The 57671-nt window shown below is 71.2% G+C and carries 51 protein-coding genes (1 of these 51 running past the window's edge); 24 read left to right on the forward strand and 27 right to left on the reverse strand.

The annotated features are described in order from the left end of the window. On the reverse strand, positions 1 to 196 hold a 196-nt coding region (locus VH914_10560), incomplete at its 3' end, for a hypothetical protein (GenBank protein ID HEX4491637.1). Positions 197 to 247: 51 nt separating this feature from the next. Here VH914_10560 and VH914_10565 point away from each other — a divergent pair. Genes VH914_10565 through VH914_10580 form a run of 4 tightly spaced genes read left to right on the forward strand, consistent with a single transcriptional unit; the run spans position 248 to position 5542 of the window. Further along, on the forward strand, positions 248 to 1765 hold the full coding sequence (locus VH914_10565) for a hypothetical protein (protein HEX4491638.1): 1518 nt from the start codon (positions 248 to 250) through the stop codon (positions 1763 to 1765). Further along, a complete protein-coding gene (locus tag VH914_10570) occupies positions 1762 to 3453 on the forward strand; it encodes a glycosyltransferase family 39 protein (protein ID HEX4491639.1) in 1692 nt (563 codons plus the stop codon). The genes VH914_10565 and VH914_10570 overlap by 4 nt, the downstream gene beginning before the upstream one ends. Further along, the gene (locus VH914_10575; GenBank protein ID HEX4491640.1) at positions 3450 to 4439 is read left to right on the forward strand and encodes a lysylphosphatidylglycerol synthase domain-containing protein; all 990 of its coding nucleotides are present in this window, start codon (positions 3450 to 3452) and stop codon (positions 4437 to 4439) included. The genes VH914_10570 and VH914_10575 overlap by 4 nt, the downstream gene beginning before the upstream one ends. Before the next feature lie 2 nt (positions 4440 to 4441). Continuing rightward, positions 4442 to 5542, forward strand: coding sequence for a glycosyltransferase (locus tag VH914_10580; GenBank protein HEX4491641.1), 1101 nt, complete (start codon positions 4442 to 4444; stop codon positions 5540 to 5542). Here VH914_10580 and VH914_10585 read toward each other — a convergent pair. From VH914_10585 to VH914_10595, 3 genes are all read right to left on the reverse strand, one after another. Next, a complete protein-coding gene (locus VH914_10585) occupies positions 5518 to 6636 on the reverse strand; it encodes a glycosyltransferase (GenBank protein HEX4491642.1) in 1119 nt (372 codons plus the stop codon). The two genes, VH914_10580 and VH914_10585, sit on opposite strands and share 25 nt — an antisense overlap. Before the next feature lie 64 nt (positions 6637 to 6700). After that, positions 6701 to 7444 carry a class I SAM-dependent methyltransferase gene (locus tag VH914_10590; protein ID HEX4491643.1) on the reverse strand — a complete coding sequence of 248 codons (744 nt, stop codon included), beginning with the start codon at positions 7442 to 7444 and terminating at the stop codon, positions 6701 to 6703. Continuing rightward, a complete protein-coding gene (locus tag VH914_10595) occupies positions 7441 to 8361 on the reverse strand; it encodes a glycosyltransferase family 2 protein (protein HEX4491644.1) in 921 nt (306 codons plus the stop codon). Before VH914_10595 ends, VH914_10590 begins: the two co-directional genes overlap by 4 nt. A gap of 216 nt (positions 8362 to 8577) precedes the next feature. On the opposite strand from VH914_10595, the gene VH914_10600 reads away from it, so the two are divergent. The 7 genes from VH914_10600 (at position 8578) to VH914_10630 (ending at position 17253) form a co-directional block, all read left to right on the forward strand. Next, positions 8578 to 9909, forward strand: a complete 1332-nt coding sequence (locus VH914_10600; protein ID HEX4491645.1) for a hypothetical protein — start codon at positions 8578 to 8580, stop codon at positions 9907 to 9909. Further along, positions 9906 to 10823, forward strand: coding sequence for a decaprenyl-phosphate phosphoribosyltransferase (locus VH914_10605; GenBank protein ID HEX4491646.1), 918 nt, complete (start codon positions 9906 to 9908; stop codon positions 10821 to 10823). The genes VH914_10600 and VH914_10605 overlap by 4 nt, the downstream gene beginning before the upstream one ends. A 1-nt stretch (position 10824) precedes the next feature. Further along, positions 10825 to 12228, forward strand: coding sequence for an FAD-binding oxidoreductase (locus tag VH914_10610; protein HEX4491647.1), 1404 nt, complete (start codon positions 10825 to 10827; stop codon positions 12226 to 12228). Then, entirely contained in the window at positions 12225 to 12986 is a 762-nt protein-coding gene (locus VH914_10615) for a decaprenylphospho-beta-D-erythro-pentofuranosid-2-ulose 2-reductase (GenBank protein HEX4491648.1), read from the forward strand. The genes VH914_10610 and VH914_10615 overlap by 4 nt, the downstream gene beginning before the upstream one ends. An 84-nt stretch (positions 12987 to 13070) precedes the next feature. After that, entirely contained in the window at positions 13071 to 13688 is a 618-nt protein-coding gene (locus VH914_10620; GenBank protein HEX4491649.1) for an HAD-IB family hydrolase, read from the forward strand. 14 nt (positions 13689 to 13702) lie between these two features. Continuing rightward, the gene (locus VH914_10625; GenBank protein ID HEX4491650.1) at positions 13703 to 14935 is read left to right on the forward strand and encodes a YCF48-related protein; all 1233 of its coding nucleotides are present in this window, start codon (positions 13703 to 13705) and stop codon (positions 14933 to 14935) included. A gap of 74 nt (positions 14936 to 15009) precedes the next feature. Next, entirely contained in the window at positions 15010 to 17253 is a 2244-nt protein-coding gene (locus VH914_10630; GenBank protein HEX4491651.1) for an FG-GAP-like repeat-containing protein, read from the forward strand. A 91-nt stretch (positions 17254 to 17344) separates the two neighbouring features. Here the strand turns inward: VH914_10630 and VH914_10635 are convergent, their stop codons facing one another. The 5 genes from VH914_10635 to VH914_10655 are packed head-to-tail and all read right to left on the reverse strand — an operon-like array spanning position 17345 to position 22725. Next, positions 17345 to 18340: a class I SAM-dependent methyltransferase gene (locus VH914_10635; GenBank protein ID HEX4491652.1), complete on the reverse strand. Its 996-nt coding sequence runs from the start codon at positions 18338 to 18340 to the stop codon at positions 17345 to 17347. Continuing rightward, positions 18337 to 19527 (reverse strand): glycosyltransferase family 4 protein, encoded by a 1191-nt coding sequence (locus tag VH914_10640; protein HEX4491653.1) that lies wholly within the window; start codon positions 19525 to 19527, stop codon positions 18337 to 18339. Before VH914_10640 ends, VH914_10635 begins: the two co-directional genes overlap by 4 nt. Next, on the reverse strand, positions 19524 to 20609 hold the full coding sequence (locus VH914_10645) for a glycosyltransferase family 4 protein (GenBank protein ID HEX4491654.1): 1086 nt from the start codon (positions 20607 to 20609) through the stop codon (positions 19524 to 19526). Before VH914_10645 ends, VH914_10640 begins: the two co-directional genes overlap by 4 nt. Further along, positions 20606 to 21691, reverse strand: coding sequence for a glycosyltransferase (locus tag VH914_10650; GenBank protein HEX4491655.1), 1086 nt, complete (start codon positions 21689 to 21691; stop codon positions 20606 to 20608). The genes VH914_10645 and VH914_10650 overlap by 4 nt, the downstream gene beginning before the upstream one ends. Before the next feature lie 5 nt (positions 21692 to 21696). After that, positions 21697 to 22725 (reverse strand): hypothetical protein, encoded by a 1029-nt coding sequence (locus tag VH914_10655; protein HEX4491656.1) that lies wholly within the window; start codon positions 22723 to 22725, stop codon positions 21697 to 21699. Between the two features lie 158 nt (positions 22726 to 22883). On the opposite strand from VH914_10655, the gene VH914_10660 reads away from it, so the two are divergent. From VH914_10660 to VH914_10675, 4 genes are all read left to right on the forward strand, one after another. Further along, positions 22884 to 24011, forward strand: a complete 1128-nt coding sequence (locus tag VH914_10660; GenBank protein ID HEX4491657.1) for a glycosyltransferase family 1 protein — start codon at positions 22884 to 22886, stop codon at positions 24009 to 24011. Then, on the forward strand, positions 24008 to 25087 hold the full coding sequence (locus VH914_10665; GenBank protein HEX4491658.1) for a glycosyltransferase family 1 protein: 1080 nt from the start codon (positions 24008 to 24010) through the stop codon (positions 25085 to 25087). The genes VH914_10660 and VH914_10665 overlap by 4 nt, the downstream gene beginning before the upstream one ends. 160 nt (positions 25088 to 25247) lie before the next feature. After that, positions 25248 to 26384: a glycosyltransferase family 1 protein gene (locus VH914_10670; GenBank protein HEX4491659.1), complete on the forward strand. Its 1137-nt coding sequence runs from the start codon at positions 25248 to 25250 to the stop codon at positions 26382 to 26384. 109 nt (positions 26385 to 26493) lie between these two features. Continuing rightward, positions 26494 to 27393, forward strand: coding sequence for a GDP-mannose 4,6-dehydratase (locus VH914_10675; GenBank protein HEX4491660.1), 900 nt, complete (start codon positions 26494 to 26496; stop codon positions 27391 to 27393). A 244-nt stretch (positions 27394 to 27637) separates the two neighbouring features. On the opposite strand, the gene VH914_10680 is transcribed toward VH914_10675, so the two are convergent. Both VH914_10680 and VH914_10685 read right to left on the reverse strand, forming a co-directional pair. Beyond that, positions 27638 to 29653: a hypothetical protein gene (locus tag VH914_10680; GenBank protein HEX4491661.1), complete on the reverse strand. Its 2016-nt coding sequence runs from the start codon at positions 29651 to 29653 to the stop codon at positions 27638 to 27640. Between the two features lie 135 nt (positions 29654 to 29788). Beyond that, positions 29789 to 31912 (reverse strand): hypothetical protein, encoded by a 2124-nt coding sequence (locus VH914_10685; GenBank protein HEX4491662.1) that lies wholly within the window; start codon positions 31910 to 31912, stop codon positions 29789 to 29791. 256 nt (positions 31913 to 32168) lie between these two features. Between VH914_10685 and VH914_10690 the strand changes: the two genes are divergently transcribed. Both VH914_10690 and VH914_10695 read left to right on the forward strand, forming a co-directional pair. Further along, a complete protein-coding gene (locus tag VH914_10690) occupies positions 32169 to 33353 on the forward strand; it encodes an NAD-dependent epimerase/dehydratase family protein (protein ID HEX4491663.1) in 1185 nt (394 codons plus the stop codon). Between the two features lies 1 nt (position 33354). Beyond that, on the forward strand, positions 33355 to 33921 hold the full coding sequence (locus VH914_10695) for a GtrA family protein (protein HEX4491664.1): 567 nt from the start codon (positions 33355 to 33357) through the stop codon (positions 33919 to 33921). On the opposite strand, the gene VH914_10700 is transcribed toward VH914_10695, so the two are convergent. Beyond that, on the reverse strand, positions 33877 to 34713 hold the full coding sequence (locus VH914_10700) for a glycosyltransferase family 2 protein (GenBank protein ID HEX4491665.1): 837 nt from the start codon (positions 34711 to 34713) through the stop codon (positions 33877 to 33879). The two genes, VH914_10695 and VH914_10700, sit on opposite strands and share 45 nt — an antisense overlap. A gap of 39 nt (positions 34714 to 34752) precedes the next feature. Beyond that, positions 34753 to 35736 (reverse strand): glycosyltransferase family 2 protein, encoded by a 984-nt coding sequence (locus tag VH914_10705; GenBank protein ID HEX4491666.1) that lies wholly within the window; start codon positions 35734 to 35736, stop codon positions 34753 to 34755. Positions 35737 to 36051: 315 nt separating this feature from the next. Between VH914_10705 and VH914_10710 the strand changes: the two genes are divergently transcribed. From VH914_10710 to VH914_10720, 3 genes are read left to right on the forward strand one after another with little or no spacing between them, the layout of a single operon-like run. Continuing rightward, on the forward strand, positions 36052 to 38226 hold the full coding sequence (locus tag VH914_10710) for a hypothetical protein (GenBank protein HEX4491667.1): 2175 nt from the start codon (positions 36052 to 36054) through the stop codon (positions 38224 to 38226). Between the two features lie 34 nt (positions 38227 to 38260). Further along, positions 38261 to 40381, forward strand: coding sequence for a hypothetical protein (locus VH914_10715; protein HEX4491668.1), 2121 nt, complete (start codon positions 38261 to 38263; stop codon positions 40379 to 40381). Positions 40382 to 40392: 11 nt separating this feature from the next. Next, on the forward strand, positions 40393 to 41418 hold the full coding sequence (locus VH914_10720) for a class I SAM-dependent methyltransferase (GenBank protein ID HEX4491669.1): 1026 nt from the start codon (positions 40393 to 40395) through the stop codon (positions 41416 to 41418). On the opposite strand, the gene VH914_10725 is transcribed toward VH914_10720, so the two are convergent. The 7 genes from VH914_10725 to VH914_10755 all read right to left on the reverse strand — a co-directional run bounded on the left by VH914_10725 (position 41376) and on the right by VH914_10755 (position 48575). Further along, complete coding sequence (locus VH914_10725) at positions 41376 to 42605, reverse strand: glycosyltransferase family 4 protein (GenBank protein ID HEX4491670.1); 1230 nt, start codon at positions 42603 to 42605, stop codon at positions 41376 to 41378. The genes VH914_10720 and VH914_10725 overlap by 43 nt on opposite strands. Further along, a complete protein-coding gene (locus tag VH914_10730; protein ID HEX4491671.1) occupies positions 42605 to 43738 on the reverse strand; it encodes a glycosyltransferase in 1134 nt (377 codons plus the stop codon). Before VH914_10730 ends, VH914_10725 begins: the two co-directional genes overlap by 1 nt. After that, entirely contained in the window at positions 43735 to 44925 is a 1191-nt protein-coding gene (locus tag VH914_10735) for a methyltransferase domain-containing protein (protein ID HEX4491672.1), read from the reverse strand. Before VH914_10735 ends, VH914_10730 begins: the two co-directional genes overlap by 4 nt. A 23-nt stretch (positions 44926 to 44948) precedes the next feature. After that, positions 44949 to 46226, reverse strand: a complete 1278-nt coding sequence (locus VH914_10740; GenBank protein HEX4491673.1) for an ABC transporter ATP-binding protein — start codon at positions 46224 to 46226, stop codon at positions 44949 to 44951. Continuing rightward, on the reverse strand, positions 46226 to 47122 hold the full coding sequence (locus VH914_10745) for an ABC transporter permease (GenBank protein HEX4491674.1): 897 nt from the start codon (positions 47120 to 47122) through the stop codon (positions 46226 to 46228). The genes VH914_10740 and VH914_10745 overlap by 1 nt, the downstream gene beginning before the upstream one ends. Before the next feature lie 57 nt (positions 47123 to 47179). Continuing rightward, positions 47180 to 47689, reverse strand: coding sequence for a DUF664 domain-containing protein (locus tag VH914_10750; GenBank protein HEX4491675.1), 510 nt, complete (start codon positions 47687 to 47689; stop codon positions 47180 to 47182). Positions 47690 to 47807: 118 nt separating this feature from the next. Beyond that, positions 47808 to 48575, reverse strand: a complete 768-nt coding sequence (locus VH914_10755) for a hypothetical protein (protein ID HEX4491676.1) — start codon at positions 48573 to 48575, stop codon at positions 47808 to 47810. A gap of 90 nt (positions 48576 to 48665) precedes the next feature. Here VH914_10755 and VH914_10760 point away from each other — a divergent pair, with 90 nt between their 5' ends. Next, complete coding sequence (locus tag VH914_10760) at positions 48666 to 49250, forward strand: DUF1802 family protein (GenBank protein ID HEX4491677.1); 585 nt, start codon at positions 48666 to 48668, stop codon at positions 49248 to 49250. 100 nt (positions 49251 to 49350) lie between these two features. Here the strand turns inward: VH914_10760 and VH914_10765 are convergent, their stop codons facing one another. After that, entirely contained in the window at positions 49351 to 49572 is a 222-nt protein-coding gene (locus VH914_10765) for a hypothetical protein (protein HEX4491678.1), read from the reverse strand. Positions 49573 to 49643: 71 nt separating this feature from the next. On the opposite strand from VH914_10765, the gene VH914_10770 reads away from it, so the two are divergent. Together VH914_10770 and VH914_10775 are read left to right on the forward strand one after the other, a co-directional pair. Beyond that, on the forward strand, positions 49644 to 50765 hold the full coding sequence (locus VH914_10770; protein HEX4491679.1) for a homogentisate 1,2-dioxygenase: 1122 nt from the start codon (positions 49644 to 49646) through the stop codon (positions 50763 to 50765). Next, positions 50765 to 51649, forward strand: coding sequence for a fumarylacetoacetate hydrolase family protein (locus tag VH914_10775; GenBank protein HEX4491680.1), 885 nt, complete (start codon positions 50765 to 50767; stop codon positions 51647 to 51649). Before VH914_10770 ends, VH914_10775 begins: the two co-directional genes overlap by 1 nt. Before the next feature lie 242 nt (positions 51650 to 51891). Here VH914_10775 and hppD read toward each other — a convergent pair whose 3' ends face one another. Then, complete coding sequence (hppD, locus tag VH914_10780; GenBank protein HEX4491681.1) at positions 51892 to 53013, reverse strand: 4-hydroxyphenylpyruvate dioxygenase; 1122 nt, start codon at positions 53011 to 53013, stop codon at positions 51892 to 51894. Then, positions 53010 to 53849: a hypothetical protein gene (locus tag VH914_10785; GenBank protein HEX4491682.1), complete on the reverse strand. Its 840-nt coding sequence runs from the start codon at positions 53847 to 53849 to the stop codon at positions 53010 to 53012. The genes hppD and VH914_10785 overlap by 4 nt, the downstream gene beginning before the upstream one ends. Before the next feature lie 129 nt (positions 53850 to 53978). Between VH914_10785 and VH914_10790 the strand changes: the two genes are divergently transcribed. Then, a complete protein-coding gene (locus tag VH914_10790; GenBank protein ID HEX4491683.1) occupies positions 53979 to 54485 on the forward strand; it encodes an Lrp/AsnC family transcriptional regulator in 507 nt (168 codons plus the stop codon). A gap of 440 nt (positions 54486 to 54925) precedes the next feature. On the opposite strand, the gene VH914_10795 is transcribed toward VH914_10790, so the two are convergent. From VH914_10795 to VH914_10810, 4 genes are all read right to left on the reverse strand, one after another. Beyond that, positions 54926 to 55369: a hypothetical protein gene (locus VH914_10795; GenBank protein ID HEX4491684.1), complete on the reverse strand. Its 444-nt coding sequence runs from the start codon at positions 55367 to 55369 to the stop codon at positions 54926 to 54928. Positions 55370 to 55502: 133 nt separating this feature from the next. Continuing rightward, entirely contained in the window at positions 55503 to 56225 is a 723-nt protein-coding gene (locus VH914_10800; protein ID HEX4491685.1) for an endonuclease/exonuclease/phosphatase family protein, read from the reverse strand. 9 nt (positions 56226 to 56234) lie between these two features. Continuing rightward, positions 56235 to 57365, reverse strand: a complete 1131-nt coding sequence (locus VH914_10805; GenBank protein HEX4491686.1) for an acyl-CoA dehydrogenase family protein — start codon at positions 57363 to 57365, stop codon at positions 56235 to 56237. Positions 57366 to 57396: 31 nt separating this feature from the next. Beyond that, positions 57397 to 57671 carry the 3' portion of an acyl-CoA dehydrogenase family protein gene (locus VH914_10810; protein HEX4491687.1) on the reverse strand. 913 nt of this gene lie beyond the right edge of the window, so the window shows 275 of its 1188 coding nt (coding positions 914-1188); its start codon lies beyond the right edge, outside the window; its stop codon occupies positions 57397 to 57399.

Genomic DNA, 57671 nt, shown 5'->3' on the forward strand with positions numbered 1-57671 from the left:
CGTCCTCGCTCGTCTCGGCACGGGACTCCGACCGCAGCTCGCGGCACCCACTCACCCGCTCCGCTCCGATGGTCGCGTCCTCGCTCGTCTCGGCACGGGACTCCGACCGCAGCTCGCGGCACCCACTCACCCGCTCCGCTCCGATGGTCGCGTCCTCGCTCGTCTCGGCACGGGTCTCCGACCGCAGTCGCGGCACCCACTCACCCGCTCCGCTCGGTCCGGCAGGTCGTTTGCCAGAATGGCGGCAGTGGCGTCCCCAACTCCTCGTCGCGGTGGGCGCCTCCTCGACGCGCTCGTCGCGGTCGTCTTGCTCGGTCTGGCTGCGGCGCTGCGGGCGCGACCGCTCGCGCCCCACAGCCTCTGGATCGACGACGCGTGGGTGTCGCTGCTCTGGAAGGTGCACTCGGTCGAGGACGTGCGGCGAATCTCGGTCGCGTCGCCCGGCTTCGTCGTGCTCTTGAAGGCGTGGTTCAGCGTCGTGCACTTCTCGTCGTTGCGCGCGCAGCTGCCGGCGTTCGTGTGCGGGATCCTCGGCCCGCCGGCCGTGTATCTCGCCGCGCGCGCGTGGCGGCTCGGAAGACCCGCCGCCGTTCTCGCAGCGGGCGTCATCCTCACGTCGCCGATGCACATCCGATATTCGTCGCGCGTCAAGGCGTTCGCGGTGGAGGCGCTCGCCGCCACGATCGTGCTCGTGATCGCGGACCGCCTGCTGTCACAGCCGCAACAGCGCGCGCGCTGGTACGCGTTCGGCGGCGCGGCCGTGCTCGCGACCGTGCTGTCCGCGCCGCTCGGCATCGTCGTCGTTCCGGGCTTCGTCGCCGGCATCCTCGCGGCGCGTCGCGCGGGCACCGTGCCGCGCGCCGCGGTGCAGACGACGACGCTCTACGCGTGCTTCGGTTTCGCGTGGTACCTGCTCGCGATCCGCACCGCGATCGACAGCAATCTCGTCGCGTACTGGAAGCGCTACTACATCTCCCACGCCGGCGTCGGCGACGTATTCCGATCGCTCTGGCACGACTACTCGCGCCTCGCACGCGGCTTCACGCCGTTACCGGCCGCGCTCACCGTGCTCGCGCTCGCCGCCTGCGCGGCCTTCGCGATCCGCACGCGCCCCGATCGCGCCGTCCTGCTCTTCGGTCCGCTCGTCCTCGCCACCGCGCTCGCCGCGCTCGAGCGCAACCCGCTCGGCGGTGGCCGCACTGACATCTACCTGTACGCCGACCTCGCGCTCGCGCTCGCGTTCGGAGCCGACGCGCTGCTCTCCCGAATCAACCTCGGAATTGCGGGCGTCGCCGCGGTGGGTCTCGTGGTGCTGCTCTCTATCATCACCCTGCCCCTGCCCACGTATCCGAAGGAGGATCTGCGTTCGATGCTCGCGATCGTCGACGCTCACGCGAGCCGGCACGACGAGATCCTGCTGTACCCGAAGGCGCGTTTCGCGACCGCGCTCTACAGCGACTGGCCGTTCCACCTGCGCGGACCCGTGCCCGGCACGTCGGTCACGACACCGTTCGACGTGATGATCGATCGTGACGACGTCGTCGTGCCGGCCGACACCGATCCGGTGCGGTTCACGAATTCGGTCGCGACCGTCGCGGCGCGCAGCGCGCGCATCTGGTACGTCGGAAGCCACGCCGACGTGCGCGGCTGGCGACGCGGCGAGGACGCACTGCGGCGCGCGGGCTACGTGCAGAAGCTGCGGCGCGGGTTCCCCCCGCACTACTGGGTCGGGCTGTGGGTGCGCGCGACACCGGGTTCGTCGTGACGACCGAAGTCCTCGCACCGGGAACGCCCGAACCGTCACCGCCGCCCGACGCGCACACTGCACGATCGCGTCTCCTGCCGACGAACGGGCACCGGCTCGCCGCGCTCGTCGCGCTCGCGGTCGTGTTCGCCGGGCTCTACCTCAGCTATCCGCGCCCGTTCCGCAAGGAGCCGGTGTTCACGTCGCCGCGCCAGTCGGTCGGCTACGAGCTCGCGCGACAGTGGGCCGACCACGGCAAGCCGCAGGAGACGCTCCCGCTCTACGACCGCGTGCCCGCCGACATCGCGCCCGCGTTCACGCCGCGCGACGCCGCAAGCCGCAACGGCAAGGTCGTGCCGAAGGACTTCCCGCTCGTCGTCGCGTTGTTCGCCGCCGCGCACCGCGTGAACTCGAACCTCGTACCGCTCGTCGATCCGCTGATGGGCGTGCTCGCACTCATGGTCTTTGCGTTGCTCGCGTGGGAGCTCACGCGCTCGCGCATCGCGGTGTGGCTCGCGGGGATCCTCTTCGCGTCGACGACGTCGTTCTGGAGCAGCAGCGCGTGGATCTACGCGCCCGACACCGCGGCGGTCTGCGTGGTGCTGCTCGCGATCTACGCGTTCGTACGGGCCGCGCGCTCGTCGAGCCGCTCGTGGTTCGCGGTCGGCGGAGTGGCGTGCGCGCTCGCGTTCGGCTTCCGCTACGACAACGCGATCATCGTCGGCGTGCTCTGGATCGCCTTCGTGCTCGGCCATCGCGCACAATGGCGCCGCTGGCTGATCGTGCCCGCGGTCGCCGCGATCGGAAGCCTGCCGTTCGCGGCGTTCAACGCGTGGATGTACGGCTCGCCGAAGCGGACGGGCTACGCGCTCGCCTACAAGCTCATCGACCAGACCGCCAACATCAAGGGCCGCGGGCTGCTCGGCGTGAGCTCGTCGCTGTTCGCGAAGCAAGCGCACATCTACCTGCTGCGCCCGGAGATCCTGCTGATCATGCTCGCGGGGCTCGGTGGCCTCGTGCTCGTGCTGAGAGAGCGCGACGACCGCACGGTCGTGGCCCTCGGTTGGGGCACCCTCGCGGTGACCGCCGGGATCGTCGCGTACGCGGGAACTCGCAACCTCACCGGCGCGACGAGCTTCACGGTCTCGTCGTCGTTCTTGCGCTACATGCTCCCGTCGTTCGCGATGTTCTCGATCTTCGCGGCCGCCGCGGTCGCGCACCGCACGCGCGCGGTGAAGATCGGCGCGTTCGCGATCGCGATCGTCGTCGCCGCGCTCGCGATGCACACGAACGTGTACGCGAACGGCGGCGTGAAGCAGACCGATGCCGACGTGCGCCTGCGCCGACTCCAGAGCGACGCGGTGTTCAACAGCACGCCGTCGGACGCGATCGTGATCACGCAGCTCGGCTCGAAGGCGCTGTGGCCGAACCGGCAGGTGCTGTCGACCGCGTTCCTCGTGAAGAACGACCGGCCGGTCACCGTCGACGACGAGACCAACGTGTGGTCGCTGCGACCGAGCCTCGGCCGGCTCACCGACGTGATCGTGCGGCTCACCCGCGAGCACCTGCACGTCTACCTGCTGAACGACCAGACCTGGCTCAAACCACCGCAGCTCGCGGGCCTGACGACGAACCTCGGCGAGAATCACGTGCAGATGACCCAGCTGCTGACGGGCTACGTGAACCTCTTCCGCTTCGAGCTGAAGTGACGACGGAACCGCCCGACGACGCGTCGACCCCGTCGACCCCGTCGACTCCTTCGACTCCTTCGACGGGGTGGTCGGGCGCGCTCGCGCGCGTGGTCGCGCTGCGCGAGCGGATCGTGGGCTCGGGCCGGCGCTCGCCGGCGATGGAGCGCTCGGTCCTCGCGGGCGCCGCCGTCCTCTTCGTCGGCGCGACCGTGCTCGCGGCGCGCGACCTGCCCCACGTGCACTCGCACCGGCACGTCGTGCTGCTCGTCCTGCTCGGTGTCGTCGGCGTGCCCGCGTCGACGTTGGTGAACGCGGCCGAGTACGTAGCCGCAGGGCGCGCGCTCGGCCATCGGCTCGGTCCGCTGCATGCGGCGCGCGTGAGCACGGTCGCGACCGCGGCGAACCTCCTGCCGATCCCGGGCGCGCTCGTCGTGCGCGCCCGCGCGCTGCGGGGGCTCGGTACGAACTACAAGCGCTCGTTGTCGGTGCTCGGCAGCGTCGGCGTGATCTGGCTCGGCACCACCGGCGTGCTCGCGGGAATCGTCCTGCTCATCGACCGTGAGCACTTCGGGCTCGGGCTCGCGTTCATCGCGGGCGGCGTCGTCGCGTGCGCGGGTGCGTACGCGCTGCTGCGCATCCCGCTGTCCGATGCGGAAGCGCGGCACTGGTTCGGGCGCTTCGTGCTCATCGAGATCGCGTCGGTCGCGGTCTACGCGGTCCGCTTCGTGCTCGTGCTGCGCGGCCTCGGCTTCCACGCCGCGTGGAGCGAGACGTTCACACTCACGATTGCGACATCGGCTGCAAGCGCGGTCGGCATCCTGCCCGGTGGGCTCGGGCTGCGCGAGGTGCTCGCGGCCGCGCTCGCGCCGCTCGTGGGGCTCCCCGCGGCGGTCGCACTGTTCGCGGTTTCGGTCGACCGGATCATCGGGCTGATCGCGCTCGCGCTGATGAGCGGAATCCTGCTGCTGTTCAAACCGCGCGACCCCGCGATGGCCGAACCCTGACGATGCGCATCCTCTACATCGGCCCGGTGCCGCCGCGGCCGGGCGGCATCTCGCACAGCGGCGCGGCGCTCTGTGCGGCGCTGCGGCGCGGCGGCCACGACGTCGACATCGTGTCGTGGTCGGCGCAGTACCCGCATTTCCTGTATCCGGGTTCGCAGCATGACCCCGACGCGACCGCGCCGCCCGGTGCGCGGTTCCCGCTGCGATGGTGGGCGCCGTGGGGTTGGTGGACCGAAGCCCGACGCGCGCGCGACGTCGACCTCGTGGTGTTCCCGTGGGTCTCGCCCGCGCAGGCGCCCGCGTACTGGACGATCCTCGCGGCGACGCGGCGCGTGCCGCACCTCGCGGTCGTGCACAATCCGCACCCGCACGAGGCGCGGCGCTTCGACGACGCGGCCGCGCGCTCGGTGCTCGGGCGCGTCGACGCGCTGCTCACGCACTCCGATGCCGCCGCGGCCGCGGTCTCGGCGCTCGTACGCGACGTCCCGGTGGTCGTCGCGCCGATCGCGCCCACGATCGTGCTGCAGGCTCACCCGCTCCCTCCCAGGCCGCCGGTGCGCGCGCTCTTCTTCGGCATGGTGCGCGCGTACAAGGGCCTCGATCTCGCGCTCGACGCGCTCGCGATCCTGCGCGACCGCGGCGTCGAGATCGAGCTCACGGTCGCGGGCGAGCTCTGGGACGAATCCGCTGCCGAGTGGCGCACACGCGTCGACGGCGCGGGCCTCGGCGACGCGGTCGAGCTCCGCGCCGGCTACGTACCCGACGCCGACGTCGACGCGCTGTTCGCCGCGCACCACCTCGTGCTCGCGCCGTACCGCACGGCGACGCAGTCGGCCGTCGTGCCGGTCGCGAGCGCGGCGGGACGGCCGACGGTCGCGACGCCGGTCGGCGGGCTCGCCGAGCAGGTGGTCGACGGTGTGAACGGCACGGTCGCCGCCTCGGTGACCGCGGCGGCGTTCGCGGACGCGATCGCGCGCGCGATCGACGACCTCGGCGGGCTCGCGGCGCGCGCCGCGAGCACGGCGCCGGACTGGGACGAAGTTGCGCGGCGCGTGGAATCCGCGGCCCGAGCGATGCGTCAGCGACCGAGCGCGCGCTCGTAGACGCCGCGCAGGGTCGCGGCGCGGGTCGCGGGATCGAACGCGTCGCGCGCGAGCACGCGGCCGGCCTCGGACGCTTCCCGGTACGCGCTGGCATCCGACAGCCGCGCGCCGAGGCCCGCCGCCAGCGCGGCTCGATCACCCGCGCGGGCGACCGCACCCGCCGGTGCGAACGCGAACTCGTCGAGCGGCGCGATGTCGTAGAGCGCGACCGGCACACCGAGCGCCACGGCCTCGAGTACCACGAGCGGGAGGTCGAGCTTGCCCTCGCGCAGGTCGAGCGCGGGAAAGAGCAGCGCGGCCGCCGCCGCGACCACCGCGCGGAACTCCGGCAGTAACCCGACGACCTTCACGCGCGACTCGAGCGCGAGCTCTCGCACGCGCTCGTCGAAGCGATCGCGTACCGCCGCCTCCGCCGACGCGTGCGCAGCGCGCAACGAGGCGCGGTTCGCGACGACGAGGTCGACGTCGTTCAGGTCGGCCGCGACGAGTGCGAACACCTCGAGCGCCTCGAGCACCCCGAGCGGCTCCGACCAGTTGCCCGCGTAGAGCACGAACCGGCGCCCGTCGTTGAAACCGGCCGCGAATGCGCCGTCGGCTCGCGCCGTCGCGAGCAACGTGGGATCGACGGCGGGGTGGACAACGGTCACGTCGAGTCCGGGCATCGCGGCCGACAACTCACGCGCGATCCGCTCCGACACCGCCACAACGTGCCGCGCGACGACGAGTGGCGCGAAGTGCGTCGACGGCGCGAACGCGGCCTGGATCGTCTGCACGACCGGCCCACGCTTCGCCGCGAGCAGCGGTCGCAACATCCGCAGCGTCGCGGGCTGCGGATAGAACACGAGATGGAACACATCGGCGCGCGTCGCCGCGAGCCAGGCCGCGAAACGCGCCTTCTGCCCCACACCCCACGAGTTGTCGGTCGCGCCGAGCCGCGTCGCCCGGAAGTTCGGCTCGGTCGGGTGCCAGGCCGCGCTCGCGAACCAGCGGAAGTCGACGTCGGGCAGCGCGCGCGCCCACGCGACATGCGTGTTGATGCTGCCGTCGGCCCACGGTGGCCCCACCGCGCGCGAGAGCATCGCGACGGAGGTCATGGCCGCCGCGTTCCTGCCGAGCCGCCGGGGCGGGCGAAGCGTACGAGCCCGACCATCAGGCGGGTCACGCCGTACGTTCGACCGCCACCAGCCAGCGCGCCGCGAGCGCGCCGACCGAGGAGAGCCCGCGGTCGCCGGCGAGCAGCGCGCGCTCGAGCCGGTTCGAGCGCGGGAAGAGCTCGCCCGCGGCGACGAGCGGCGACAGCAGCACGCGATGGTCGACCGCGGCGCGGTCGACGAGCCGGAGATCCGGCTGCGTGGCGACGAACGCCGCGAGCTTCGCGACGCTCACGGGCAGGCAGGTGTGCGGCACCTTCGGCACGACGCGCGCGAGGTAGTACCGCACGATCCACGGCGTGCTGACGTCGAAGAGGAACACGCCGCCGGGTTCGAGGAACCGCGTGACCGCGGCGACGATCTCGTGTACCGCCTGCTGGTCGAAATGGATGAGCACGCGCGAGCTGACGATCGCGTCGAAGCGCCGGGGCAGGTCGAGGTGCTGGATGTCGCCGTCGGCGAGCGTGAGCCCCGGCGCGGGGTCGAGATCGCGCGTGAGCTGCTCGCGCATCGCGGGCGACGGCTCGACCGCGTACACCGGACCGTGCTCGAGGAGCCGACGGGTGACGAAGCCGGTACCCGCGCCGATCTCGCACACCGACGCGTCGGGGCGGAGGTGGCCGAGGAAGAAGTCGAGCTCGCGACGACGCACGGCACGCAACGCCGGGGTGCGGCCGCGCCGGGCGTCGTAGCCGGCGACGACGTCGCCGCGCTCGTAGAACTCGTGGAACCGATCGGGCGTGAACGTCAACGCGTCGCCGGCTCGATGTCGTTCCTCGACCGCGCGTTGCGCGCGACGACGTCGGCGAGCAGGCCGATCATCACGATCTGGAAGCCCATGAAGATGAGCAACGCGGTGTTGGTGCGAACGTAGAAGTCGCTCGTCGCGAGGTCGTAGCCGAGCTTGCCCAGACCAATCAGCAGGATCGCGCCGCCGAGCGGGCCGAACACGCGCATCGGGTTGAACGTGAAGATGAGGCGCAGCACCTGCTGGCCGTACCGGCGCGTGTCGTTGTACCAGTGGAACTTGGAGCTGCCCGCGCGCTCCTTGTACTCGATCGGCATGTACTTCACCGTGTAGCCGTTCGCGAGGAACGTCATCGTCATCGTCGTGACGCACGAGAAGCCCGACGGGAGCATGTGCACGTACTGCAGACCGACATCGCGGCGGAAGGCGCGGAAACCGGAGTTGAGGTCGGGGATCTTCGTGTGCGCGAGGTACTGCGCGAGCCGGCGGATGAAGAACTTCGCGGGGACCCGCAGCATCTTGTGCGTGCCCTGCTCCGACGTGCGCGCGCCGACGACCTGGTCCGCGCCCTCGAGCTCCTTCACGAGGAGCGGGATGTCGTCGTTCGGGTACGTCATGTCGACGTCGGTCCACACGACCACACGACCACGCGCCGCGCGCGTGCCGGCGCGCCGCGCCGAGCCCGTGCCGCGGTTGCGCGCGAACGAGAGCAGCCGGATGCCCTCCATCTTCTGCAGCTCGTCGACCGATCCGTCGGTCGACCCGTCGTCGACGACGATGAGCTCGTAGGTGTAGGGCGAGCTGTCGAGGGCGGCGCTGATGCGGTCGATCTCCGCGTGCAGGTGCCCCTTCTCGTTGAACACCGGCAGGATCACGCTGACGTCGAGGTCCCGATCTCCGCTGACGACCCGCTCCCCCATGCGACTCCCTCGACGTCCGACGGCGGTGCTGGCGCAAGGGTAGGCGCCGACCTCGTCCGAATCGCGACCGGGGCTTCGTGTACGCCGTTCGCGGCCGGTGTCGGGCCGACCGCGGCCTGCAACGAATCGGTACGATTCTCACGTCGCAGGGCTTCCCGTCGATCAATGGTCTGAAGGGTCCGAGCCCGTCCGTAGTCCATCAACCGGGGAGCACGCGTGGCTTCGCGCGCTCAACAGATCGTCGACGTCGCGAAGAACAACGTCCCGGAAGGCACGTACGCGGTCGGCGCGGGCCTGATGATCGCGGGCGTCACCGCGTACGGCTTCCAGTTGCTCGCGAACCACCGCCTCTCGAGCATCCACTACTCCGCGCTGAACAGCCTCTGGGCGGTCGTGTTCGTCATCACGCCCGGCTTGTTCCAGCCGCTCGAGCAAGAGGTCGCGCGCGCGGTCGCGCACCGCCGCGCGCGCGGCATCGGCGGCGGTCCGCTCGTGAAGCGCGCCGCGCTGCTCGGCGCGGTGCTCACGGTCGTATCCGTCGTGCTCGCGCTCGCGTTCGAGGCCCCGATCGTGCACACGCTGTTCCACGGCCAGGCACTGCTGCTGCTCGGGCTCGTGTTCGCGATCGTCTGCTACTTCGCTGCGTTCATCGTGCGGGGCACGCTCTCGGGCAACGGCCGTTTCGGCGCGTACGGCCTCATGCACGGCTCCGAAGGCACCGTGCGCATCATCGCGTGCATCGTGCTGTTCGCGAGCGGCAGCCACTCCACGGGGTTGTACGGACTCGCGCTCGCGCTTCCGCCCGCGGTCGCGGTGCTCGTGTCGCTGCGCGGGCAGCGCAACCTGCTCGTGCCCGGCCCGACCGCGCCGTACTCGGAGCTCTCGAGCGCGCTCGGGTTGCTGCTCGTCGCCTCGGTGTTCGCGCAGGCGCTCTCCTACGCGTCGTTCCTCGCGGCCACGGTGCTGGCGCACAGCCACGCGCAGAAGGACGCGCTCGCCGGCTTCATCAGCGCGATCTTCATCTCGCGCATCCCGATCCTCCTCTTCCAGGCCGTGCAGGCCGCGCTGCTCCCGAACCTCGCCGCGCTCGCGGGCGCGGGCAAGCACGACGAGTTCCGCTCGGGTCTCCGGCGACTCCTCGTGATCGTCGGCGGCGTCGGGATCCTCGGAGTGCTCGCGAGCGCGACGATCGGCCCGACCGTCGGCCGCAAGCTGTTCGACAACTGGACGCTGAGCGGCTTCGACCTCGGCCTGCTCGCGGCCGGCAGCGGCGCGTTCATCCTGGCGCTCACGCTGAATCAGGGACTCATCGCCCTGAAGGGCTACACCCGCGCCGCGATCGCGTGGGGCGTCGGCATCGTGGGCTTCGTGCTCACGGTCGCGCTCGGCAACGAGCTGTTCCGGCGCTGCGAGCTCGCGTACCTGATCGGGTCGCTCTCGGCGGCCGCGATGATGGCCGTCTTCCTCTTCGGACGGATGATGGGCGGCGCCACCGGCGATCTCGGTACCCTCGTCGGCTTGATCGAGCACGAGCAACTGGAGCTCTGACGGCCGCCGACCCGCTCGCGCCGACGCCCGAGGAAAAGCCGCCGCGCGGGTTGCCATCGGCACTGCTGCGACTGGCGCGCCCGCAGCAGTGGGCGAAGAACGTGCTCGTGGTCGCGGCGCCGGGCGCCGCGGGCGTGCTGTTCGAAGCCCGCTCGATCGTGAAGACGCTCATCGCGTTCGTCTGCTTCTGCATCGCCGCGAGCGGCACGTACTACTGGAACGACGCGCTCGACGTGCAGGCCGACCGCATGCACCCGAAGAAGCGGTTCCGCCCGATCGCGGCGGGCGAGGTCCCGGTCGCGCTCGCGAAGCAGGTCGGCACGGTCATGCTCTTCGCGTCGGTCGCGCTCGCGTTCGCCGCGACCTGGCACCTCGCGCTCGTCGTCGGCGGGTACGTCGCGATCACGTTCGCGTACAGCCAGTGGCTCAAGCACGAGCCCGTGCTCGACCTCGCGACCGTCGCCGCGGGCTTCGTGCTCCGCGCGGTGGCCGGTGGCGTCGCGTGCGGTGTCTCGATCAGCAACTGGTTCCTGATCGTCGCGGCCGCGGGCTCGTTGTTCGTCGTCACCGGCAAGCGCACCGCCGAGCACATGCAGCTCGGCGCGGACGCGAGTCTGCACCGCCGATCGCTCGCGGGCTACTCGATGGCATACCTCGGCTACGTGCGCGCGGTGTCGTCGAGCATCGCGATCCTCGCCTACTGCCTGTGGGCGTTCGAGGCGTCGGGCCGTACCGGGAACCAGGTGTGGTTCCAGCTCGCGATCATCCCGTTCGTGCTCGGCGTGCTCCGCTACGCGCTGCTGCTCGACCACGGCGAGGGCGGCGCGCCCGAGGAGCTGCTGATGAGCGACCGCGTGCTGCTGCTCATCGGGCTCGCGTGGATCATCTGCTTCGGCATCGCGGTGGTGAGCTGACGTGGCCCTGCGAGTGAGCGGCGAGGCGAGCACCGAGTCGACGTCGGAGCAGCTGCTGAGCGGCTGGGGTCGCACCAACCCGACGCGCGCGTCGGTGTGGAGCCCGGCGCGCACCGATCAGATCGCCGACCATCTCCGGCGCGCGAACCCGCGCGGCGTGATCGCACGCGGCCTCGGCCGTTCCTACGGCGACGCCGCGCAGAACGCGGGCGGCAGCGTGGTGCTCGCGACCGGGCTCGACCGCGTGCTCGAGCTCGACGTCGAGAAGGGCACGATCACCTGCGAGGCGGGCGTGAGCCTCGACACGCTCATGCGCGTGCTGCTCCCGCTCGGTTGGTTCCCCACCGTCGTGCCGGGCACGCGCTACGTGACGATCGGCGGCGCGATCGCCTCCGACATCCACGGCAAGTACCGGCTCGGTTCGTTCTGCGACGCGGTGACGCGCTTCACGCTCGCAACGCCCGCGGGGGGTCCGATGACCGTCGCACCCGAGGAGCACCCGGACGTGTTCTGGGCCACCGCCGGCGGGATGGGGCTCACCGGGATCGTCACCGAGGCGACGATGCGCCTCCAGCCCGTCGAGACGTCGCGCCTGCGCGTCGACACCGAGCGCGCCACCGACCTCGACGACTGCATGGCGCGCATGATGGCGACCGACTCGTCGTACCGGTACTCGGTCGCCTGGATCGACTGTCTCGCGTCGGGCGCGCACCTCGGCCGCTCGGTGCTCACACGCGGGAACCACGCGCGCCTCGACGAGCTCTCGGCACGCGACCGCAGCACCGCGTCCGAGTTCGCGCCGCGATCGCTCGTGACCGCGCCGCCGTGGATCCCGAACGGCCTGCTGAACCTGCTGAGCGTGCGCGCGTTCAACGAGCTCTGGTTCCGGAAGGCGCCGAACGACGAGCGCGACGCGATCCAGACGATGTCGCAGTTCTTCCACCCGCTCGACGGCGTGAAGGGATGGAACCGCATCTACGGCTCGCACGGATTCGTGCAGTACCAGTACGTCGTGCCGTACGGCGCGGAGGCGGTCGTGCGGAAGACGCTCGAACGGCTCAGCGCGGCGCGCTGTCCGTCGTTCCTCGCGGTCCTGAAGCGCTTCGAGCACTCGAACGTCGGTCCATTGTCGTTCCCGATGCCGGGCTGGACGCTCGCGCTCGACATTCCCGCCGCTCGCCGCGGCCTGCCGGAGCTGCTCGACGGGCTCGACGAGCTCGTGGTCGAAGCGGGCGGGCGCGTCTACCTCACGAAGGACTCGCGCGTGCCTGCCGACCTGTTGCCCGAGATGTATCCGGAGCTCGAGCGGTGGCGCGAGGCGCGGGCAACGGTCGACCCCCGCGGCGTGATGCGCAGCGACCTCGCTCGTCGGCTCGGTCTCGTGCGCGAGCAGGCCGCGGCATGAGAGACGCCGTCGGCTCCGTGCAGTCGGTGCTCGTGCTCGGGGGTGGCTCCGACATCGGGATCGCGATCGCGCGGCGGCTCGTCGCGCGCCACGCGCACACGATCGTGCTCGCGGGTCGGAAGCCGGAGCGCTTCGAGGAGACCGCGGCGGCGTTGCGCGCGGCCGGCGCGGCCCGCGTCGAATGCCTGCCATTCGACGCGACCGACTTCGAGTCGCACGAGGCGTTCGTCGACTCGGTGATCGCGGTCGTCGGCGACCTCGACCTCGTCGTGCTCGCCGCCGGTGTGCTCGGTGACGCGGAACGCGCCGCGCACGATGCCGCGACCGCGGTCGAGATCGTGCAGACGAACTTCACCGGGCTCGTGTCGGTCACGATCCCGCTCGTCGCGCGCCTGCGCGCACAGGGCCACGGCACGATCGTGCTGCTCTCGTCGGTCGCGGGCGAACGCGTCCGCAAGGCGAACTTCGTATACGGATCGTCGAAGGCCGGGGTCGACGGCTTCTTCCAGGGCCTCGGCGACTCGCTCGTCGGTTCCGGCATCCACGTCGTCATCGTGCGCCCCGGGTTCGTGCGCACGAAGATGACCGAGGGGATGCCCGACGCGCCGATGTCGACGACCGCCGACGTCGTCGCGAACGCGGTCGTCGACGCCGTGGCGCGCGATCAGGAGATCGTGTGGGTTCCGGGTCCGCTGCGCGCGGTCATGGCGGTCGTGCGGCATCTCCCCCGCGCGATCTTCCGCAAGCTTCCGGTGTGACGACGTGAACCACGAACGCCGCGAGCGCAGCGGGCACGCGACCTCGATCGGCCCCACACCGCGTTCGGAGCGGCGCGCGCGACCATGAGAACCATCGCCTGCTTCGACTTCGACGGCACGTTGACGCGTGCCGACACGCTCGGGCCGTTCCTGCGCGTGGTCGCGGGCAACGGCCCGTTCCTGCGCGCGTTCGCGGCCGACGCGCCGCGGCTCGCCCTCGCCGGCGCGGGTGCGGGGTCGCGGGACGACGCGAAGGAACGCATGCTGCGGCGGCTGCTCGGCGGGCGCGACCACGCCGATCTCGTGATCCGCGGGAACGTGTACGCCGACGACGTGGTCGCGCGGCGGATGCGGGTCGACATGGTCGACCGGCTGCGCTGGCACGTCGAGCGCGGTCACGAGGTCGCGATCGTGTCCGCATCGCTCGACGTGTACATCGACGGCGTCGCGGAGCAACTCGGCGTGGAGACGGTGCTGTGCAGCCGGCTCGAGGTCGACGACGACGGCCGCGTCACCGGCCGGCTCGTCGGCGGCAACTGCCGCGGCGCCGGGAAGGCGCAACGCATCCGCGAGCGCTTCGGCACCGACGGGTACGAGCTGTGGGCGTACGGCGACAGCGCGGGCGACGCCGAGATGCTCGCGGCGGCCGACCATCCCGTGCGCCTCACGCGCCGCGGGCGCATCCGGATTCCCACGCCGTAGCCGAGATACGAGCCGTGGACGAGTTCGACGACCTTCCGATCATCGAGCTCGACAGCGAGGACGGGCCGGTGCCGGAGCGCGTGCCGAACCGCGTCCCACGGCGACGCGCGGTCTTGGTCGGCGTCGCGATCGCGCTCCTGGCCGGCGCGATCGTCGCCGTCGTCGCGGGTCACGCGCATCACGCGCGCGCTCGGTCGTCGGCGACGATCGTGCTCCCGCCGCCCGCGAGCGCGACCACACAGCCCGTCGACCGGGTCGACCCCGAAGCCGAGTTCGTGAGCGAGATGGGTGTCGTCGCACCGCGCGGCGCGTGGGCGATCAACACGCTCGGAGTCGCGCTCACGAGCGACGGGCTCAAGTGGCGCAACATCACGCCGCCCGGGTTCGGCAATCCGGTTCAGTCGACGAGCGCGCTCGCGGTGCTCGACGCGCGCCACGCGTGGATCGCGACCAACGTTCCGGAGCCGACGATCTGGCGCACGTCCGACGGCGGGCATGTGTGGCAGCCGACGCACGTGAGCCTGTGCAGCGGATCGTGCGGGCCGGTCGTCGGGCTCGACTTCCTCGACGCCCGCAACGGTTGGGCGGCGGTCGTGGGGGAGAACGGCGGCGGCGCGCTCGCCGTCACCGACGACGGCGGCACGACGTGGCGCGGGCTCGGCGCGACACCGTTCCTCGGGCCGATCCACTTCGCCGACACACAGCACGGCTGGGCGACGAGCCGCATCCAACCGGGATCGATCTTCCGGACCGACGACGGCGGGAGCACGTGGTCGTCGGTCGCCCGCGCCGATCCCGGGGCCACACCGATCGGTTCGCCGGTCTTCGTCGGCGCGCACACTGTCGTCGCCGCGTCGGTCACGAGTGACCAGCGCGTGCTCGTCGAGCAGTCGACCGACGGCGGCCGTGCGTGGGCGACCGTGCACGCGCCCGACGCCGGGCCGCACGATCCGTACGCGGGCGTCACCGCGACGAGCGCCTCGGAATGGATGCTGTCCGACGGCGCACGCCTGTACCTCACGCGCGACGCGGGCGCGCACTGGACCACGCTGCGTCCCACGCACACACGGTTGGTGAGCGTCGCGTTCGCGTCTCGCACCGACGGCTGGGTGCAGGCCGACGTTCCGGACTGTGGTCGCCCGATCGGTGGCTGCATCGACCAGTATCTGTACGGCACCGTCGACGGCGGCCGGACCTGGACCCTCCGCTCGCCGACGGCGGGGATCACCGCGAACCGTTTGCCCTGACCATGCGCCCTTCACCTCGCGCGTGAACCCGCCGATAGCTCCCCCACGACTCCGACAGAAGTGAGACCGCGTTCATGCGAGCCCCCCGCCTGATCCTCGCCCTCCTCGCCACCACCGTCGTCGCGACGGGCCTGCTCCCGGCCGCCGCGGCGCACGCGAGCACGACACCGAGTTGGTCGACCACGACGGCCGGATGGAACCGGTCGTCGTCGCCCGTCATCGCCGACGTGAACGGCGACGGGCAGAACGACATCGTCGTCGGCGGCGAGGACGGCCAGGTGCGCGTGCTGAACGCAGACGGCCAAGCGCTCGCGGGCTGGCCGAAGCCCGCGACGATCAACAGCACGTCGGCTACCGCGATCGACAGCTCCCCCGCGGTCGGCGACCTCGACCACGACGGGAAGAACGAGGTCGTCGTCGGCGCAGGCTCGCTGTTCCAGACGAACCACAACGGCGGGATCGTCGTGTACCGCAGCGACGGATCGGTGCGCTGCCGGTTCCAGACGCGCGACACCTTCAACGAGTGGAACGGCGGCGGACCCGACGGCTACTCCGACGGCGTGTACTCGACGCCGGCCATCGGCGACGTGAACGGCGACGGCTATCCCGACATCGTGTTCGGAAGCTGGGACCACTACATCCACGCGATCAACCGCACGTGCCACGAGATCCCGGGCTTCCCGTACTTCGTCGACGACACGGTGTGGTCGTCGCCCGCGCTCTCCGACGTCGACCACGACGGTCGCATGGAGATCATCGTCGGCAACGACCAGACGCTCGGCGGCCCCGACAGCTGGCAGGGCGGCGAAGTGCGCGCACTCGACTGGCAGAACGGCGCAGTGCGCGAGCTGTGGCGTCGACAGGTCGGCGACGTCGTGCAGTCGAGCCCTGCGATCGCCGACATCAACGGTGACGGAAAACCGGATGTCGTCGTCGGAGTCGGGAACTTCTACCACTCGACCGACGGACATCGCGTGTACGCGTTCGACGCCGCCACCGGCGCGACCGTGCCCGGTTGGCCGCAGACGACGGGAGGAGTGACGTTCTCGTCGCCCGCGCTCGGCGACATCAACGGTGATACGCGCGCCGACGTCGTCATCGGAAGTCTCGACGGCTACATCCAGGCCTACAACGGCAACGGCGCGCTCATCTTCCGCATCCACTTACCGAACGCGCAGACCGCGTCACCGATCATCGCCGACATGAACGGCGACGGACGCAACGACGTCGGAGTCGGCACCGACTTCGACTACTACGTGATCGACGGCCGCACGCACGCGGTGACCGCGTACCACACGTTCAAGAGCTACGGCGGTGCCGCCGCGGTCGGATCGTTCGGCTCGCACGGCTGGCGACTCGTCACCGCGGGATTCGACACGCCGAACCACACCGCGACGCTCTCGTCGTATTCGATTCCGACACCCGGTGTGACGCCACCGTGGCCGATGTTCCACAAGACGTCGACGCACATCGGCGCGCCACCGAGCAGCGGAGGCGCACACCCGCTACCGCCGAACCAGTGCCGCGCGTCGACGAACCCCGCGCCGCACGAGTCGACCGCGTCGGGCAAGGGCTACTGGTTCGTCGACCGCAACGGTGCGATCTACTCGTTCGGCGGCGCGCACTACCTCGGTGGTCTGCCCGGCATCCCGAACACCGGTGGCGCGGCCGCGCTCACCGCGAGCCCGGGCGTGAACGGCTACTGGATCCTCAGCCCGACCGGCGGCGTGTACAGCTTCGGCGGCGCGCGCTTCTACGGATCGATGGGCGGACAGCATCTCAACGCGCCGATCATCGGCATGTCCGCGACCGTGAGCGGACACGGCTATTGGTTGCTCGGACGCGACGGCGGCATCTTCTCGTTCGGTGACGCGCGCTTCTACGGGTCGATGGGCGGGCAGCACCTCAACGCGCCGATCATCGCGATGACGCCCACGACGAGTGGCCATGGCTACTGGCTCCTCGCGGCCGACGGCGGGGTGTTCTCGTTCGGTGACGCGCGGTTCTTCGGATCGACCGGCGCCATGCACCTGAACGCGCCGGTGATCTCGATGGCCGCGGGTCCTGGTGGTGTCGGTTACTGGCTGCTCGCGAGCGACGGCGGTGTGTTCAGCTTCCACGTCGCGTTCTACGGGAGCGTCCCCGGATCGGGCCTGTGCTCGATCCCGACGAGCCGCCAGATCCGCTCGAGCTCGACCGGCCACGGCTACTGGCTGCTCGCGACGAACGGCCAGGTCTTCCACTACGGCGACGCCAAGAACTACGGCCAGTACACCCAGATCACCGGCGGCGCGACCGACTTCGCGATCCTCCGGTAGTCACGCCGTCGCTCCGGCCCCGCGCGCAACTGACGAGCCGTGAATACCGCTCCGGAGGATTCACGGCTCGTCGGACGCGCCTGACGCGCGGTCAACTCAGGGCGGCGGCGACGGCCTCGAAGTCGGCGGGGTCGTTGGGGCGGCGGTTGAGGCCCCAGGTCTCCTCGAGCGCGTCGATGTCGGCGGTGGTGCGCGCGTCGGCGTCGGGCTCATCGACGTCGGGCACGCGCATCACGTACAGGCACCAGTACTTCGTGAGCCCGAAGCGCGCGAGATGCGGGTGGATGCGCCGCTCGATCCCCGCGCAGCGCACGAAGCCCGCGGTCTCGAACTGCTTCGTCCACCAACCGAACGACGCGATCGTGAGATGGCCTTCGAGCGGCTCGCCCTCGGCGTCGACCGCGAGGTCGTCGTACGGGATCGGCCCCTCGTAGTCGTCGCCGAGCGATTGGTAGTGCGCGAGCCGTTCGTCGCGCACCTTGCCGTTGTACCAACCACCCGGCCCGTTCGCGTTCGCCCCGAACGACGGGATCGTGGCGAGCAGGTAGCCGCGGGCGACGCGCCGCAGCTCGCGCAACGCGGTCGGGATCGCGTCGGGCGGCAGGTGCTCGAGCGTCTCGAGCGCGGTGACGACGTCGAAGTCGCCGTCGGCGAACGGCAGCCGCTCGAGCAGGCTGCCCTGGCGTAGATGACCGCGCGCGCCGGGCGACGCGTGGTCGACCGCGAAGAAGCTCACGTCGACACCCTGCGCGTCGACCGCGACCTCGCGCAGCGCCTCGACGACGAAACCGAACGCGCAACCGACGTCGAGCGTCTGCGCGCCGGGCAGGAACCGCCACACGAGATACGCGGCGACGTCGGCATTGCTCATGTGCCGGTCGTAGCGCTCGTAACCGCTCAGGCCCATGCGGTCGACGGGGTTGCGACCCTCGCCGAAGTAGCCGCCGTCGTACGTGGCGTCGGGCAGCGCGGTGCGCAACTCCTTCGCGACACGCGCGAACGCGAGGCGCACGACGCGCGACCTGTTGGCGGCGACACTCAGGCCCTTCCGGACCTCTTCGACCGCACGATCCTTCGCCGTGGTCACGCAGGCGAGCCTACGCTCGCACACACCTCGAGGAACGTCTCGTAGCGGCGCGCGAGATCCGGCCACCGGTAGGAGCGCTCGACGTACGCGGCACCGCGCACGGCGAGCGCCGCGCGCAGATCGGGATCCGCGACGAGCCGGTCGACGATGACCTCGAACTCCGCGTAGCCGTCGAACCAGAACCCGCCGCCCGATCGCGCGCAGTGGCCGCGCGTCACCTCACACCGTCCGTTGACGACCACGGGAACGCCGACCGTCCACGCCTCGAGCGTGACGAACGAGAACGACTCGTTCGCCGACGGGCTCACGTGCGCGATCGCGCCGCGCAGCAGACCCCAGCGCACGGCGTCGTCGACCACACCGGTGACGACGATGTCGGGATGCGCGTCGGGCGCGTGCACGACCGGTCCCGCGAACACGAGCGCGAGCGGACCGGGCCGGCGCGCCTTGTACGCCGCGAACCAGTCCGCCAACAGGCCGACGCCCTTGCCGTCGTCGACGCGCCCGAGGCACAGCAGGTACGGCCGGTCGCCGAGGCCGATCGCGGCGGCCGCGTCCGCGGCGCGACCGGCACTCGCCGACTCGATCCCCAGGCCGAGCGTGATCGATCGCCGCGCCGCGATGTCGAAGCGCTGCTCGCAGAGCCGGCGTTCCTCCTCGACCTGGAACACCACGCCTGCGCTCTGCTCGAACAAGGGTCGGTAGATCGGCAGCCGGATGGGCAGCTCGTCGTGCGCGTACGGATGGAAGACGACAGGGACGCGCGCCGCGGCGTGCGCGGCAACCGACGGCCAGAAGAGGTACGGGTGGATCGCGACGACGTCGGCATCGGTCGACGCGACCGCGTCGACGAGCGCGGGCGCGGTCGGGCCCTGGAGATCGAGCCACGCCCACTGCTCTTCGAGCGTGAGGCTCTTCGCGCGCGCGAGCAACGGCGCGCCGCGCGCGTCGCAATCGGGCGCGCGCCCGCGCGTGACCGGGAAGCGGTGGATCTTCACGCCCGCGCGCTCGGTGACCCCCGCGGGGAAGTGCTCGGCCCACGTGTTCGAGTCGAGCGCGGTCGTCGTGAGCACCTCGACCTCGACGGCGGTCTCGCGCACGAGCCACTCCGACAGCTCGCGTACCGCGGTCTCGCACCCACCGATCACTTCGGGCCCGTAGCGCGGCACGACCGCGGCGACCTTCATCGGGTGCCCGCCCGTTCGACCGCGTCGACGAACGCGGCGCGGCCGATCGAAGGGTCGAGCTGCGCGGCGCGTCGACGGCCCGCGGCGACGAGCTCTGCGCGCAACTCCGAATCGGACAGCACGCGCTCGACCGCGGCCGCGACCGTCACCGGGTCCTTGCGCGCGATCACGAGCCCGCCGGCACCGACGGTCTCCGCGACCGCGCCGGCGCCGAACGCGACGACCGGTACACCGTGATGCATCGCCTCGAGCACCGGCACGCAGAACCCTTCGTGCTCGCTCACGCACACGAGCACGTCGGCCGTGCGGTAGTACGCGCGCAGCGCGGCGGGCGAGACCGAGCCGGTCACGTCGACGGCGTCGTCGAGCTCGAGCGCGTGCACGAAGCTCGACAGCGCGGTCGTGTACGCGCGCGCGGTCGCGCCGCCGACGAGGTGCAGCCGATCGCGCGAGCCGTAGACGCGACGATGCGCGACGAGCGCGGCGACGAGGTCGTGCTGGCACTTGTTCGGCGCCAGCCGCCCGACGAAGAGCCAGTCGCGCCCGCCGGCACGCTTCGCGGCGATCAAACGATCGACCACCGCCGGATCGGGCTCACCGTCGGAGGCGGCGAGGTCGACGAGCACCGGGATCACCACGGTCGCGCCGAAGCCGGCGTCTTCGAGGTCGATCTCGTTGAAGTGCGAGTCCGCGATACCGAGCGCGCAACGGTCGGCGAGCCGGCGCAGCTGCCGGCGGCCCCACGCGACGCCCTGCGTCGCGGGCGGGTCCCACGCCTGCAGGTAGCGGATCGGCGTGAAGTTGTGGTGGTTGGCGATGAGCGTCTCGTTGCGACCGATGAGCCAGTCGGCGACGGGCGAGCCGATCGCGACCTGGTACACGAGGCGGTCGTCGGCACGCGCCGGCACGGTCTTGCCGTACTCGGTGTAGTGCCGCACGCCGCGGTCGGCCCACGCGTCGGAGATCTCCGACGCGAAGATCTCCGACCGGTGACCCGCGGCCACGAACGCGTCGCGCGCGAGCACCGTGTGGTGCCCGACCGCGCCGGGCTCGAAGCACGGGACGAAGAGGTGCGCGTTCACGACCGGCCGGCGACGCTCGCGACCGCGTCGAGCAACGCGGCCTCGTTGCGCGCGAGCGAGAAGTCGTCGAGGCGCGCGTGACCGGCGCGGACGAGCGCGGCGTGCAACGCAGGATCCATGACGCGCGCGACCGCGGTCGCGACCGTCAGCGGATCCTTGCGCGCCAAGAGCAGCCCGCCGGCGCCGAGCGTCTCCGGTACCGCACCGGTCGCGTACGCGACGACCGGAAGGCCGTGGTGCATCGCCTCGAGCAGCGGCACGCAGAAACCCTCGTGCTCGCTGAGGCACACGTACACGTCGGCCGTGGCGAAGTAGGCGCCGAGCACGGCGTCGGGAACGCTGCCCGCGAGCTCGACCGCGCCGGTGAGCCCGAGGTCGGCGACGTAGTGCTCGACCGCCTCGACGTATGCCTTCGACAGTGGGAAACCGACGAGCCGGAGCCGCGCGTTCGGGTCGAAGAGCCGGCGGTACATCGCGAGCGCCTTCACGATGTCGTGCTGCGCCTTGTGCGGCGCGACCTGGCCGACGAACAGCCACGTCGACGAGCCCTCGATGCGCTCGCGCGCCAGCCGGTCGCGCGTCGCGGCATCGATCTCGGTGTGGAGGTCGTCGCGGTCGAAGAGGATCGGCACGACCCCCGTGTGCTCGAACCCGAGTGCGTCGAGCTCGGCCGCGTTGTACGACGAGTCCGCGAACGCGAGCTGTGCGCGCGGCGCGAGCTCGCGCAGCTGACGCCGACCCGCGCGCAGGTACACCGCCATGCCCGGCTCCCACCGCTCGAAGAACGCGGCCGGCGTGATGTTGTGGTAGTCGACCATCAACGGCTCGGGCCGCGCCGCGACGAAGTCGGCGACCGGTGAGCCGATCGACGACTGGTAGCAGAGCCACGTCGACTCGCCCGAGCGTCCACCGCGAAACGTCTGGAACGGTCGCGCTTCCTTCGCGACCTCGCCGCGCGAATCCATCGCGTAGATGTCGGACGAATAGCCCGCGGCGCGCAACGTCGCGCGCACGCGCAGGTAGTGGGTCGACACCGCGTCGCGTGGCGCGAGCGTCGGGACGAACTGGTGAACGGCAATCATGCGCGTCAGGCGAGCGGCAGCGGCGAGCGCGCGACGAGCACGTACGCTCCCGGTCCGAACAGCCGCGCGAGGTTCTCGTTGAGGACCTTGCTCTGCACGGTGTCGCCCGGGACGGGCTCGAACGCGGGCGACTCGGCCACCGCGACCGTCTCGAAGCCGCGCGCCTCGAACAGATACGTCCACGTCTCGGGGTGCACCGGGCGGCCGGGTGTGAGGTCGGCGTTCACCGCGCTCGCACCGCGCACCGGCGCCGACGGCCCCGCGCTGACGACGACCAATGTCGCACCCTTGCCGAGCCGGTCGACCACGAGGTCGACGAGCTCGAGCAGCTCACCGGCGGCCGAGCGGTCGACGACTCCGACGAGTACCGCGCCCCCGAGCTCGCCCGGCTTCACCGCGCGCAGGTGCGCAACGAGGTCGTCGTTACGCACTTCGAGGCCCCGCCCGATCGCGTTGTCGGCGGACGTGAAGCGGGGCTCGACGCCGTACGCGTCGACGCCCGAGCCGATGATCGTGGCGAGCAGATCGCCTTCGCCACACTCGGCGACGAGCACGCGACCCGTGATCCCGCGCAACGCATCGACGACCGGCGCGTCGCGATCCGTCTCGTGCGCGGGCACGGGCAGGCGGGTCGCTTCCTCGTGCGCACGCGCGGCGTGGCCCGTCGCGCGCTCGAGCGACTCGATGTGCACGCCGAGCACTCGGAGCGCACCCACGACCGCGCCCGCGAACCGCACGATCTGCTGCACCAGGAACGCGTGGTACCAGCCGAAGACCTTGGCCAGCCCGCGCTTGACGTACGCGCCGCCGCGCTTGTCGGACGCGGTCGGGATCGCGAGGTCGATGCCCGCCGCCTCCTCGGCCTCGTCGGTGACGAGCTCGATGTCGTCGGACGCCGCGGGTGGCGCGTAACGGGCGAAGATGGCGTCGAGCTCGCGCTCGAACCCGGGCGGATAGTCGCCGGCCGCGCGCCGTGCGCGCACCTCGGCGTCGATCTCGTGCCGCAGCCCGTCGAGGTCGAGCGGCTCAGCCATGGGCCGAAAGGTAGTTGGTCGCCATCACCGATCCCCACCGCAGCGACGAGCAAAGCGAACCGAGCGACCCGACTCGCTGCCGTCTCGCGTACGGAGCGGCGAGCGTCCGCCGGCCGGGCATCCCGGCCCGCAGCGAGCGCGACCATAGATTTGCCCCGGTGGCCACGCTCGTAGCGATCGACGTCACGCCGCTCGTCGGCGTGCGCACCGGCATCGGCAACGCGGTCGCGGAGCTGCTCGCCGCGTTCGACAAGCTCGACGCCGCGCCCGAGCTCGTGCCCTACGCGCTGAGCCGGCGGGCTCGCGAGCACCGCGACGACGTGCCCGCGTCGACGCGGTTCCCGGCCTGGCCCGCGACGGTCCTGCTGAAGGCGTGGGCGCACTCCGACGGACCGCGCCTCGACCGGTGGTTGAAGCCCGCGAGCGTCATCCACGCGACGAACTACCTCGCGCCGCCGAGCAAGCTGCCCGTCGTCGTCACGATCAACGACTGCTCGTTCGCGCGCTACCCCGAGCTGTGCACGCCCGAGGTCCGCGCGTTCCTCCCGATCGTGAAGCGCGCGATCGCGCGCGGCACCGTCGTGCACGTGCCGTCGGAGTTCGTCGCCGACGAGGTCGACGACCTGTTCGGGCCGGGACTCGCGGGAACCGGACGGCTCGTCGTGGTGCCGTGGGCGGTTCCCGCGGTGCAGACGACCGAGGTCGCGCCCCCGCCCGAGATCGCGACGATCGTGCGGGGCGGGCCGTACGTGCTCGCGATGGGCGCGCTCGAGCCGCGCAAGAACCTGCCCTACCTCGTCGCCGCGTTCGGAACGATCGCGGCCGCGCTGCCCGACCTCCGCCTCGTGCTGGCGGGCCCCGATGGTCCCGCGCGTCCGGCGATCGACGACGCCATCGCCGCGCTCCACGACTCCGCGCGTGCGCGCGTGCTCGTCACCGGCGGGGTGAGCGACGCCGGACGCGTCGCGCTGCTCGCGCACGCACGCGTGCTCGCGTATCCGTCGCTGTACGAGGGCTTCGGGTTCCCGGTGCTGGAGGCGATGAGCATCGGCGTGCCCGTCGTCGCGGCGCGCGCGGGCAGCATCCCCGAGGTCGCGGGCGACGCCGCCACGCTCGTCGGACCGACCGACATCCAGGCCCTCGGCGAAGCGCTCGCCGCGCTCGTCGCCGACGACGCACGCCGCGCCGAGCAGATCGCGCTCGGCCACGACCAGGCGCGCCGGTTCTCGTGGGTCGAGACCGCGCACGGCCTCGCCTCGCTCTACCGCCGGCTCGCCGAGTCGTGAGGGTCGCGCTCCACGCGGGCCAGCTACTGCAGCCGGTGCCCGGAGGCATCGGCCGCTATGCGCGCGCGATGTTGCGGCACCTGCCGGCGTCGGGAGTCGACGTCACCGCGTTCGCCGCGGGTGCACGCCCCGGCGGCCTGCCCGCGTCCGTCCGCTACGTCGACCTCGGTTGGCCGCACGGCAGCGCGCGCTACGAGCTGTGGCACCGGTTGCAGATGCCGCCGGTGCGCGTGCACGCCGACCTCGTGCACGCGCCCAGCCTCGCGATCCCACCGGTGCGCGGCCGACCGCTCGTCGTCACCGTGCACGACATCGCGTTCGTCCGCCTGCCGCGCGTCACGACGCGGCGCGGCATCGCGTTCCACCGGCGCGGTCTCGATCTCGCGCGGGAGCACGCCGAGCTCGTCATCGCGCCCTCACTGTTCACGCACGACGAGCTCCTGCTCGAAGGCTTTACGCCCGACCGGGTGCGCGTCGCGCCGCTCGGCTGCGATCCCCCCGAGCCTCTCGCCGACGGGCTCGTCGACACGCTCGTCGGGATGATCGGCGTGCGCTCGCCGTTCGTGCTCTCGGTCGGCACGGTCGAGCCACGCAAGCACTTCGGGGTCGCGGCCGACGCGATCAGCCGGTTGCGCGCGACCCGCAATGTGACCCTCGTGATCGTCGGCCCGCCGGGATGGGGCGAGGTCGGCGGCCTCGACCGTCCCGGGGTGCGCCGGCTCGGCCCCGTGCGGTGGGAGATCCTCGACTCGCTCTACCGGCGGGCACGGGCGTGCATCCTGCCGTCGACCTACGAGGGCTTCGGCCTGCCCGCGGCCGAAGCGATGGCGCGGGGCTGCCCGGTGGTCGCCTCGGGCGGCGGCGCGATGGCCGAGATCGTCGGCGACGCAGGGCTGCTCTGCGAGCCCGGCGATGTCGAGGCCTTCGCCGACGCGCTCGGCCGCATCCTCGACGACGACGATCTGCACGCCGACCTCGCCCGCCGCGGCCCGGCGCGGGCGTCGCAGTTCAGCTGGTCGAGCTCGGCCGCCCGCCACGCCGAGGTCTACGCGGAAGCGATGGGGCGCGCCGGGTGAACGGGCGAGCGGAGCGAGCACACGATCTCACTCCCTCCCATGCGGCGTCCCGGAGCGGCGAGCGACCGCGGGCCGGGTATCCCGGACCCGCAGCGAGCGCGACCATGAGCGCGGCGCAAAAGCGGCATTTCAGGACCCCGCCTTCCTAGACTCGCTCGTCGTGCGCCTGTTGCTCGACGTCTCCGCGGTTCCCGACCGGCCGGTCGGCGCCGGCTACTACACGCTGAACCTCGCGGCGCACCTCGCCGAGCGGGACGACATCGAGCTCCACCTGCTCTGCCGTCAGCGCGACTCCACGCGCTGGGAGCAGCTCGCGCCGCGCGCTCGAGTGCTCGCGGAAGTGCCCGCGGGACGGCCCGCGCGACTCGTGTGGGAGCAGGCGCGCGCGGCGGCGCTCGCACGCGGTCTGTGCATCGACGTGTGGCACGGACCGCACTACACGATGCCGCTGCGCGTTGCGGTCCCCACGGTCGTCACCGTGCACGACCTCACGTTCTTCGAGCACCCGGAGTGGCACGAGCGCGGCAAGGTCGCGTTCTTCCGACCGATGATCCGCGCCGCGGTGCACCGGGCCGCGGTCGTCGTCGCGGTGAGCGACGACACCCGCGAGCGCCTGCGCCGCGTCGCGCTGCCGACCGGGCCGATCGTCGTCGCGCCGCACGGGGTCGACCATGAGCGCTTCAACGACGCCGTGCGCCCGACCGACGACGCCGTCCTCGCCACGCACGGCATCCGTGCGCCGTACATCGCGTTCACCGGCACGATCGAGCCCCGCAAGGGGTTGCCGAACCTCGTCGAGGCGTTCGCCGGTGTCGCTCGCGAGCACCCGAAGCTGCGGCTCGTGATCGCGGGCGCCGACGGCTGGGGATCCGACCAGGTCCGCGCCGCGATCGCGGCCAGTGGCGTGTCGACGCGCGTCTTCCGGCCCGGGTACCTGCCCGACGACGCGATCGCGCCGTTCTTCCGACGCGCCGCGGTCGTCGCGTACCCCTCGCTCGCGGAGGGCTTCGGCCTCAACGCGCTCGAAGCGCTCGCGTGCGGCGCGCCGCTCGTGACGACGACCGGCTCCGCGCTCGACGAGGTCGTCGGCGACGCTGCGCTCGCGGTCACGCCCGGCGACGTCGACTCGCTCGCGGGTGCGCTGCGTGACGCGTTGTGCCCCGAGACCGCGGCCCGTCTGCGCACCGCGGGTCCGGCGCGTGCAGCCGGCTTCACGTGGGAGCGGTCGATCGAGCGTCACATGGAGGCGTACCGGCTCGCGCAGGCGTCGGCGTTCGTGACCCAGGCCGGAGCATGACGTTGCGCTCGCTCCTTTCCGGCCGGTCCCACGCGACCGAAGGCGTCGAGGCTCGCCTCCGAGTGCGCGAGTCGGCGACCCGAAGGGGAGCCGGCGAAGGAACGAGCGCGTGAGCAAGGCGCTCGTCACCGGAGCGAGCGGGTTCGTCGGTCGCCATCTCATCGCGCACCTCGAGGCCGAGGGCGACGACGCCGTCGGCCTCGACCGCGACGACGGCCTCGACATCACCGATCCGCAGAGCGCGATCGAGCACTGCGAACGGCACCGGCCCGAGGTCGTGTACCACCTCGCGGCGCTGAGCCACGTCGGCGAGTCGTGGGGCGCGGCGCAGCTCGTGATGACGACGAACGTGATCGGCACGCTCAACGTGCTCGACGCCGCGCGCCGCGCCGGCGCAACGCGTGTGCTCGTCGTCGGCAGCGCCGAGGAGTACGGACGCGTGCGTGCGACCGCGCCGATCACCGAGGAGGAGCCGCTCAATCCGGTCTCGCCCTACGGCGCGAGCAAGGTCGCGGCCGGATACATCGCGCTCCAGGCGTTCCTCGGCAGCGGGCTCGAGACGGTCCGCGTGCGCGCGTTCAACCACACCGGTCCCGGCCAGCCGCCGCGGTTCTTCGTGCCCGCGCTCGCGCACCGCATCGCGCAGGCGGAACGCGAGGGTGTCGATACGGTCGCGGTCGGCAACCTCGACGCGATCCGCGAGGTCAACGACGTGCGCGACATCGTGCGCGCGTATCGCTCGCTGATGACGAGCGGTGAGCCGGGCGAGGTCTACAACGTCGGTAGTGGAATCGGTTTCACGATGCGCGAGGTCGCAGACCGCATGCTCGGGATGTCGACGCGCGCGATCGAGACGCGCACCGATCCCGCGCTCGCGCGTCCCGCCGACGTGCCGATGCTCGTCGCCGACGTCACGCGCCTGGTCGCCGCGACCGGGTGGCAGCCGACGCGCACGATCGACGACACCGTGGCCGACGTCCTCGCCGCGGCCCGCGCCGAAGCCGGCTGAACCTCATCCGCGGCTCGTTCCGGTTCAGAACGGCTCGGGAGCGGCCGACCGCGTCGCACGCGCTCCGCCCGCACCTCCGCGCGCCGGTCCGGCACGACCGAGCCCCGTTTCCACGTCGTGCCGGTATGCCGTTTTCGCTATCGGCACGAAACGTGCATCCACGTCGTGGGCGCGCGCCGGTCGGCCGACGACGCGCCCCGAACGCGCGCTCTCGCGTGGCGACGCGGCGACGACGAGGGCCCGCTCACGCGATCGGCGCGGCCCAGAACGTCACGGTCTTCGAGACGTACTGCTCCGGCGCACGCGCGAGCGTGATCTCGATCTCGTGGATGCTGTCGGCCGCGCCGAGCTCCTCGGGTGGTCGAGCGAGACCGCGCACGCCGACCTCCGAGTCGCTGACGAGCCAGAGCCGGCGGCCCTGGCGCTGCCACGACCGCGCGAGCGCCTGCAGGACCGAGGCGTCGACGGGCGCGGCCAGACCGGCGACCGGCACGTTGCACCAGTCGCGCAGCGTCTGCGTGTAGACGGTGTGGACGTCGAGCGGCACGGTGAGGATCGCGGCGTTCGGCCCGACCCCGCGGCACAGAGCCTCGACGGCCGCGGGGAAGCCGTCCTCGATCGTGAGCGCGCGCACCGGGATCGCGCGGCCGAACGGGAAGCCGACGAGCGCGAGCACCGCGACGCCGGCGAACGCGGCGTGCCCGGCGCGCCGGTTCGCGATCCGCACGCCGTCCCATGCGCGCGCGAGACCGATCGCCGCGAGCAGCGCGCACAGCGGCAGCACCGCGGGCACGAAGCGTCGCATCGCCCACGGTTGGTCGCCGTTCACGTGCGGGCTCCACAGGTATTCGGCCGACAGTGAGCCCGCGATCAGCAGCGGCACCGCGATCGCGGGCGTCGGCTCACGGATGAGCCGGGCCAGCACGAACGCGAGCCCGACGATCGCGAGCAGCAGCGCGATCGGTCCGAGGTACCACGACAGCCATTCGACCGAGCGCTCGCCGTAGGTGCGCAGCCCGTCGATCAGCAGCCCTTCCTGCCGCTGGAGCTGCGTGTTGATGTCGATGTAGGGGGCGGAGCTCGGGCCCGACGGCCAGCGCAGCTTCTGCACCGCCGGTCGCACGGCCCACGCGAGCGTGAGGCCGACGACCGCGACCCCGACGACGACGTTCGCCACGCGCGCGCGTTCACGCGCGACGAGCTCGCGCAGCGCGCCGCTGCGCGGCCAGACCGCGACGAGCACGAGTCCGACGACCGCCATCGCCGCGCACGCGGCCCACAGCGACAGCACGTCGTGTCGCAGCGCGGCGTAATAGCCGGCGGAGCGCCGCTGCACGTCGAGCGTCCCGAGTGCGACGGGCGGCACGATGCCGACGAGCACGGCCGCGTACATCGGCAGGAGCTGCCGCCGTTTCGCATCATCGGCGCGCGAGATCCAACCGACGGCCGCGAGCAGCGGGACGAAGACGAGATACGCGACGCCGTCGATGCGCGTCATCACGGTCGCGCCGAGCGCGGCACCGCCCAACAGCGCGACACCGAGATGCCGTCGCTGCACCCGGCCCTGTGCCTCGAACGCGATCACCACGAGCAGGATCCCGCTCCAGAGCACGAACTGCGTCGACGGCTCGGAGAACGAGTCGCGCACCGTGTACAGCTCCGGGATCGTGATCCCGAGACCGAGCACCGCGGCGACGACCAGCCACGGCCGCGAGCAGCACCGGCAGCCGACCGCGAACAACGCGAGCAGGCCGGCCGCGCCCAGGAGCACGTTGGTGCGGAACATCAGCCCGTCGCCGCCGATGTTCTGCGCCTCCGCGAGCAGCGACGGCAGGAAGTGCGCGAACTGGAACTGCACCGTGCGACCGGGCGCGTCGTACGTGCCGCCCGAATGAAGGAGCACCTGCGACACGTTCGCGGGCCAGCCCGCGCCGGCGGGCACCACGAGGTTGCCGTGCTTCGCGATCCACTTCCCCGCGAGCGCGTAGATGCCCGGATCGCGATCGCCGGCCACGTGATGGCCCGCGTAGACCGCGTTCCACAGCGCGACCGCGCCCGCGCCCAACACCATAGCGATCGCGGGTTTCGGCGACACCCGCGCGCGATCGACGGGCCGCTCGCGCACGACCGCGATGACGACGCCGAGCAGCGTGCCGATCGATCCGAGGATCGCGGCGCGCGCGAGCGTGTAGTCGCCGCGGTACGCGAGCAGCTCCCCCGCACCGCCCCACGCAACGACCGTCGCGCACCCGACGATCAACGACTGCTCGAACCACCACGGCGCGCGATTCGCGGTCGTGGTCGCGCTCGCCGCTCCGTGACGCGGGACTGGAGTCGACGAAATCGCTCGCTCGCTCCGCTCGCCGCTCGTGCCACTCATGCGCTCATCGCACGATCAGACCGGCGCGCCCCAGAAATCGACCGACTTCGGCACGTACTCACCGGGCGGCCGCTCGAGCGTCATCTCCACCTCGTGGTACGACCACGCGGTCGCGACGTGCACGGGCGCCGCCGACGGCAGTGCACCGCGCACGTCGTTCGGTGTGTTTCCGAGGATCCAGAGCCGCCGGCCCTGCGCCTTCCAACGCTGCGCGATCGTCTGCAGCGTGGCGGGGTCGATCGCGGCGTCGAGCCCCGCGACCGGGATCTCGCACCAGTCGCGCAGACTCTGCGTGTACACCGTGCCGAGCGGCGGTGGAATCGCAAGGATCGCCGCCTTCGGTCCCACCGTCGCGCAGATCCTGCGGATCGCAGCCGAATAGTTCGCGTCGGTGCTGAGATCGCGAACGGGGATGGTCCGCCCGAAGGGGAAGGCGACGAGCGCGAGCGCGCCGACGGCGGCCACCGTGCCGATCGGGAACGTCGGCCGCGCGGCGCTCACGGCGTCGCAGAGGATCCCGAGGCCGAATGCGGCGAGCAGCGCGCACAGCGGCAGCACCGACGGGATGAACCGCCGCATCGCCCACGGCTGGTCACCGTTCACGTGGGGGTTCCACAGGTACTCCGCCGCGAGCGAGCCCGCGATCAGCAGCACGACCGCGCTGCTCGGCGTCGGCACGCTGATCACGCGGCTGATCAGGAAGCCGAGCCCGACGATCGCGAGCACGAGCGCGATCGGTCCGAGATACCACGACAACCACACGACCGAGTGCTCGCCGTACGTGCGCAGTCCGCTGATCGCGAGCCCCTCGCGCTTCTGCAGCACGGTGTTGAAGTTGATGTACGGCTGCGAGCTCGGACCCGCCGGCCACTTCAGCTTCTGGAGGTACGGCCGCACCGACCACGCGAGAACCATCCCGATCACCGCGACCCATCCCGCGACCGACGCGCCGAGCGAGCGGCGTTCGAGCATCCACGTGCGGATGCCACCGAGCCGCGGCCACACGACGAGGACCACGACCGACACGACGGTCATCGCCGCGCACGCGGCGTACAGCGACATCACGTTGTGATGCAGGTCGTGGTAATAGCTGCCCGCGTGCCGCTGCACGTCGATCGTGCCGATCGCGATCGTGGGGATCGCGCCGACCGCGATCGCGGCGTAGGTCACGAGCAGCTGATGGCGCTCGGAACCGCGTCGCGCGAACCAGCCGACGACCGCGAGCAGCGGTACGAACGTGAAGTACGCGACACCGTCGATGCGCGTGAGGATCGCGGCGCCGAGCGCCGCGCCGCCGAGCACCGCGACACCGAGGTGCCGCCAACCGGATCGCGCTTCGATCGCGATCGCGATGAGCCAGATACCGGTCCAGAGCACGAACTGCGTCGACGGTTCCGAGAACGTGTCGCGCACGCAGTTGATCTCGGGGATCGAGACGCCCAACCCGATCACCGCGGCGACGACGAGCCACGGCCGTCGACAGAGGCGACACCCGACCGCGTACAGCACGAGCAACGCGGCCGCGCCGAGCAACGCGTTCGTGCGGAACATCAGGCCGTCGCCACCGATGTTCTGCGCCTCCGCGAGCAACGCGGGCAGGAAGTGCGCGAACTGGAACTGCACCGTGCGACCGGCCTCGTTGTACGTACCGCCCGAGTTGAGGACGAGGTGCGAGACGTTCGCGGGCCAGCCCGCGCCCGCGGGCACGACGAGGTTGCCGTGCTCGGCGATCCACTTGCCCGCCTGCGTGTAGATGCCGGGATCGCGGTCGCCGAGGATGTGATGCCCCGCGTGCGCGGCGTTCCAGAGGCCGACCGCGCCCGCGCCGAGCACCATCGCGATCGCGGACCGCGACGACGGCTCCACCCGGTCGACCGGGCGCGTGCGCATCGCCGCGAACCCGATCGCCAACACCGTGCCGATCGAGCCGAGGATCGCGGCCCGCCAGAGCCGGTACTCGCCGTTGTCGGCGAGGAACACGCCCGCGGCGCCCCAGGCGACCACCGTCGCGCAGACCACGATCAGGGCCTGCTCGAACCACCAGGGCGCGGCGCCGACGGTCGCGCCCGCGGCTCCGGCACGCGGGGTGGGACCGGGCGAGGTCGCTCGCTCGCTTCGCTCGTCGCTCGTGACGCTCACCGGCGTCGGAGGCTACCGGCCGTCGCCGCGAGGAACCGTGACCGTCACCGCGCGCCGAGAACGGCGCCGCTCCGCCGATCCCGGCCGTTCCCGCCGACCCCGGCGCTGGGCTCGATCGCAGGTTTTCCACCGGCGCTGGGGTACGATTCGACCGTTCCGCTGCCGCCACGGCGTGACTTCGCACCCGCTTGCACACTCGTGCGCGGCCCGCAGAGGCGGTGGGGAACGTGCCGTCCACGAGGAGGTCGACCGGCTGATGCGAGCACTCATTCTCGGTGGGGACGGATTCTGTGGCTGGCCGACGGCACTCCACCTGTCGAATCGTGACTACGAGGTCGCGATCGTCGACAACCTCTCCCGGCGGAACATCGACAACGAGCTCGAGGTGTCGTCGCTGACGCCGATCTCGCCGATGTCGGTCCGGCTCGCGGCGTGGAAGGAGCTCAGCGGCAAGGAGATCGCCTTCCACCGCTTCGACGTCGCCGAGAACTACCACCGGCTGCTCTCGCTCCTCGAGGAGTGGAAGCCCGACGTCGTGGTGCACTTCGCGGAGCAGCGGGCCGCGCCGTATTCGATGAAGTCGTCGTGGCACAAGCGCTACACGGTCAGCAACAACCTGAACGCGACGAACAACCTCCTCGCCGCGGTCGTGGAGTCCGGCCTCGACATCCACATCGTCCACCTCGGCACCATGGGCGTGTACGGCTACGGCGCCGCCGGGATGACGATCCCCGAGGGCTACCTCCGCGTGAAGGTCGAGGGCGACCACGGGGAGATGATCGAGCGGGAGATCCTGTACCCGCCGAACCCCGGCAGCATCTACCACATGACGAAGACGCAGGATCAGCTGCTCTTCGCGTTCTACGCCAAGAACGACCACCTGCGCGTCACCGACCTGCACCAAGGCATCGTGTGGGGCACGCAGACCGACCAGACCGAGCGCGACGAGCGGCTCATCAACCGCTTCGACTACGACGGCGACTACGGAACCGCGCTCAACCGGTTCCTCATGCAGGCCGCGGTCGACTACCCGCTCACGGTTCACGGCACCGGCGGTCAGACCCGTGCGTTCATCCACATCCACGACACGGTGCGGTGCATCGAGATCGCGACGCTCGAGCCGCCGGAACGCGGCGAGCGGGTGAAGATCCTCAACCAGATGACCGAGACGCACCGCATCGAGGACCTCGCGCTGATGATCTCGGAGCTGACCGGCGCCAAGATCGACTACGTCGACAACCCGCGCAACGAGGCGGCCGAGAACGACCTCGCGGTCGACAATCGCCAGTTCATCGACCTCGGTCTGAAGCCCACCACGTTGGCCGACGGGCTGATGCAAGAGGTGACCGACATCGCACGCAAGTACGCCGATCGCTGCGACACGACCAAGATCCCGTGCCGCTCGTACTGGCGGGTCCAGAACCGGCACGACGCGAACTGACGTGCGCGACACGCTCTCCCGGGTCGTCGTCCGGCCCAGCCACCACCTGCCGCACTGGTTGCGGATGTCGCGCTACACGATGGGCTCCGCGATCTGCTTCGCCGTCTCCGAGGTCGTGTTCATCGCCCTGTTCTGGCCGCATCTGCTCGGCGCGCGCAGCGCGTCGATCGTGGCGTCGATCGCCGGCATCATCCCCGGCTACTACCTGAACCGCACCTGGACGTGGGGGCGCCGCGAGCGCTCCGACTTCTGGCGCGAGGTGGTGCCGTACTGGGCGACGGCGCTCGGCGGCGCGATCGCGGCGGCGCTCGCGATCGGCGTCGTGAACAACGCGGCGATCCACTCGGCACGCAGCACGCGCACGCTGCTCAACGCGGGCACGTACATGGCGACCTACGGCGTGCTGTTCGCCGCCAAGTACGCGTTCTTCCAGAAGATCCTGTTCAAGCCGCCTCCGCTCGACCTCCACGAGGTCGACGCGACCGACGACGGCGAGCGCGACGGATCTACCGGATCGAACGGTTCAGTGGCTTCGCGACCGAAGGATGCGGTCGCGCCACTCGCGTAGGAGCGTGCGCGAGATCACCTGGAAGTACCGCACGCCGTAGAAGGTGTTCTTGCCCTTCTTGCTCTCGCCCGCGTTGCGGACGCGCATGACCGTGGGCACCTCGGCGACGCGGAAGCCGTTCATGATGGCGCCGATGAGCAGCTCCGACGTTTGATACTGCGGCTGCGTCTGGCGCACCTTCGCCGTCACCTCGACGCGCATCGCCCGCAGCCCGCTCGAGCTGTCGGTGATGTGCGCGCGGGTCGTGAAGCTGATGAGCGCGGAGAAGAAGCGCACGCCGAGGTTGCGCACCGCGTCGGTGTTCTCGGTGCTGCCCAGGCGGCGGGAGCCGATGACGAGGTCGGCGCGGTCGGTCTCGAGCAGCGACACCATCGCCGGGAGATCGCCGGGGTCCCACTGGCCGTCGGCGTCGAGCGTCGCGATGTAGCGGGCTCCGCCCTCGCGCGCGATCCGGTAGCCGGCGCGTAGCGCGGTGCCGTGGCCGCAGTTGCGCTCGAGCCGGCACACCTGCGCGCCGTGCTCGAGGGCGACGCCCTCCGTGCCGTCGGTGCTGCCGTCGTCGATGACGAGGACGGTGACTGCGAGGTCGCAGATCGTGTCCGGGAGCTCGTCGATCACGGGCCCGATCCCCGACGCCTCGTTCAACGCCGCGATCACGATCACGAGCGGCGCGAGCTTCTCGTCGCCGCGCTCGGCGTGGAACGTGGTGATCGCGGCATCGACGATGCGGGGCGCATCGGCGTTCTCGTGGAGCGCTCGCGTGACCTGGTCGCGTTCAGCGGCTGGCGCCAACGGATCCTCCCTCGTGCGGATCGGCGGGTCGCAAGGAGATTACGGCGCCGACACCACGCGAGAGCGGTCCTCGGCGCCGGCGTCGACCCGCGCCGACGCCGCGATCACCGGCCGACTCACCACCACGCCGCGCGTTCGGTAGACGATCAGCTCCGCGAGCAGCCCGAGCGACGCGAACTGGAGCCCGACGAGGACGAAGAGCACGCCCGCGATGAGCGCGGGTCGCGAGCCGATCGCGTGGCCGTTCAGCTTGTCGACGAGCATCCAGACGAGCAGCAGGCTGCCGAGCCCGCCACAGCCCAGCCCCACACCGCCCAGGATGTGGAACGGCCGCGTCTTGTAGGTCGTGAGGAACTTCACGGTGACGAGGTCGAAGAAGCCGCGCCAGAAGCGCGCCCGCCCGAACTTCGACTCGCCGTGCAGCCGCGCGCGGTGCGGAACGTCGACCTCGCCGACCGCGAATCCGCTCGACGCCGCGAGCACCGGGATGTAGCGGTGGAGCTCGCCGTACAGGTCGAGCTCGTCGACGAGGTCGCGGCGGATCGCCTTGAGCCCGCTGTTGAAGTCGCGACCGGGGACGCCGGTGATCTTCGACGTCATCCAGTTGTAGAGCTTCGATGTCGACCGCTTGATGAAGCGGTCGTTGCGCTGGGAGCGTCGCCCGGTCACGAGGTCGAGGCCACCGTCGAGCGCCGCGAGCAACGTGGGGATCGCGGCCGGGTCGTCCTGGCCGTCGGCGTCCATGAGCACGACGACCTTGCCGCGCGTGAGCGCGAAGCCCGCCTGCAGCGCCTCCGACTTGCCGCTGTTGCGGCGGAACGAGAGCCAGCGCAGCCGCTCGTAGCGGGTGCCGAGATCGGCGAGCACGTCGATCGTGCCGTCGCTGCTGCCGTCGTCGACGACAACGATCTCGTAGTCGAGGTCCGTCGACGCGAGCTGCGTGGTGATCTCCTCGACCACGGCCGGGAGGTTCGGCGCCTCGTTGTAGGCGGGCAGCAGGAGCGACAGGTCGATCGACGTCATCGTGAGCTCATCTCCGCCGTCCAGCCACCGTTCGGCGCACCGGACCCATGCCCCCGGCCGTTGCCCCGCCGCGTCGAGCGGCTCCGGGAAAGCCCCGCATGGTAGCCGTCGCCATCTGACCACCCGCCGGGACGGCCCGCGTCCGGAGCCGTGGGTTCAGCGGTTTTACCGCGACCCGCTGGTACCGTCGCGCCGACCGGTCACCGCCGAGGAAGGTCGATCACGAGCGCGGTAGCGGAACGAGAGAGCGCCGATTTCGACGCGACCGCGGCCTCCCCGGCGGACCCGAAGGCCGGACGTCGCGGTTCGGATTCGATGCGTCATTTCGCGGTGCTCGCGGCCGTCCTCGGCGTCGGCTTGATCGTCCTGCACATCACGCAGGTGCTGCGGCTGCAGGCGCCGCAGATCTTCACCGACGAGGGCGGCTACCTCGCGAACGCGCGGTACATGGTGTCCGGCTACGGCCGCACCGGCTCGGGCTACGCGTCGGGCTACAGCCTGCTGCTCGTGCCGGCCGCGCTCTTCACCACCGCGCCGATTCGCTTCTACCACGCCGCGCTCGTCACGAACGCAGTCCTCTCGGTGATCTCGCCGCTGCTCGCGCTGATGCTGGTGCGCACGTTGCAGCCGAAGTCAGGACGCTGGGTCGCGCTCGTCACCGCGGCGCTCGTCGCGTTCGCGCCGCTCGCGTTCTACTTCGTCGGCCTGACGATGTCGGAGAACGCGCTGCTCCCCGCGACGCTCGCCGCGGCCCTCCTGCTCGCGCGCGCCGCCGTACGCGACGAGCGCTGGGCGCGTCTCGGCGCGGCGGCGGCCGGCGCCTTCGCGTACTGGACGTCGCCGCGCGGCATCATCGTCACCGCCGCGACGCTCGTCGCGCTCGCGTGGCTCACGTTCGACGAACGCCGTTCGTTCCTCTCGCTGCTGCCCGAGGTCGGCACGATTGCGGTCGCCGCGTTCGTCGGCAAGGTCTTCACGCGCGCGGTGAACGGCACGAGCAACACGGCGGGCTACGGCGGGCTCACCCAGGGCATCACGTCGGTCGTGAAGCACCCGGGCCTCTGGAGCCACTGGCTCGGCGCCGTGCTCGGCCGCTTCGCGTACCTCGGGGTGGCGTCGGCCGGGCTCACGATCGTGGGCCTCGTCGTCTCGATCGGGTGGCTCGTGGGCCGCCGCCCCGCGCCCGACGACGCGCTCCAGCGCGCGCGGCGCAGCGTCGCGGTGTTCGCGGTGCTCTCGATCGTGGTGACGGTGCTCGCCGACGCGGCACGCGTCGCGGGCATCAGCAAGTTCGACCGCATCGACCACCTCTACTTCGGCCGCTACAACGAGGTCCTCGCGCTGCCTGCGCTCGTGATCGGCGCGAGCTGGATGCTGTCGCACGCGCGTCGCCGGCGCGGGCTCGGCGTCGTGGTCGTGGTGGGTGGCGGCCTCTTCGTCGCACTCGGGCTCGTGCGCGTGCTGATCCCGCACCCGCCGCCGAACCACCCGGTGATGGCGGCCGCGGTGCCTGCGTGGATCCCGCTCAACTGGTTCCTCAACCTCGACACGTTGCCGAGCGCGCTCCTCGCGGGCGCCGCGATCGCGACGCTTGCGCTCGCGCTCCTCTGGGTCGAGCCGCGCGTGTTCGGAATCGTGCTCGTCGTCGTGATCGCGCCCGCGGTCGCGGTGAGCCACATCCGCAACCTCGAGCCGCCGTCGGTCGGCAGCGCGGCGCGCGGCACGTTGAGCCACGCGATCGAAGCGCTCGGCAAGCAGGGCGTGCCGACGAAGTGCGCGGAGTTCGAGCAGGTCCCGAACGTCGGCGACCTCCTGTGGGAGGAGTACGACTACCGCTTCCTCGTCCCGAAGACGACGTTCGTCCACGCGCCGAACGGACCGAACCCGAAGTGCGGACCGCTCGTGATCTCGAGCGGGTTGTCGTACGCGACGCGCAACCCCGCGGCGCGACTCGTCGCGCTCGAGAACTACTCCAACCTCACCTTGTGGCTCGACACGTCGCGCGTCTCGCCGACGCTGCGCGCCAAGGTGGCGCAGGCGGGACTGCTCACGCCGAACAACCCGTGCACCGCGCTGCCCGCCGCCGCGTACCAGGCGCCGATCACCGCGACCGTCACGCTCGCGCCCGGACAGAACGTGTCGACCACGATCGTCGACATCTCGGTCGCGCACGCCGGGGCCGGTGCGCCATGGCTCGCGTCGCTCGGCACGCTGAACGCGAACCGCTGCGGCCAGGTCGACCTCATCGCCTCGGTGTTCGACGAGGCCCAGCAGCCCGTGTACGTGCGCACGATTCCGTTGCCGCGCACCGTCCTGCCCGGCGACACGGTGCACGTGCGCGAGCCGCTCGCCGATCCCAAGCTCGGTCCCAAGACGTTCACCCTGCGCGCCAACCACGCGTACTCGGTGCGCATCGCACTCGTGCAGCAGGGCGTCCGCGTCTTCGGGGGACCTCGGGGCACCGGGGTCGTGCAGGCGCTGCACACCTGACGGTCGCGCGAGCAGGCCGACTCCGAGCGCCGTGATGGAACGCCGCCGCGCCTTCGCCGCGCTCGGAGTCGGGCTCGCGCTCGGTGTCGTGGTGCTGCACCTGCTCCAGGTGCAGCACTTCCCCGCGCCGCACCTCTACCCGGACGAGGCCGGCTACCTCGGCGACGCGCGCGACCTCGCTTCCGGTTACGGGCGCAGCGGCGCGGGCTACTTCGCGGGCTACAGCCTCTTCCTCGTTCCGGCCGCGCGGTTCACGTCGACTCCGCTGCGCTACTACCACGCCGCGCTCGTGACGAACGCGGTGATGTCCGCGGGCTCACCGCTGCTCGCGCTCTTGCTCGTGCGCGCGCTGCGACCTCGCGCACCGCGTTGGGTCGCGTTGGTGACCGCCGGTCTCGTCGCGTTCGCGCCGCTCGCGTTCTACTACGTCGGGCTTGCGATGTCGGAGAACGCGTTGCTCCCGACCACGCTCGCGATCGCGGTGCTGCTCGCGCACGCGGCGCGGCGGCGCGCGACCTCGGCCCGTCTCGGTGCCGCGGCCGCGGCCGCGTTCGCGTACTGGGTCTCGCCGCGCGGTCTGATCGTCGTCGGCGCGACATTCGTCGCGCTGGTGCTGCTCGCGTTCGACGAACGCCGCTCGTGGCGCACCGTGGTGCCGGAGACCGGGCTCCTCGCGGTGTTGAGCCTCGCCGGTCGCAACTTCAGCCGCGCGGTGAGCGGCACCGGCCACACGAAGGGCTACAACGGGCTCACCGAAGGGCTCACGAACGTCGCGCGGCATCCCGGAAATTGGGCTCCGTGGCTCGGCGCGCTCCTCGGACGGTTCGCGTATCTCGGGGTCGCGTCGGCGGGCCTCACGATCGTGGGCCTGATCGTCGCGACGCGCTGGCTCACGTCGGGGCGCGCGCAACCGGGCGACCGCGAGCACGCGGCCCGGCGGAGCGTCGCGGTGTTCGCGCTCGCGTCGGTCGCCGTCACCGCGGTGGCCGACGCCGCGCGCGTCACCGGCATCGCCGCGTTCGACCGCACCGACCACCTCTATTTCGGCCGCTACAACGAAGTCGTCGCGCTCCCGGCGCTCGTCATCGGCGCGAGCTGGCTGCTCTCGCGACGGGACGCGGCGCGGGCATTCAGAGTCGCGGCGGGCGTCGGCGCCGGCATCTTCGTCGCGCGGCTCGCCGTGCCGGTGCTCGTTCGCCGGCCGCATCACGGCGTGGTGTCGGCCGCGGTGCCGGCCTGGGTGCCGATCCACCGTCTGTTGCACGTCGACACGCTCGGCGCGGCCGTGCTCATCGGCGCCGCGATCGCGACGGTCGCACTGCTCCTGATCGCGTGGCGGCCGCGCGTCTTCGCGGTCGTGGTGCTGCTCGTCGTCGCGCTCGCGGTCGCGGTCGGTCAGTTCGGTGATCTGGAGGCGTCGTCGGCGCGCAGCCTCGATCGCGCGACGGTCGTCCACGCCATCAACACGCTCGCGCAGCAGGGCGTTCCCACGCAGTGCATCGAGCTCGATCGCGAGACGGTCGCGACCTCCGAGAACTTCGAATACAACGATCGCTTCCTCCTGCCGAAGACGCGCTTCCTCGGTACGTACGGGCCACCGCGCACCGGATGCGGACCGCTCGTACTCGGCACCGGCCTCGCGTACGGCGCGCACCACCCGGCGGCGCGCCTCGTGGCCGCGGAGACCGACTCGGACTGGCTGCTCTGGCTCGACGAGTCGCGGCTGCCCGCGCGCACGCGCGCCGCGGTCGCGCGCGCGGGCCTCGCCGGCGCGCCCGACCCGTGCACCGCGATGCCCGCGACGGCGTACGACGCGCGCATCGACGCGACCGTCGCCGCGACCGAGCTCCGCGTCTCGGTGCATCACATCGGTGCGGGCGCACCGTGGCTCGGCACGCCCGTCGACCTCCGCGCCGATCGCTGTGGCCAGGTCGACGTCGTCGCGTCGGTGCTCGACGCACACGGACACACGATCGACCGGCACACGATCCCGCTGCCCCACAGCGTGCTCCCGGGCGAGGCGGTCGATCTGCGCACGGCCCTCGCCGACACACCGCGGCGCGGCCCCGGCGACACCGTGCACATCGCGCTCGTGCAGGAAGGCATCCGCAGCTTCGCCACGGTCACCCGCGCGTTGCCGAGCACCAACCCTTAGGCTCGACCGCGATGGGATCGCCACCGACACCGGCCGAGCGCGGCCGCCACCTCGCGGGCCGCGCGCTGCGGTCGAGCCCACCGCCCGTCCAACGTCTGCTCCGCCGGGCCGCGGGGGCGCTCGACACCGCGGCACCGGCATCCACGACGGCGCGGGTCGATCCCGACGCGGTCTGGCGGTCGCCCGAAGTACCCCTTCCCGACGGCGTCACGCTCGCCGAGCTCGCCGCGATGTTCCGCACCTGGTCCGTGAACGGTGAGCCGCCCGGACATCTCGACGCCTACGTCGACGACTCACTCTGGCGTTTCCTCCACACGTGGGCGCTCGTGCGCGCCGAGACGGGGCCCGCGCTCGAGCTCGGCGCGAACCCGTACTTCACGACCGAGCTGCTCGCGTCGTACACCGACCTCGACCTCACGCTCGCGAACTACTACGGCACCTCCGGCGAGACGGTCGAGACCGTGTCCTATTTCCCGATCGGTGCGACGGAGCGTGTGGAGAAGAAGCACACGAGCATGCTCTTCAACGTGGAAGAGGAGCGCTTCCCGTTCGCCGACGACTCGTTCGCGGTCGTCCTGTTCTGCGAGATCATCGAGCACCTGCTCATGAACCCGCTCGCGACGCTGCGCGAGATCCACCGCGTGCTGCGACCGGGCGGGCTGCTCGTCGTCACGACACCGAACGTCGCGCGCATCGACAACGTGATGGCGATGGTGCACGGCACCAACATCTACGACCCGTACTCGGGCTTCGGACCGTACGGGCGCCACAACCGCGAGTACACGCGCCACGAGCTCCATCGCATCCTCGAGTTCGCGGGATACCGCGTGGAGGCGTCGCACACCGCCGACGGCCATCCGTACGACCCGAACCGGTGGCCGCGCCGCGCCGAAGCGGCCCCCCTCGTCCAGTGGCGGAGCCCCGACCTCGGTCACTACTTGTTCGCACGCGCCCGCGCGACCGGCACGCCGCGCGACGGGCTGCCGGCCTCCCTCTACCGCAGCTGGCCCGCCGGCGTCATCGTCGACGACGCCTGACGGCGCGCGACCACGTCGGTCAGGAGCGCTTCGTAGCGATCGAGCACGGTCTCCCATCCGTACTCGCGCGCGACGTAGCGACGGCCGGCCTCACCCATCTCGTCCGCGAGCTCCGGCCGCGCGATCAAGACGTCGACCGCGGCCTCGAACTCCGCGAAGCCGGAGTACGGGATCGCGGCGTGGCTGCGGTGTGCGTGGCCCGCAAGCACCGCGCTCCGGCCCTGCACGAGCGCGGGACGGCCGTGCGCGAACGACTCGCACAACACCAGCGAGAAGCTCTCGAAGTACGACGGCTGCGCGAGCGCGAGCGCGCCGGCGAGCGCGTCGTTGCGCGTCTGCTCGTCGACGAAGCCGGTCACGACGACATCGCGCGGGCCGCCGAGGTCGACGATCGTCTCGCCGAGGAGCACGAGCCGCAACGACCCCGGATTCCGACGCTTGTACGCGTCGAAGAACGCCGTGAGCTCGGCCGCGCCCTTCGCGGGGTCGACGCGGCCGACGTAGAGCAGATACGGATCGTCGCCGAGCTCGAAGCGGCGACGGAAGCGCGCGGGATCCGCGGCACCCGCGGGCTCGATCCCGATGCCGACGACTTCGCCCCGCGGCACGCTCGGGAAGCGGTCGCGCACGACTTCCGCTTCCTCGGGCGTGAGGTAGGCGAGCGCGTCGGGCAGCCGGAGCACCTCGTCGAAGATCGACATGCGCAGCGGCGGCTCGTCGTGCGCGGTCGGGTGCAGCACGGTCGGGACGCGTCCCGCGCCCACGCGCAGACCGGCCCACGCGGTCCAGTAGAGGTACGTGATGAACACGACGACGTCGTGGTCGGCGGCGCGGCGGCGCAGCAGCTGCGCGAGGCGTGGAGAGTCGGGACCCTGCATCCGCATCCACTCGCGCTGCAATGCCAGCGGCCGGGCGCGCCGCGTGGTGACCATGCGCGCGTTGAGCTCGCCGAAGAGCACCGCCGAGCGCGGCTCGCGCACCGGCACGCGGCGTACCGCGACCCCGTTGCACCACGAGAAGCCCGGCTCGAGCTCGTTCGCCCAGTCGACGTACGACTTCGCGCTCGTGGTGAGCACCTCGACGTCGTGACCCCGCTGCACGAGTCGTTCCGCGAACGAGCGCGTGTGCTGCTCGGCGCCGCCCGCGATGTCCTCGCCGTAGCGCTGCACGACGTAGAGGACGCGCATCAGAAAACGTCCATGAGCATCTCGAGCAGCAGCTGCCGCGTGCGGTCGCGGTCGAAGTTCGCGACGCGGCGACGGCCGCGTTCCGCGAGGTCGCGGCGCAGGTCCGGGTCGTCGACGACGCGCATGAGCGCCTCGGCGACGAGTGCGGGGCCGGCCGTCGGAGGCAGCAGTAGGCCGCCGTCGCCCACGACCTCCGGTATGGCGGCGTTCGCGGTCGCGACGATCGGGAGCCCGAACGCCATCGCCTCGACGAGCGGCACGCAGAAGCCTTCGTGCTCGGAGACCGTCACCATCGCGCGCGCCCGCCGGAACATCGCCGCGAGGTTGGCGTCGGGCACGCCGCCGACGATGTGCGCCGTGGGCAGGTTGAGCTCGCGCACGTGGCGGATCACCGAGTTCGCGTAGCTCTTGAAGCGGTGGGGGCCGACGAGCAGCAGGAACGCCGGGAACGCGTGGTACGTGCGCGCCACGTGCATCGCGTCGATCAGCAGCTCGGGTCGCTTGTGGGGCACGAGCTGGCCGACGAACAGCACGAACGGCATGCCGAGCTGCGTGTCGAGATAGTTGAGCGTGCCCGCGTCGGGCGTCATGTCGAGCAGCCGCCGCGGGTCGATCACGGGCGGCACGATCCGGATGTCGCGGTAGCCGATCTCGTAGAGCTCGGCCGCGTTGAAGGCGGAGTCGGCGATCGTGAGCCGCACGCGGTCGCGGAGCGAGTCGAGCTCGCGCCGGCCGAGGTCGAGCAGCTCGGCGAACTCCGGCGCCCACGGCTCGAAGTAATGCGCGGGCGTGACGTTGTGGTACACGAGCACGAGCGGCTCGGTACGCGCCCGCAGGAACGACGTGATCGAGGGCTCGCCGATCGACGCGTGGTACAGCAGCACGCCCCTGCGGTCGTGGCGCGAGAACTCGCGCAGGTGGCGAACCTTGCCCGCGAGCTCGGGTGCGACGTGACGCGCGTAGATCTCCGACGGCGCCGCCATCTGCAGCACCGACTGGAACTCGAGCGCGACGTTGGTGATCGCGTCGCCGGGCGCCGCCGCGGTGATGATCTGGTGGATGCCGAACGGCGTCTCGGTTCGGGCCGAGGACGCGCGCAGCCCCGCGTCGCGAAGGAGCGCGGTGGGGCTCACCGGGTCGCGATGAGCGCGTAGTCCTGGGCGCCGAAGAGCAGACGGTCGATGCGGTCGAAGTTCTCGTTGATCGCGCGGGCCTGCGCGTCGTCGCCGGGCACGGGCACGAGGCGCTCGTTCGCCGGTACCGGCGAGCGCCACTCGACCTCGAGCTTCTGGAACCCGGCCTCGGTGAAGAGGAACTCGAGCAGGCCGCGGTGCACGGGCCGGACGTGGTCGGGATCGAGCCAGAACGAGCGCGCGTACGTGAACAACGACTCGGGGTTCACCGTCTCGATGATCACCTTGCCGCCCGGCCGCACCTTCTCGGCGCAGAGCTCGACGACGTCGATCACCTGCTGCGGCGAGAGGTGCTCGATCACCTGGATCATCGAGATGCCGCCGAGGCTCTCGGGCGCGAGCGTGCGCAGATGCTCGACCGCGGTGCCGCCCGCGACGTCGAGCCCGCGGCCACGCGCGAGCGCGACGAGGTGCGGGTCGACCTCGATCCCCGACACCTCGAGGCCCATGTCGGCGAGCAGCTCCATGAGCTCGCCGCGGCCGAAGCCGATGTCGAGCACGGGGCTGCAGCCTTCGAAGTGCGTGACGAGGTCGGCGTAGCGGGCGCGGAGATCGTCGGCACCGCCGCGGAAGCGCTGGGTGAAGTGGGTCTCGTCGTAGTACGTGTCGACGCCCGCGCCGGGGACACGCGCGGCAACGTCGCCGACGCGCCGGTCGAGCTCGTTGAGCGAACGGGTGTGCTCCGCGAGCCGCTGTTGGAGATCGTCGAGCTGCTGCGCGACGACCTGCTCGCCGCCGCTCGCGATCGAGCTCGCGATCTCACTCAACAGCGCGAGCACACCCGTGAGGAGCACCTGCTGCTCCTGCGATTGCGCGAGCACACCGTCGATCGCGCGGCTCAGCGCGCGGTTCACGAGCCGGTGCGCGAGCGCCCCTCCGGGTACGCCGCTCGAGCTCGCGATCCGCGTGCGGGAGAACTCGTACTCGCCGAGATCGCGAATCTGCGAGTCGAGCTCGTCGAAGGCCTGCGGCGCGACGCGCGAGCGCGGTCCGATGAGCTGCGTGAAGTGCTGCTCGAGCGACTCTTCGAGATCGTCGGGATACGCCCCGGCGTTGCGCCGGGCTTCGACACGGTCGCGCAGCTCCGCGACCAGCTTCTCGAGGTCGGGATCGGACCCGTTCGCCACGTCGGGAATCTAGCGCGGGGCCCTTACGCGGCCGAGCCCCGACCCGCTTCGACCGCGAGGTCGCCGAACCGGATCTCGACCGGCAGCGCGACCATGCCGATCGTACGCATCGGATTCATCACCTCGAACTGGTACTGCTGATCGCGCCAGTCGTACACGGTGCCCTCGTCGGTCGTCTGGATCGCGAGCGTCACCATGTAGGTGCCGTCGAGCAGTGGGACGCGCTCGAACACGAAGGCCATCTCGCCGTCGCCGTCGGCCTTTGGCACTTCGATCTCGGCAGCCCGCGTGTTCGTGCCGAAGATGTTGTTGCCTTCCTGGTCGTGGATCCCGACGCCGAACAGGAGGTCGTCGGTCGGCTCGTCGGCGTGGTAGCTGATCGAGATCGTCATCGGCTCGTCGGGCAGCAACCAGTTGCGGCCGGCCGCGATCCCCGGGTGCGTGATCTCGACGTGCGTGATCTTGACCCGCAGGGTCGCGGAACCGGCCATCTGCGCGCCGTGGCTCTGCGCTTCTTCGTCGACGGGCTCGGGTTCGACGTCGTCGGCCGCGGTCGACAGACCGGAACGGCGCAACGTCTCGCGGAACGTGCGCACCGCGTGGCCCGGCTTGTCGTCGTCGACGACGACACCGCGGTCGAGCACGATCGTGCGGTCACAGATGCGGCGCACGAGGTCGGCCGCGTGCGTCACGAACAGGATGGTGCGGCCCTCGCGCTGGAACTGCTTCACGCGCTCGAGACACTTGCGCTGGAAGTTCTCGTCGCCGACTGCGAGCACCTCGTCGATGAGCAGTATGTCGGGGTCGACGTTCACGGCGACCGCGAAACCGAGGCGCACGTACATGCCCGACGAGTAGTGGCGCACCTGCATGTCGATGAACTTGTCGAGCTCCGCGAACGCGACGATCTCGTCGAACACGCGCTCGATGCTCTTCTTCGACAGCCCGAGGATCGACGCGTTCATGAAGATGTTCTCGCGGCCCGTCAGCTCCGGGTGGAAGCCGGCGCCGAGCTCGAGCAGGGCGGCGAGCCGGCCGTGCGTGACGATCTCGCCGGTCGTCGGCTGGATGATGCCGGCCACGCACTTCAGCAGCGTCGACTTGCCCGAACCGTTGTGGCCGAGCAGCCCGACCGTCGTACCTTCCTCGATGTCGAAGCTGATCTGGTTCTCGTCGAGTGCCCAGAAGTCCTCGTACGGGATGCGACCGAAGTGGATCGCCTTCTCCTTCAGCGAGCCCCAGTGCTCGTGGAAGAGGCGGAACCGCTTCGAGACGTCGCGAACCTCGATCGCCGGCGGCACTAGAGCTCCTCGGCGAAGTTCGCCTCACTGCGCCCGAACACCGCGACCGCAACGCAGAACGTCACGATGCCGAACGCAAAGGAGTAACCGAGATACGCGAGGTAGATCGAGAACGGCCAGTGCGGAAGGATGCCGATGTTCAGCGCCTTGTTGTCCGTGCGCGCGTAGATGCCGCGCTGGAAGATCAGCACGATCGGCGTCACGGGGTTGAGCTCCCACACTCTCGTGAACCACCAGTGACCGCGCTTGCCGAGCGTCATGAACCCGTAGACGACGGGCGTGACCCAGAACCACGCGAGCAGCGCGAGCTCGAGGAAGTGCTGCGTGTCGCGCAGGTACACGTTCACCGCGCTGAGCAGAATGCCGAGCGACGCGGTGAGTAGCACGAGCGCGACGAGTGCGAGCGGCAGCAGCGCGAGGAAGGTCCACGACACGCTCCACTGCACGATCGCCAGCACGGCGAACAGGACGGTCGCCTGCAGGCAGAACGTGATCACGGTCGAACCGACCGCGGCGAGCGGCAGGATCTCGCGCGGGAACGCGACCTTCTTCACGAGCCCGGCGTTGCCGACGACCGCGCCGCACGCGGCGCCGAGCCCCGCGGAGAAGAGGTTCCACACGAGCAGCCCCGACAGCAGGTAGATCGGGAACTCTGGGATCCCGGAGCCGAGGATCTTCACGAACGCGATGTAGTACACGACGAGGTAGAGGAGCGGGTTGAGCAGCGACCACGCGAAGCCCAGAACGCTGTTCTTGTACTTGACCTTCAGCTCCTTGCGCGTCATCCCCACGAGCAGTTCGTGGTACTCCGCGATGCGCCGGAACCGGGTCGCGACGGACGCTCGGGGCCGGATGACCCGCGCGCCGCGCGCGGTGCCGGCACCGGTTCGAGCCATGAAGCAACTGTAACCGACGACCCTCGCGAAACGGGGCTCGGTCGGGCGGATGCGGCGTTATCGGCCGGTTCGGCCGTCGAGCAGCTCGCGCGTGATGTCCATGTGCCCCGCATGACGCGCGAGCTCCTCGACGAGATGCGTGACGACCCAGCGCAGCGTCGTCGGCCGCGTCGGTCCGCGCGACGCCACGTCGAACGACGGCGCCGCGTCGAGCACCGCGTCGGCGGCCGCGGTCTCGAATCGATGGAACGCGACGACGTCGGCGACCGACCATCCGTCGGGCAACTCGAACATGTGCGCGCGCCACTTCATGTCCATCGCCTCGCCCGCGAAGATCGCGCGCAGCCACAGTCGTTCCGCGTAGCCGCAGTGCACCGCGATCGCGCCGAGCGAGTTCGCGGTCGGTGCGGGCCGCCACCGCAGCTGCGCGTCGTCGAGATCTTCGAGCTTGAAGAGGACGCTCGCGCGCAGGTGCACGAGCCACGCGCGCGCCATCGTCATCTCGCCGGCCGGGGTCGCCTCGTCCGGCCGCGGCACACTCATCTCCGGCGGCTTCTCGTGGCTCATGCGCTCGCTCCTTCGCCGGCTCCCCTTCGGGTCGCCGACTCGCACGCTCGCTGGCGAGCCTCGACGCTCGCTCCGCTCACGCCTTCGGCCGCGCGCGCGAGTCGATGCGCGCGTGCGATCACGGCTGCTGTCGATCGAGCCAGCCGAAGAGCATCGCGATCGCGCGCGGGTCGTGTCGCAACCGGTGACCGCCGTTCTGCACGATGCGCAGCTCGGCGCGCGGCCCACCGTTCGACGCGAGCTTGCGCGAGTCGTCCACCGGCACGACGTCGTCGTCGGATCCGTGCACGACCAGCCACTCGCGCGGCGTGACGCGGCCGGCGGCCGCGAGCGGATCGAGGTTCGCGATCGCGCGCGTCCACGCGACCGAATCCGCGGGATAGCCCTCGGTTCGGAGCACTCCCCCGCGGCGCGCGTACTCGAGGAACCACGCGGGATCACGCACCCATTCGCGCAGCGACGCGGGTGCGGCGAACGTCGCGAGCCCGCGCACACGATCGTCGTCGGCCGCGGTCACGATTGCGATCGTGCCGCCGAGACGGAACCCGACGAGCCAGATGCTGCTGATGTCGGGTCGCTCGTCGAGCGCGTCGACCGCGGCGCGCGCGTCGGCGAGCCAGCCGTCGATCGAGAAGTCGCCCTCCGACGTGCTGGTCCCGCGGTACGCGAACGTGAGCGCGGCCCAGTTCGTCTCGCGCGCGATGCGCTCCGCGAGCGGCGGGTACGTCTGCCCGGCCATCGCCGCGCCGCCCGCGCCGCGCGGAAACCCCGCGAGCAGCACGAGACCCGGCACCCGTTGCACGCCCGCAGGCCGCGCGAGGTGCGCAGTCAGGCGCAACCCTTCCGAGAAGATCTCCTCCAACTGCCCTCCGTCGCGCGACCACATGGTCGCATGCTCGCTCCCGACGACACCGGGCGTCGCCGGTTGCACCGCCGACCGCTCGCCGGCTCCGACCGGTCTCGTATCCTGGCCCGCGTGACCACCGCCGCGGCGACTCCGGCACTGAAGGAATGGGCGGTCATCGTGCACGCGCTGCTCGAGGGCGAGCAGGTCGTCGACGTGCGCAAGGGCGGCCTGCGCGAAGACGGCCGCCACTTCGCGCTGCAGTCGGACCGCTTCTACCTGTATCCCACTGCGGAGCACCAGAAGCCGGAGCTGCTCAAGGCCGCGTATCGCCGCTGGATCGACCTCGCCCCGGCGGCACCGGTCGGCGAGTCGATCACGATCCCCGGCTGGGCCGAGGTCGTCGAGTCGGTCACGATCACCGAGCCCGAGCAGCTCGCCGCGATCGACGGCAAGCTCATCTGGACCGGCGACTACGTCGAGAGCCGCCTCAAGTGGAAGTCGCGCGATCCGCTCTGGGTGCTCGTGCTGCGGGCACATCGCTTCGACGAGCCGCTCACCGTCGGGTGGGACGACGCGTACGGCGGCTGCACGTCGTGGGTGGAGCTCGCGGGGCTGCCCCCCGACGCTGCATCGGTGCCGTCGTCGCCCGCGCTCTCCGACGTCGCCTTCGAAGCCCGCAAGCAGGGCGTGATGGACGCCGTCACGCCGGCCTGACCGCTGCGACCGTGGCTGAGCGCGCGAGCAGAGCGAGCGGCGCGGCCTCGCTCACTCCCGTCCCGCGTCACGGAGCGGCGAGCGCAGCGAGCGCGACCAGCTAGCGCGCAGCCTTCTTGATCGACGTGTGGGCGTGGTAGCCGCGGTTGCGGGCCTCGGCGAGCGTGTCGGGAGCGAACGCCGCGAACTGCTCCGACTGCACGAGCTCGTCGATCGCGGCCGCGACCTCCGGGTCGGAGTCGATGAGCTCCATGTCGTAGACGACCTGGCGGCGCTTGTCGCCGAGGTAACGGGATTCCTCGAAGGCACGCGGTCGGGTCACGGCGGCGCACGATAGCGTCGGAGCCGTCGCGGGCCGCAACGCACCAACCAGCACACCCGAGCGAGGCTGCGATGAGCGACGGCGCGTCACCCCAGTGGATCCGCGGCACCACGTCGCGCCAGGCCCACGCCGACCTGCCGCCCGGCACCGTCGAGGAGGAGCACGGGCGCGAGGGCTTCACCGGCCGCGCCAGCCACCTCTACCGGATGCACGCGCCGACGGGCTGGCGCTCGATCCGCGGTCCGCTCCAACCCCACGCGCTCGACACGGCGACCGTCGGGCCCGACGACGGCCTCGCGGCCGCGCTGCTCGAGAACGACGACGTGCGCATCGGCTTCTGGCCCCTGCCGGCGGGCGGCACCGACTGGTTCCTGCGCGAGGCCGACGGCGACGTCTGCTACTTCGTGCACGAGGGCACGGGCACGCTCGGCACCGAGTACGGCCCGCTCACGTACGCGCCGGGCGACTTCCTCGTCGTCCCACGCGGCACGACGCACCGCTTCGAGTGCGAGACCGCGACCGGCGCGCTCTGCGTCACCGCGCTCGAAGGCAGCCTCTCGCTCCCCGACCGCGGCCTGCTCGGACGGCACGCGCTCTTCGACCCCGCGATCCTCGAGGTGCCCGAGCCCGCGCCGCGCGACGAGGCCGGCGACTTCGAGGTGCGGGTGCGCCGCGCCGGCGCGACGTCGACGCTCGTGTACCCGTTCCACCCGTTCGATGTGATCGGGTGGAAGGGCGACCTCGCGCCGGTACGGCTGCACGTCGACGACTTCCGCCCGGTCACCTCGCCGCGCTATCACCTGCCGCCGTCGGCGCACACCACGTTCGCCGGCAGCCGGTTCGTGATCGCGACGTTCGCGCCCCGACCGTTCGAGACCGATCCCGGCGTGCTGCGGGTGCCGTTCTTCCACCGCAACATCGACTACGACGAAGTGATCTTCTATCACCGCGGTCAGTTCTTCAGCCGCGTCGGGATCGGCGCGGGGATGATGACGTTCCATCCCGCGGGCATCCATCACGGTCCGCAACCGGGCGCGATCACGCGTGCTGCGGAACGCGGACCCGGCGGCGAGACCGACGAGGTCGCGATCAACATCGACGCGCGCCGGCCGTTGCGGTTGACCGGCGCGGGCGCGGCCGCCTCGGTCGCCGACTACGCAAACTCCTGGCGCGATCCGTCCGTCTCCGACTGATGCGCTGGGCGACCTTCGTCGCGCCGGGCGACGCCCGCGCCCGTGCCGGACTCGTCGTCGACGACGCGATCCACGCGCTGGCGCCGGCGACGGACCTGCTCGCGCTGCTCGGCGACGACGGCACCATCCTCCACGACGCGGCGCGCCGCGCCGAGCGCCAACCCGACTTCGTGATCCCGCTCGCCGACGCGCGCCTGCGCGCGCCGATCCCGCGCCCGCCGAGCGTGCGCGACTTCTACGCCTTCGAGCAGCACGTCCGCACCGCACGCGAGCGGCGCGGTCTGGAGATGGAGCCCGACTGGTACGAGCTGCCCGTCTTCTACTTCTCGAACCCGGCGTCGATCGTCGGCGACGGCGACGACGTCGCGATGCCCGACGGCACCGCAGAGCTCGACTTCGAGCTCGAGGTCGCGGCCGTCATGGGTGGCCCCGCGCGAATCGCGGGCTTCACCGTGATGAACGACTGGAGCGCGCGCGACATCCAGCGCCGCGAGATGAAGCTCAACCTCGGTCCCGCGAAGGGCAAGGACTTCGCGACCACGCTCGGCCCGTTCCTCGTCACGCCCGACGAGCTCGAGGACGCCGCGCGCGACAAGGCCTACGACCTCACGATGACCGCGAGCGTGAACGGCCGCGAGTACTCGCGCGCGTCGCTCGCCGACATCTACTGGAGCTTCGACGAGATGATCGCCTACGCGGCGCGCGGCACGACGCTGCGCGCCGGCGACGTCATCGGCTCGGGAACGTGCGGCACCGGCTGCATCCTCGAGCTCTCGCTCGTGCACGGCGTCGATGCCTACCCGTGGTTGCAGCCCGGCGACGAGGTGTCGCTCACCGTCGACCGCCTCGGCACGATCACGAACCGTGTGCGGCAGGAAAGCTGAGGCGTCAGGAGCGGCGAGCAAAACGCGTGCGCCAGGACGGGCGGGTCGCTTCGCGTCCCGGCGAGCCGAAGACTGAGGCGTCAGCAGCAGTGAGCAATCGTGGGCACCAGGACGGCCGAAGGCTGAGGCGTCAGGAGCAGCGAGCGAAACGCGCGCGCCAGGACGGCCGGGTCGCTTCGCGTCCCGGCCGAGCCGAAGGCTGAGGCGTCAGCAGCAGCGAGCGAAGCGAGTGCGACCAGAAATCACAGATTGCCGCGCGCCGCTTGCGCGCGCTCGATGGCCTCGAACAGCGCCTTGAAGTTGCCCTCGCCGAAGCCACGCGCGCCGAAGCGCTGGATGATCTCGACGAACACGGTCGGCCGGCTCGCGACATTCTCGGTGAAGATCTGGAGCAGGTAGCCGTCGTGATCGCGGTCGACGAGGATGCCGAGCGGCGCGAGCGCGTCCCATGGCACGTCGAGGCCGCCGAGGCGAGCGCGCGCATCGTCGTAGTACTCCGGCGGCACGTCGAGGCAACGGATGCCGCGCGCCCGCAGCGATTCGACGGTCGAGACAATGTCGTCGGTCTTCAGCGCGAGGTGCTGCACGCCCGGCGAGCCGTAGTAGTCGAGGTACTCCTGGATCTGGCTGCGCTTGCGGCCGTCGGCCGGTTCGTTGATCGGCATGACGACGCGATCGCCGTCCCAGACCACCGTCGACTCGAGCGCCGAGAACTCCGTCGTGATCTGGTCGGCACCGAAGTGCGTGAGCTGGCCGAAGCCGAACACGCGCTCGTAGAAGTTGACCCAGTTCACCAACGCGCCGCGCTCGACGTTGCCGACGACGTGGTCGATCCCGGTCAACCCGACCGTCGGCGCCGCGACCGCGAACGACTCGACCGGCTCGAAGCCCGGCGGCAGCTCGCGCGCGTCGTCGCGCTCGATGAGTCCGTGCACGGTGTCGCCGTAGGTCGCGACCTTCGCGGTCGCGTAACGACCCTTCCCGTCGTCGGCCTTCGCGGGCGCGCGCACGCCGGCCGCGCCGCGCTCGACCAGCGCGCCATAGGCACCGGCGCAGTCGTCGACTCGGAGCGCGACCGCGCGCACGCCGTCGCCGTGGCGGAGAACATGACGCGCGATGTCGCCGACACCGTCGAGCCCGCTCGTGATCACGAAGCGGATATCGCCCTGCACGAGCAGGTACGACATCGCGTCGGGATCGCCGGTCTCGGGGCCGCGGTACGCGACGACGTCGAAGCCGAAGCCGTTCGCGAAGTAGGCCGCGGTGTGGCGGGCGTTGCCCACCCACCATTCGACGTGGTCGAAGCCGTGGAACTTCGGCGCCCGCGCCTCGGTGGCGTCCGGCGACTCGACGGTGAGCGTCATGCGCGTCCCCCCGCACTCGATCGATCGGTGTTCAACCCGTCCCAGAACGCGCCGACCGCGTCGAGCATCTCGTGCCCGCCGCCGAGAAAGGCCCGCTCGTCGAATCCCGGCACGAAGAACACCGCGGCGAGGTCGTCGTCGGTGTGCGCGGCGTGCTGGTCCTCGACCCGGTCGTGCCACGTCCAGAACGCGAGCGGGAGATCGGGGCACTCACGCGCCTTCACGATCTCGAGCCCGTGGATGAGCTCCTTCCAGAAGCCCGCCGCGGCCCAGTGCTCGACCGCGTACGACGCGCCCTCGCCGATCGACGGATCGTCGGATCCGTAGAGCCGCAGCAACGCGTCGCAGAAGTCGAGCGTCGCGGGCGTCGCGACCGCGCGCCGGCCGAGGTCGGCGAAGTCGAGCCCGAGCGGACCGGCGAAGCGCAGCAGCCACTCGAAGTGCGCGGCCGCGAACTTGAACCGACTGCCCTCGATCGTCCCCTCGGTCGCGACGAGCTCGGGGTCGACGCCCGGAGCGGTCTCGGTCGGGCGCGGCGTGGGCGGTCGGAACACCACGCCGAGCTCGTTGAGGAGGATCTCCTTGGCGGCGTGGTACGAGTCGAGGGAGCGGGCGTTCAGCACCCGGCGCAGCTGCGCCTCGAGGAACTGGTGGCTGAACACCGAGAACTGGACCGTGAGATGGCGGACGTCGTCGAGGGTTGCGGCGCCGGTCTCGAACCACGCCGTATAGGCGTTGGCGACGACGACCGGGTGCTCCTGCACCGTCGTTGCGGCGCGGTCTCGGAACTCGGTGAGTCCCGGCGCCGGCGGGGCGAGGGCATGGGTCGCGACCATTGCCGACCTCCTTGGTACGCGAATCGACTCGCCCATGGTCGGCGGGCCCACCGATCGAGTCAACCGGCCGGCGTTCGTCTGTACGATTCGTGCAGCATTTCAGCCGATCAGGGGGACATCTTGGTCATGATGAGCAGCCCGCCCGGCCGGGAGCCCGAAGCGGCCCGCATCGACGACCTCGACGCCCGCCTCATCGCCCATCTCGCGGCCACGCCCCGGGCGGGGGTGATGGAGCTGGCGCGCATCCTGCGCGTCGCCCGCGGCACCGCGCAGGCCCGCCTCGACAAGCTCATGGCGCGGGGCGTGATCACCGGCTTCGGCCCCGACGTCGACCCGATCGCGCTCGGCTACGGCGTGATGGCGTTCACCACGCTCGAGATCGCGCAGGGCCGGCTCGCCGACGTGGTCGCGCACCTCCAGGCGATCCCCGAGGTGCTCGAGGCGCACGCGATCACCGGCCCCGGCGACCTCCACGCGCGCCTCGTCGCCCGCACGAACCGGCACTTGCAGGACGTGATCAACCGCGTCCTCGAAGTTCGCGGCATCAATCGCGCGACGACGCAGATCGTGCTGTCGGAGCAGATCCCGGCGCGGGTGCTCCCCCTCGTCGCCACCGCCGGCGAGCGCGCCGACTGAGCCGCCGCGATGCGCCGCCGCCTTCGACTTTGCGACCGTGAGTGCCCAGAAGGGATACGGAATGTCGCAAAGTGGGGGCGAGCTCGCGCGCTGCCGCCCCGAAGCGCCCCGAAGCGCGACTCGGGGGCGCCACCACGACGCCCCCGAGTGCACTACGACTGATTCGAATCCGCCGAGGCTGACACACCGGTGGGACCGAGTCCGGTAAACGTTCGGCGGCGGTGCGGCGGTGGGTTTCCGCCGGGGTAGTCCAGCCAACGGCCCTAGCGGCCGCGCACCTCCGAGGTCCCAGATTTATCGTGCATGCTCTGGACCACCTCCTTTCTTCGGTCCGATGTTTGTAGCAGATCCGGAGCAGGCGCAGCAGCCGAGATCCAGTGCCGCACGCAACGGCGAACCGCACGCGCCTGCGACCATCAGAATCGGGAGGTGGTCTTCGATCAGCTTCCGGGTGGATCGGCGCGTCGGACCGGGCCGACCGCGCCGATCGCGCGCAGGTACGCGAACTGCGTCTCGACGACGGCGTAGACCTGCTCGGGCAGGTACTCCTCGCCCGTCGCCTTCGCCCGCTCCAGGATGTACTCGACGGTCTCCGCGCCGCCGACGACGACGTCGCCGTGCGGCTTCGCGCTCGACCCGTTCGCGGCGACGCCCTTGCGCTGGAAGAAGTCGATCTGGAAGCCGAGGATCCGCCGCACGTCGGCCTCGGTCAGCGTCGCCGCGACGATGTCGGGAAGCTTGGCGACGATCCACTCGAGCGCCTCGTCCATCCGGAACAGCGGCGGCGGCGGCTCCTTGGCGAGCCGGCCCGCCTCTCGGGTCACGACGAACGCGGCGATCGCGAGCACGAGCCCGAACGCGAGCAAACCACCGGCAAGAACCACGCGCCGACCCTACCGAGGCACCTGCGACACGGTCGCATGCTCGCTCGTCGCCGACGTTCTGCCGCCCTCAGTGGTCCTCAGTGGTACTGCGTTGTTCGGCGATACGCCGACAACGCAGTACCACTGTCCGCACCTAGACCGCGAGCCGAGCCCTTACGGCACGGTGGTCCGAGCCGAACGCGGGGAGCACCTCGGCGTCGAGGCACTTCACCGCGTCGTTCACGAGGATGTGGTCGATCTGGCTGTGGGGCCGGTGCGCGGGCCATGTGCGGCCGCGCACCGTGCGCCGCCAGCCGTCGCGCAGCGTCGCGACGACCCCGGGGCCCCAGAAGTTGAAGTCGCCGGCGACGATCGCGGGCTCCGCCCCCGTCGGCAGCTGCGGGCGCAGCCGCGCCATGTGCATGAGCGGCGCGCCGAAGTAGAGCTTCGAGCTCGTGTGCACGCCGACCAGATGCACGCGCTGCTCGCCGACCGCGAGGTCGACCTGCAGCGCGGTGCGCGGACCGGCCGGGTCGCGAAACGCCTTGCCCATCGGGAGCTCGCGGCGGTCGAGGACGGGCAGCCGCGTCGCGATCGACAGACACCACACGCCGGCCGACGGTCGCCAGCCGCGTCCCGTCGTGGTCGACTGGAAGACCTTCCACCGCTTCATCGGCATCATCTCGACCTGATAGCCCGCGTCGACGAGACCGTCGAGCATGCCGCGACCCGAGTCGACGCGGAACGTCTCCGGCAACACGTATGCGTCGGCGTCCCAAGCGAGCAGCGCGGCCGCGACGTCGTACGGGCGTCGGTAGGTGCGCTGGTAGCCGTAGCCCCAGTGCAGGTTGGCGCTGACGATCGTGAGCTCGGCCAGAGCGAGTACCTAGATCCCGATCCGTTGCGCGAGCAGCTCCCGGTGGTACGTGGCGTCGCCGAGGAAGATCTCGGAGCTCTTCGCGCGCTTGAAGTACAGGTGCGCGTCATGCTCCCAGGTGAACCCGATGCCGCCGTGGATCTGGATGTTCTCGGCCGCGCAGTGGAAGTACGCGTCGGAGATGTAGGCCTTGGCCAGCGCGGCGACGACGGGCAGCTCCTCGTTGTCCTCGGCCGCGGCCCACGCCGCGTAGTACGCCGCCGACTTTCCGGACTCGACCTCGAGCAGCATGTCCGCGCACTTGTGCTTGATCGCCTGGAACGAGCCGATCGGGCGGCCGAACTGCACGCGCACCTTCGCGTACTCGACCGACTGGTCGAGGACGAACTGCGCGCCGCCGATCATCTCGTTGGCGAGGCCGACCGCGGCCTGGTCGAGCGTCTTGCTCAGCGCGGGCCAGCCGGCACCGGGCTCGCCGAGCGGCCTCGCCTTCACACCCGAGAACTCGAGCTTCGCCTGCTTGCGGGTCTGGTCCATCGTCGCGAGCGGCGTGCGTGTGAGCCCTGCGGCGTCACCGTCGACGGTGAAGAACGCGATGCCGTCGGTGCCCGACGTTCCCGCGAGCCGCGCGGCCACGACGATCAGGTTCGCGGTGTGCCCGTCGATCACGAACATCTTTTCGCCGTCGAGCGTGTAGCTGTCGCCACTGCCCTTGGCTTCCATCGTGACGCCCGCGCTGTCCCACTTGCCGTTGGGCTCGGTGAAGGCGAGCGTCGCGATCGTCTCGCCGCTCGCGATGCCGGGCAGCAGCGCCGCCTTCTGCTCGGCGGTGCCCGCGTTGAGGATCGCGTTCGCCGCGAGCACGACGCTCGAGAAGTACGGCGCGCACAACAGGACGCGGCCCATCTCCTCCAGCACGATCGCGAGCTCGACGAACGTGAAGCCCTGCCCGCCGTACTCCTCCGGGATGTGCAATCCCTGGAGCCCGAGCTCCTGACCCATTTGCTTCCAGACCGCGGGGTCGTAGCCCTCGGTCGTCTCCATCAACCGCCGCACCTCGGCCGACGGCGACTTGCCCTCCAAGAACCGCCGCACCGTCTGGCGCAGCTCTTCTTGCTCGTCCGAGAAGGCGAAGTTCACCTGGGATCTCCTTGTTGTGAAGAGCGCTGTGTCAACGGGGCTCACGCGGGAGCCCGAGCACCCGCTCGCCGATGATGTTGCGTTGGATCTCGCTGGAACCGGCGTAGATCGTCTCCGCGCGGCTCGCCATGAAGCTGTGGTGCAACTCGTCGAGCTCGTAGTCGCCGCCGGGCTTGCCGCCGATGACCATCGCGTCGGTGCCGAGCACCGCCATCTCGGTCTCGCCGAGCGCGCGGTGCCACGACGTCCAGTAGAGCTTGCCGATGCTCGCCTGCGGACCGATGACGCCGCGCTGCACCAGGTCGG

The organism is Acidimicrobiia bacterium (genome assembly GCA_036271555.1).
Classification (GTDB): Bacteria; Actinomycetota; Acidimicrobiia; order IMCC26256; family PALSA-610; genus DATBAK01.

Coding starts and splice junctions, on each gene's coding strand:
- VH914_10580 (HEX4491641.1), top strand. CDS start 4,442: ATGCGCATCCTCTACATCGGCCCGGTGCCGCCGCGGCCGGGCGGCATC.
- VH914_10585 (HEX4491642.1), bottom strand. CDS start 6,636: ATGACCTCCGTCGCGATGCTCTCGCGCGCGGTGGGGCCACCGTGGGCC.
- VH914_10595 (HEX4491644.1), bottom strand. CDS start 8,361: ATGGGGGAGCGGGTCGTCAGCGGAGATCGGGACCTCGACGTCAGCGTG.
- VH914_10615 (HEX4491648.1), top strand. CDS start 12,225: ATGAGAGACGCCGTCGGCTCCGTGCAGTCGGTGCTCGTGCTCGGGGGT.
- VH914_10620 (HEX4491649.1), top strand. CDS start 13,071: ATGAGAACCATCGCCTGCTTCGACTTCGACGGCACGTTGACGCGTGCC.
- VH914_10630 (HEX4491651.1), top strand. CDS start 15,010: ATGCGAGCCCCCCGCCTGATCCTCGCCCTCCTCGCCACCACCGTCGTC.
- VH914_10640 (HEX4491653.1), bottom strand. CDS start 19,527: ATGAAGGTCGCCGCGGTCGTGCCGCGCTACGGGCCCGAAGTGATCGGT.
- VH914_10650 (HEX4491655.1), bottom strand. CDS start 21,691: ATGATTGCCGTTCACCAGTTCGTCCCGACGCTCGCGCCACGCGACGCG.
- VH914_10655 (HEX4491656.1), bottom strand. CDS start 22,725: ATGGCTGAGCCGCTCGACCTCGACGGGCTGCGGCACGAGATCGACGCC.
- VH914_10690 (HEX4491663.1), top strand. CDS start 32,169: ATGCGAGCACTCATTCTCGGTGGGGACGGATTCTGTGGCTGGCCGACG.
- VH914_10705 (HEX4491666.1), bottom strand. CDS start 35,736: ATGACGTCGATCGACCTGTCGCTCCTGCTGCCCGCCTACAACGAGGCG.
- VH914_10710 (HEX4491667.1), top strand. CDS start 36,052: ATGCGTCATTTCGCGGTGCTCGCGGCCGTCCTCGGCGTCGGCTTGATC.
- VH914_10715 (HEX4491668.1), top strand. CDS start 38,261: ATGGAACGCCGCCGCGCCTTCGCCGCGCTCGGAGTCGGGCTCGCGCTC.
- VH914_10720 (HEX4491669.1), top strand. CDS start 40,393: ATGGGATCGCCACCGACACCGGCCGAGCGCGGCCGCCACCTCGCGGGC.
- VH914_10725 (HEX4491670.1), bottom strand. CDS start 42,605: ATGCGCGTCCTCTACGTCGTGCAGCGCTACGGCGAGGACATCGCGGGC.
- VH914_10745 (HEX4491674.1), bottom strand. CDS start 47,122: ATGGCTCGAACCGGTGCCGGCACCGCGCGCGGCGCGCGGGTCATCCGG.
- VH914_10750 (HEX4491675.1), bottom strand. CDS start 47,689: ATGAGCCACGAGAAGCCGCCGGAGATGAGTGTGCCGCGGCCGGACGAG.
- VH914_10755 (HEX4491676.1), bottom strand. CDS start 48,575: ATGTGGTCGCGCGACGGAGGGCAGTTGGAGGAGATCTTCTCGGAAGGG.
- VH914_10770 (HEX4491679.1), top strand. CDS start 49,644: ATGAGCGACGGCGCGTCACCCCAGTGGATCCGCGGCACCACGTCGCGC.
- VH914_10775 (HEX4491680.1), top strand. CDS start 50,765: ATGCGCTGGGCGACCTTCGTCGCGCCGGGCGACGCCCGCGCCCGTGCC.
- hppD (HEX4491681.1), bottom strand. CDS start 53,013: ATGACGCTCACCGTCGAGTCGCCGGACGCCACCGAGGCGCGGGCGCCG.
- VH914_10785 (HEX4491682.1), bottom strand. CDS start 53,849: ATGGTCGCGACCCATGCCCTCGCCCCGCCGGCGCCGGGACTCACCGAG.
- VH914_10790 (HEX4491683.1), top strand. CDS start 53,979: ATGAGCAGCCCGCCCGGCCGGGAGCCCGAAGCGGCCCGCATCGACGAC.